Below are 57,671 nucleotides of genomic sequence, written 5' to 3'. Positions count from 1 at the left end.
ATGAGATATTGAAATCTTCCAGCTACACTTTCTAATTCACTAATAATTCTTAAGTTTTCAACCTTTTCTAAACCTAATAATTCAGCAGTAGCATAAATAGCTAAGACGTTATATGCATTGAAATTCCCAATTAATCTAGTCCAGACTTCGCTTTCATTTATTTTAAGCAACAAGCCATTTAATTGGTTTTCTAAAATTTGAGCTCGATAATCGGCATACCCTTTTAGTGCATATGTTAACTTCTTCGCTTTGGTATTTTGAAGCATCATCAAGCCATTTTTATCATCAACATTTACCAATGCAAATGCTGAAGTCGGCAACTTATCGAAAAACGATTTTTTTACATCTCTATATTCAGCAAACGTATCGTGATAATCTAAATGATCGTGAGATAGGTTGGTAAAAATACCTCCTTCAAATTGCAAGCCTTCAGTTCTATTTTGATGAATGCCATGAGAGCTTACTTCCATAAAACAGAAGTCAACACCTTCATCATTCATTTCCTTTAAATACTTATTTATAGTTAAAGAATCTGGCGTGGTATGCGTTGCCTTGTATTCTTTATTATCCACCATAATTTTTACAGTTGATAATAATCCAACTTTAAATCCTGCCTTTTTAAATAACTGGTATAGCAATGAGGCAATTGTGGTTTTTCCATTCGTACCAGTTACCCCAACAAGCTTTAAGTTTTCGGAAGGATTCTTATAAAAGTTTGAAGCCATAATAGCCAAAGCTCTTGAAGCACTATCTACTTCAACATAAGTAATTCCTTCTTGTATATTCTGTGGAAGCTTTTCGCAAATAATGCCAACTGCTCCTTGATTGATAGCTGTATCGATAAACTCATGTCCATTAGAAACAGTTCCCTTGATGGCTACAAAAACATCGTTTATAGAAATGCTTCTAGAATCGAAATTGATATTTTTAACAGACACACTTGTGCTCCCAACAACAGCATTGAGGTTTACTTTATATAATATGTCTTTTAGTGTCATCATGAGGCCTGAATAACAATTGTTTGATTCTTCTTAACTTTTAATCCTTTATCTAAAGATTGAGACTTTACGATTCCAATTCCTTGGATTTGCACTTTCAATCCCATGTTTTCTAAAAGTGCAAGCGCATCCATTAAAGGCAATCCAATTACATTTGGCATAATGGTTTTATATGTTTGAGCTGTTGAATAATAACTATCAAACTCTTTTTCTGCCTCTATATCTTTGACATTTAGTGAGTTTACCTCGTCAATTATTGGGGTGTCGGTAAATATTTTTTGTGCGATACGTTTAAAGACTGGACCAGAAACATCTGCTCCATAATATCCTTTTTTTGTACTTGGCTTATGAATGATAACAATGCAAGAATATTTCGGATTCTCAGCTGGAAAATAACCAGCAAAAGACGACACATATCTTGGGTTTTTATCCCAATCTTCCATCCAATACTCAGTTTGAGCTGTTCCTGTTTTTCCTGCCATAGAAAAATATGGCGAATACAAAGATTTTCCTGTACCACGAACAACCACATTCTTAAGAATCTCTTGCATTTCCTTGATGGTTTTATCGGAGCATATTTTATTGTTAATTATCGTTCTTTCGAAAGTTTCAATTTGTTTATTTAACTCTCTTACTTCTTTAATGAATTTAGGTTTTACCATAACACCATTATTTGCAATGGCATTATAGAATGTTAAAGTCTGTAATGGTGTTATATCTAAATTATAGCCATAAGACATAGAAGGCAAGGCATTTTTACTCCATTTTGGATGACCAGGCTCATATATTTTAGGCTTTCCTTCTCCTAAAATTGGTAAGCCTAATGGTTTATCTAAATTCCAGCTTTTTAAACGGTTAAGAAACTTTTCCGGATTTTTAGAATATGCTTCATCAATAATTGTTGCCAATCCAATATTTGAAGACACTTCTAAAGCTCTAGCAACTGAAATTTTTCCATAACCACCATGCTTAGAATCTCTAATTTTTCGTCCGTAAAAAGTTTTTACTCCATTTTTAGTGTCTACAACCGTTGATGTATCTACTAATTTATCTTCTAAAACTGCCATTAAAGCCATAACCTTGAAGGTAGAACCAGGTTCGTGAGACTCACCAACAGCGTAATTCAATTTCTCGTAATAAGACCCTTTTTCTGTTCTGCCTAAATTTGAAATTGCTCGAATCTCACCAGTAGCCACTTCCATAACAACCACGCAACCATGTTCAGCTTCGTAATATTCTAATTGTTGCAACAAGGCATTATGCGCGATGTCTTGAATATTAACGCTTATTGTTGTATATAAATCGTATCCATCTTGTGGCTCCACTTGGTTATAGTCTGCAATGGGTTTCCATTGTCCATTACCAATTTTCTGTTTTAACCTCAAACCATCTGTACCTCGAAGATATTTAACACCAAAGGCACCATCAATTCCAGGCCTTGTAACATTTCCTGCTTCATCAAAGCGCTCGTAACCAATAGTGCGTTCTGCCACACCTCCCATTGGATGTTCTCTTTTTGTGGTCTGTTCTACAATCAATCCCCCTTTATAAGCTCCAAGATTTAATAATGGGAAATTTCTAATTCTTATATAATCTGAATATCCAATATCTCTTGCTAAGAGATAGTATCTGTTTTTATTTACTCTGGCTTTTCTAATTTCTTTTTGATAATATGAAGATGGTTTTTTCGAAAATTTTGAAAGTGAATCTGATAATGGTTTCAAATATTTTTCAAAAGTTGCAGAACTTGGTGTTATAGCATCTATTCGAATATCGTATTTAGGAATGGACGTTGCTAGTAAATTCCCATTAATAGAGTACACATTACCTCTATTTGCTGGGATAACTACATTTTTAATAGTTCGTTCTTCGGCCAATTCTCTATACTTATCACCTTGAACAAACTGAATACTCAAAAGTTTAAACACAACTGCTAGAGCGAAGATGAACATACATCCTGCTAAAAAATACAATCGGTTTAATATGTTCTTCTCGTTTACTGCCAAGCTGAACTAATTTTGAGGTTTAACTTTAATTTTTGTTGGTGGAATCTCCGATATGGCTAAGCCTTTTTCTTTCATTTTCAATTCTACCATTGATTCTTTTTTGAGCTCCATGAGCTTTTTTCTTCCATCTACAAATGCCGATCGCAATTCTTTTGCTTCATTATTCAATCTGGCTATTTCATGTACTTTTTTATCTGCACTATGCGAACTAGCTATCATAATTAACGCCAATGAAGAAACAAATAGAATCATACGCCAGTTTTTAAATGCATCATCATTAACTAGGAATGTTCCCTTTAATATATTTAGAATCCCTTTCTTCATTTATAATTTTTCAGCAATTCTTAACTTGGCACTTCGTGCTCTATTATTTATTTTTATTTCTTCTTTACTTGGAACCACCAATCCTCCTACTTTTTTTAATGGCACTTCAAAATTTCCAAAAACATCTCTTTCTGGTTCTCCTTCAAATAAGCCATTCCTAATAAATCGTTTTACCAATCTATCTTCTAAAGAGTGATATGAAATAACACTTAATCGACCATCTTTATTTAACAAATCTGGTGTTTGCAACAAAAGCTCTTTTAACGCTTCAATCTCTTGATTTACTTCTATTCTGATAGCTTGATATATTTGTGCCAACACTTTATTTTCGTGTTTTGGTGGCAAAAATTTCTTTAGAATACCTTTTAACTGTTCACTGGTTTTAATTGGTTCAACAGCTCTATTTGAAATTATTAAACTTGCCATTGCCGGAGCAGATCTTAATTCGCCATACTGCATCAAAACATCTTTAAGTTGCTCTTCACTATATTCATTAACTACATGATAAGCTGAAAGCTTGCTTTGTTGATTCATTCGCATATCTAAATCGGCTTCAAACCTCGTTGAAAAACCTCTCTCTGCAACATCAAATTGATGTGAAGACACACCAAAATCAGCTAAAATGCCATCCACTTTTTTAACACCATAAAACCTCAAAAACCTTTTAATAAATCTGAAGTTTTCATGGATTAAGGTGAAACGCTCATCGTCAATTTTATTTTCAAGCGCATCAGCATCTTGATCGAAAGCAAAGAGTCTTCCTTTCTCCCCAAGTCTTTTCAAGATCTCTCTACTATGGCCTCCACCTCCAAAGGTGACATCTACATAGACACCATCTCTAACGATGTTCAAACCATCAACGGTTTCTTTTAATAAAACTGGATTATGATATTCCATGCTCGTCATCTTGTCCCATAACTTCTTCAGCTAAATCTGCAAAATCACCAGTAGCGTCATCAATAGCTTGTTCATACCTGTCTTTATCCCATATCTCAACAATATTAATTGCAGATGAAACCACAATCTCTTTTGAAATACCTGCAAAAGCCACTAAATCTTTTGGAACCAATAAACGACCAGTAGCATCAACTTCTACAACTTTTACTCCAGCTGTAAAACGTCGGATGAAATCGTTATTCTTTTTCTTAAACCTGTTAAGCTTATTGATGTTTTGCATTAAAGCCTCCCATTCAGCCATTGGATACAATTCTAAACATGGCTGAAAAACAGCTCGTTTTAAAACAAACCCATTTTGTAAAACAGGAGCCAATTGCTTTTTTAATGCAGCAGGAAGCATAAGCCTTCCTTTAGCATCTACTTTACATTCGTATGTTCCTATTAATGAGTTCAAAGGGTTCCGTTATCAATTTTGTGTTTAAGATTCAAATATATTGAAAAATATACCACATTTTACCACATTCTACCACTTTGTTGATAAATTTTCGATTAACAGCATGATTTATTCGGTATTACCTGAAATTATATTTTTTTAGAGCCTCAAAATTAACAGGTTACACTTTTAAAGAAATCTAATCAACAGCTTGTTAATATCTCATTTATAAGACATTTGAATCCCATAAAATTTATATGGATATATTATGAATGATTTACCTATATTTGTTTTTATTGTAAAGACTTACTACTTAATGGCGCATAGATTAAAAACGGAAAAAGATTTTAGATATATTGAAGTTGGAGAAGGAACACCAATTATTGTGTTACATGGATTAATGGGAGGATTAAGTAATTTTGAATCTGTTACCAAACACTTCAGCGCAATAGGCTATAAAGTAATTATTCCTGAATTACCAATCTACACAATGTCTTTACTAAAAACCAATGTTAAAAGTTTTGCTAAATATTTACATGAATTCATTGAGTTTAAAGGCTTCGATGATGTTATATTATTAGGGAATTCTTTAGGAGGACATATTGGTTTATATTACACAAAACAATATCCAAAAAAGGTAAAAGCCTTAATAATTACTGGAAGTTCTGGTTTGTACGAAAGTGCAATGGGTGGCGGTTACACTAAGAGAAGTGATTACGAAGTAATAAAAAAGAAAGCTCAAGACGTATTTTACGATCCCGAAGTTGCAACTAAAGAAATTGTTGATGAAGTTTATGAAACAGTAAATGATAGAAACAAACTTATAAAAACCTTAGCCATTGCTAAAAGTGCCATAAGACACAACATGGCTAAAGACTTACCAAAAATGAAGACTCCTACTTGTATTATTTGGGGGAAAAACGATTCTGTGACACCACCAGATGTCGCTGAAGAATTCAATGAGCTTCTACCAGATTCCGAATTGTTCTGGATAGATAAATGTGGGCATGCTGCTATGATGGAACACCCAGATGAGTTTAATAAAATTTTAGAAAGTTGGCTTAAGAAAAGAAACTTCTAAAAAAGAAAAACGTTAAAGAAGATCTTTTCAATTTCACAGAACATTATTATGGAAATAAAATCGGCAGAATTTGTAATGAGCAATTCTGATGTTGCTAAATGTCCAAAAAATCTTATTCCTGAATATGCGTTTATTGGTAGAAGTAATGTCGGGAAATCGTCATTAATCAATATGCTAACAAGCAGAAAAAGTCTTGCAAAAACTTCCGGTAGACCAGGAAAAACTCAACTTATAAATCATTTCTTAATAAATAAAACCTGGTATTTAGTCGATTTACCTGGTTATGGTTATGCCAAAGTTTCGAAGAGTGCTAAAAAGACATTTCAAAAATTTATTACTCAATATTTTAATTTGCGAGAGCAATTAGTTTCTGCTTTTGTTTTAGTAGATATTAGACACCAACCTCAACCAATCGATTTAGAATTCATGCAATGGTTGGGTGAAAACGGAATTCCATTCTCTATTATTTTCACTAAAGCCGATAAGCTGAGACCTAAAGCTATTGAAAATCATGTTGAAGATTATAAAAATATTCTTTTAGAAACTTGGGAAGAAATGCCTAAATATTTTATTACCTCATCTTCAAAAGACATAGGGAAAGAGGCTGTTTTAAAATATATTGATGATTTAAATAACAACATGAAGCTTGACTAACTGCTTTTCACATCTAACGCATCTCGCAGCGCATTACCAATTAACATAAAAGCCATAACCAAACTCATAATACAAAATCCTGGAATTAAAGCTAGATAAGGCTTCCCTAAAATAATGTAGTTGTAATGGTCTTTAATCATAGCTCCCCAACTAGCCATTGGAGGTTGTGCACCAATACCTAAAAAACTCAAACCACTCTCAATTAAAATAGCAGCAGCAAAATTAGCTGCAGAAATAACAATAACGGGAGCCATAATATTTGGCAGAATGTGTTTGGTAATAATTCTAAAATCGTTAAAACCCAAAGCTCTTGCTGCTGTTACATATTGCATTTCTTTCACGCTAATAATTTGTCCTCTTACCACTCTTGCAACTTCAACCCACATGGTTAATCCAACTGCAATAAACACTTGCCAGAACCCCTTACCTAAAGCTAAAGTAATGGCTATAACTAGCAATAAGGTTGGAATAGACCAGGTTACATTTATTATCCACATAATAAAGGCATCTACCTTTCCACCAAAATAGCCTGCAATACTTCCCATAAAAATGCCAATAACTAACGATATAAAAACAGCCACAAAACCAATAAAAAAAGAAATTCTGGCACCAACTAAAACTCTACTCAATAAATCGCGACCATATTTATCTGTACCAAAAAGAAAAGTCTTGTTTTGAATTAAAGCATCAATCTGTTCTGAATTAAAATTGGTTAAGACCAATTCTTTTTCAGCACCTTCAAGACCATCTGAAGCATATTCTTTATAAAACAGCTTATTATCTAGAAGCTGATATGATGAAATTGGTATTTCTGTTTCTGTGTTTTTTTTACCAAAAAATAATTTGTCAAAAAAAATTTGATTGTTTTCAATAGAAGAAGGCAAAATTAACATTTGCGTTTTAAATCCTGGTTTTTTAGAATGGATTGACAAATGCATCTGATTGGCATATTGTGAATTATCTGGAGCAAATGCATAAGCAAAAACAGAAATAACACCTACTAAAACAATAAACCAAAAGCTAAAAACGCCCCAAAAATCATGTTTAAATTTCTGGAGCGCTAATTGACTTAATGAGCTTGAATTTTGACTCATTTATTATTAATCTTTAACTGTAGAGGCTACTTTTTTAATTGAATAAGACATTTTTAAATCTTCAAGAACATTTATGGCTTCTTCAACATATACATCTTGACTTAAACTTTTATGCCATCTATCTCTTTTTTCTTTTAAGATTGTATCTGTTTTAAAAATCTCTTCTTCGTAAGGTAAAGACACAAAAGTTAAATTGGTTTGGTAATCAGAAATTTTATCAAATCGTTTAGACTCTTCTTCATTAAGGTCTAATTGTGCTTTATATTTTTGGTAATTTAAAGAATGTATATTTTCGTCCATTCTTGCTTTTATCCATTTAGCATTTTCCCCAATTAGCTTCAATTGTTCGTTATCATTCATTCTTTTTGTACTGTTTGCAATTGTTTCGTTATAATCGAAATACCCATCCCAGAATTTAAAATCCACAGCACTAATTTTATCCCATGGCAGTGGATTTCTTTGATCTTTTTCGCCAATATCGATAAAACTGTATCTATCTAAAACAACGACATCACTCTTGACACCTTCCAACTGTGTTGAACCACCATTAATTCTATAAAATTTTTGAGTGGTTAATTTTAAAGCTCCTAAATCACCATCTTTATTATTTCGAACCATATTATTCAAATCTAAAAAGGTTTGAACAGTACCTTTTCCATAGGTTTGCTTACTACCAATTACAATAGCTCGTTTATAATCTTGCATTGCAGCTGCTAAAATTTCGGATGCTGAAGCTGACAATTCATTGACCATAATTACTAATGGACCATCCCAAACAATGGACTTATCTTTATCTTCTAACACTTCTTTTGGTTCGCCTGTAGCTCTAACTTGCACCACAGGACCTTCTTTTATAAACATTCCAGCAATATCTACTACAACTGGAAGTGAACCTCCACCATTATTTCTAAGATCTAAAACAAGGCCTTCCATACCTTCTGCTTTTAAACGTTCTATCTCTTTTTTAATATCTGATGCTGCATTTCTACTTTTATAATCTTCAAAATCTACATAAAATTTAGGGAGATTTATAACTCCAAAACGTCTATCGTCTTTAACAACCATAGATGTTTTAGCATATGTTTCTTCTATTTCAACTACGTCTCTAGTTATGCTAATATCTTTTATTGTACCATCTACTTTCTTAACGGTAAGCACAACTACTGTTCCTTTTGGGCCTTTAATAAGTTTTATAGCATCGTCTAGACGCATTCCAACTATATTTACAGGTTCGTCTTCTTTTTCTTGACGCACTTTCATGATAATATCTCCAACCTCTAACTCATTTCCTCTCCAGGCTGGACCACCAGAAATTAGCTCAACAATCTTCGTATTATCCATTCGTTTTGACAAACGAGCTCCAATACCTTCCAGTTTTCCAGATATTTGTTGATTGAAGTTTTCTTTGTCTTCAGGTGCAAAATAACTTGTGTGTGGATCAAATTCTCCAACAACGGCATTTACATACATTGAAAACCAGTCTTTTCTCACTAAATCGTCAATATAGTCGTTATAGTATAAATTGATAGATTTTAGCGTTTCTGCACGTGCTTCTTCTTCAATTTGAACAGGTGTTTTCTTTTCTACTTTTGCTTTTTGTTTTTTGGTTTCTTCATTATTTAAAGTATCATCATCCAAATTTTCATTATCTACTGTTTCATATAAGTTGTTATCGGCTTTTGCTTTTTCTTGCTCAACCATTAAAGCATCATAATTCACTAAATTCGAGAATTTAAGTTGTTGTCTCCAACGATCTTTCATTTGTTTTTTACTTTTAACATACCCAATGCTTTCGTAGTCGGAATTAAATTCTTCATCCAAAGAATAATCGAATGGTATTTCTAACACTTCCTTATAAATAGCTTTAGACTCTTCAATTCTTTGTACTAGTCTTTCATGAGTTAAATTAAAGAATGAAATATCATATGCTTTTAATTGATCGTCCAGTTGAAATTTGAATTTTTCAAATTCATCTATATCCGATTTATAAAAATATCTTTTTAATGGATCTAATTGATCTAAATATTCTGCATAAACTTCAGCAGAAAAATCATCATTTAAATCTTTTGGGTCGAAATGTCCTCGCTGAAGCACGTAAGTAATTACCTGAATTAGTAATTTATCTTTATCGGGATCTTCAAAAGTTTTAGTAGTAAAACTGCAAGATGCAAACGCTAACAGAAGCACTAACATTAAAATTTTATAATTCCTTTTCATAAATCTTATCATATTTATTTATCAATGTATTGTAGAAGTAATTTGATTTGGGCTATAATAATACATAAAACGTAACTACAATTCAAAAAGTATGTCTATTATTTTACTAAATTAAAGAAAAAACTATGCCAATAATATCAATTGGTACTAATTTTTTGTTAAACCAGATAAAATAATGTGTTACGTAGGAAATTATGTATTTTAGCAATGTTAATTCAATTTTTATTTATGGTTAAGAAACCACTTATTTTAGTAACAAACGATGATGGTATTACAGCGCCTGGTATTAGAGCCTTAATTGAAGTCATGCTTGAGATTGGAGATGTTGTTGTAGTTGCGCCTGACAGCCCTCAAAGTGGTATGGGACATGCTATTACCATTAATTCGATGTTACATTTAGAACGTGTTTTTATTGATAAAGGCGAGCAATTAGAATATAGTTGTTCTGGAACACCAGCAGATTGTGTTAAACTTGCTGTTAGGGAGATTCTAGACAGAAAACCTGATTTGTGTGTTTCGGGAATTAATCATGGATCTAATTCTTCTATAAACGTAATTTATTCTGGAACCATGAGTGCTGCTTTAGAAGCTGGTATTGAAGGTATTCCTGCTATTGGGTTTTCTCTATTAGATTATAATTACAATGCTAATTTTGAGGCCACAAAAAAATATGTAAAAAGTATTGCAATAAATGCATTAGAAAATGGTATTCCTGATAATGTTGTATTAAACGTCAATTTTCCTAAGTTACCTAAAGAAGCTATTAAAGGTGTTAAAATATGCCGACAAGCAAAAGCCAATTGGGTAGAAGAATTTGATAAACGCCAATCACCACAAGGAAAAGATTATTATTGGCTTACTGGTAAGTTTGTAAATTTAGACAATGGAGAGGACACTGATGAATGGGCTTTAGAACATGGTTATATTTCTGTGGTTCCAGTGCAATTCGATCTAACGGCACATCATGCAATATCAAACTTAAACACTTGGAATTTTAACGATACTGAAATAAATTAAGCTTAAATGAAAAAAGAAATACTAATAGGATTTATAATTGGACTTGTTGCAAATACTATAGGGCTTTATTTCGCGGCTTTAGCTTTTGGAAATGGTAACGATTTTTTTACCGTTTTAAGGTCTGCCTCTTCAGAAGGCATTCTAGGAAAACTAATTAGTCTAGGTGCCATATTAAATCTTGCAGTCTTTTTTATTTTTATAAAAAAGAAACAAGATTATCGAGCAAGAGGTGTACTTTTAGCTACAGTAATTATTGCTATTTCAACTTTTGTGTTTAAATTTATCTAGAAAAACGGCTATATGAAATACTACATTATTGCTGGAGAAGCCTCTGGAGACCTACATGGCTCCAACCTCATGAAAGCCTTACTCAAAGAAGATGTTAATACAACATTTAGATTTTGGGGTGGAGATTTAATGAGTGAGGTAAGCAATACTTTAGTTAAACATTATCGAGACCTAGCTTTTATGGGTTTTGCTGAGGTTATTATGAATTTAAGAACAATAGCCAACAACTTATCTTTTTGCAAAAAAGATATTAAAGCATTCAATCCAGACGTAATTATTTTTATTGATTATCCAGGTTTTAATCTTCGAATAGCCAAATGGGCAAAACAAAATGGATACAAAACACAGTATTATATTTCACCACAGATTTGGGCATGGAAGGAAAGTAGGATTAAATCCATAAAGAGAGATGTCGATAAAATGTATGTTATTCTTCCATTTGAAAAAGATTTCTACGAAAAAAAACATAACTATCCTGTGGAATTTGTTGGTCATCCAACGATTGACGCTATAGCCAATAGGACACAAATAAACGAATACACATTTCGGGCAGATTACGAATTAAACGAAAAACCCATTATTGCCATTTTACCTGGTAGTCGTAAGCAAGAAATAAAAAAAATGCTTTCAGTAATGTTATCTATAACTAAAAGCTATCCTAATTACCAATTTGTTATTGCTGGCGCGCCAAGTCAGGATTACAGTTTTTACAAGCAATTTATCAAGAATACCAATGTTCGTTTTATATCTAATAAAACTTACGATTTATTGTCTGTTTCAACAGCTGCTTTAGTGACTTCTGGAACTGCCACTTTAGAAACTGCTTTATTTAAAGTTCCACAAGTAGTTTGTTATAAAGGCAATTGGATTTCTTATCAGATAGGTAAACGGGTGGTTAATTTAGAATACATTTCTTTAGTGAATTTAATAATGAACAAAAAAGTGGTAACTGAACTCATTCAAAATGAATTCACTGAAAGTAACTTAAAAAAAGAACTAGACAACATTCTTGATCCTTATAACCGTGCCACACTTTTTTTAGAATATTATGACCTTGAAAAGAAATTAGGAGGTAAAGGAGCCAGTGATAAAACAGCTAAATTAATTTACAATTCCATTAAAAACTAACATGCGTAAAATTACCTACTTATTAATTCTTATATTAACCATTTCGGCCTGTAAATCAACAAAAAACACTAAAAGCAACAGTCGAAAAAGCACAAAAACGACAACGATTACAAAGAGTTCAAACAACCATAGAAACTCTACAGATAATTCCACCATAGAGAATATTATTACTACTGCCGAAAAATATAATGGTGTTCGTTATAAGTATGGGGGAACTACAAAAAAAGGCATGGATTGCTCTGGACTTATAACCACTGCTTATAGTAGTGAGAACATCTCGCTACCAAGAACCACTGGAGATTTAGCAACAACTGGGAATTGGGTAGATGTAAAAGAAGTCCAAAAAGGCGATTTATTATTTTTTGCAACAAAGAAAAACAGTCGATCAATTAACCATGTTGGTTTGGTTACTGAAGCCAGGTCTGGTTATGTAGAATTTATTCATTCAACAACTAGCAAAGGCGTGATAACCTCAAGATTATCAGAGAAGTACTGGTACTTTGCTTTTGTACAAGCACGCAGAATATTGTAAGATTTTCACTATCTTACTTATGTGAAACTACTTGATTTTGTTATTATTAAGCTAACCATCTGTTTGGTTATAGGCATCTTATTGTCTCATTATTTTCCTATTTCTCTATTTCATGCTAGTGTAATAACTATTGTTTTATTCTGTGCTTTAGCCATCGCATACATTATTTCAAAACCTCTTTATAAAAAAAACATATGGTTTGGTTGTATTGCATTTTTGACTATGATTTCTTTAGGAATTTTAATTGCAAACATTCACGATCATAGAAATTATAAAAGCCATTATACACATCTAAAAAGTTTTTATAACGATTCTACATCTTACATGACATTAAGGATTACGGACCCCTTAAAATCAAATATCTATAATGATAAATATGTGGTTGAAGTTTTAAAAATTGATAGCATCAAGACATCTGGATTGGCACTATTGAACATTAAAATCGATTCTGTTTCAAAACCATTACAAGTTGATGACCTATTCATTATTAACGCGAAATTTTATCCGTTACTTAATCCTTTAAACCCAAATCAATTTAATTACAAGGCGTTTCTTGAAAACAAAAACATTTATTCAAAACTATTTACAGATTATCAGTCTCTATATATTGTCAGTCATTCAAAACAAACCATTTTTGGTTTTGCTGATGCCATAAGATCTAAAATAAATCAGAAACTAAAAAACTATACCTTTACCACAAACCAGCTTGCTATTATTAATGCGCTTTTATTAGGCCAGAGAAAGGAAATAAGTGATGAGATTTACGACGATTACAAGAAAGCTGGAGCGATACACATTCTTGCAGTTTCGGGTTTACATGTTGGTATTATTTTACTTTTTTTAAACCTGTTGTTTAAACCCCTTGAATTAGTAAAACATGGTCATATTTATAAAATCGTCCTTATTATTATCTGTCTTTGGAGTTTTGCAATAATTGCAGGATTATCTGCATCGGTTTCTAGAGCAGCAACCATGTTTACTTTTGTTGCTGTTGGCATGAATTATAAGCGCCCATTAAACACTCTTAATACATTAGCGTGTTCTGCCTTTATATTACTTCTTATTCGACCTAGCTTTGTCTTCGATGTTGGTTTTCAATTAAGCTACTTTGCAGTAATTGGTATTGTTACTTTTTATCCATTTTTTTATCGCCTTTTTAAGCCCAAATATTGGGTTGTTGATAAGCTTTGGCAAGCTTTAGTTGTTTCTGTTGTTGCACAATTTGGCATACTACCTATTAGTTTATTTTATTTTCATCAGTTTCCAGGGCTATTTCTATTATCTAATGTAATTGTTATTCCTGTTCTTGGAATTATTTTAGGATATGGTTTAATTGTTATCGGAATGGCGTTACTTAATATATTACCTGATTTTATAGCTTCAATATATGGTAATATTATTAGTTGGATGAATGATTTTTTTAAATGGATTGCCCAACAAGAAGCTTTTTACTTTAAAGACATTTCATTTAATCTCATTGAAGTTTTTGTCAGCTATCTGTTCATAATAGCCTTTTATCAGTTTTATAAAATTAAATCATTTAAGCATGTTGTCTATGTTTTGTTAGCCATAATTTTATTTCAAAATATCCAGATTTTTACCAAGTATCAGGAACAATCGAAAAACAGGTTCGTAATATTTCAAAAAAACAGGCAATCACTAATTGGAATTCAAGAGGGCAAATCATTACTTCTCAATCATAACATACCAAATTTTAATAAAACATCAGATTATGTTATTTCAAATTTTGTAACAGAAAACAATATTTCAACTATTATTGAAGACTCCATGAAATCCTTATATAAAATAAATAAGGAGTACATTTTAACTATTGACAGCCTAGGGGTTTATAAAGTAAGAAGGTTAAAACCTGATATTATTTTACTTAGAAATTCACCAAAAATAAATTTAATTCGGGTGATAGATAGCTTAAAACCCAAACGAATCATTGCAGATGGTAGCAATTACAAATCATACACAAATCGATGGGAAGCAACTTGTCAAAAACTAAAAGTCTCTTTTCATAGTACATATAAAAAGGGGGCTTTTGTTATAAATTATAATTCAAATTAATTTGAAAACTCCGGTTTAAAGGCACTGTAATAAGCAGAAAAGTCTTCTTGTGTTTTCATATTAACATGTGCATTTTCATTAAACAATTTTAAGTACACTTCTATTTGTTGGGGTGTTTTATAACCTATAACAGGAGATAAAAGCTCACCTTTTTCATCTAAATAAATAATAGTTGGATAGGATCTTACACTAAAATATGCTGCTAATTGATGAGGCGAATTACGTCTATTGGCATTTGCAGGGTTGTAACTAGGGTTTGTAAATGTGTTTCCTTTAAACTTAATAGTCTCATTGCCTTCTGCATTAAATTTTACTGCATAATAATGTTTATTTACATAATCTGCTACATCTTTATTTCTAAAGGTGTTTTTGTCTAACATTTTACAAGGCCCACACCAATTAGTATAAGCATCAATCATAATTTTTCTAGGTTCTTTTTTCTGAAGAGCCATAGCATCTTCTAAACTAACCCAGTTAATTTCTTGTGCATTAACATTTACAATAAATAATAAAATGGCTAAAACGGATAATATTTTTTTCATAGTAATATATAATTTCAAACTTAGTAATTAAGTTTAGTAGGTTTTCAAAAACTGTTCCTAAAATATAAAAAACACTCCTAATATGGAGTGTTTTCTATTAATTTTAACGAAAAATTCGATTAACGAACGTTATGCATTAACTTTTTAAGTAAGGGATTTAATACAATTGAAATAACACCAACCCCAATTGGAATTAATGTAAATATTAAAAAGAACGTCCCAAGCGAGTATTGTTCGGAAATTTTATCAATCATTCCTCCCATAGTTCCAGCTGCTTTTTGACCAACTGCAATGGCAAGATACCAGACACCAAACATAAAACCAATCATTCTAGCTGGCACTAATTTACTTAAATAAGATAAGCCTACTGGAGAAATACACAATTCTCCCATGGTGTGAAGTAAATAAGCTAATATTAAAAAGATAATACTTACTGAAGCTGTTTGAGCACCAGATGGTATGTCGGAGGCTCCATAGGACAGAATCGCAAAGCCTAATCCTAATAAAATTAGACCAATACCATATTTCATAGCTGCACTTGGATTGTATTTACTTTCCCACCATCTTGAAAATAATGGAGCCAAAGTAATAATAAAAAACGAATTTAAAATTCCAAACCAAGTAGCTTCTATTTCATTTCCTTCTTGAGAAAATTTATCTATTAATCTAAAAATGACTAGAAACCATAAGCCTGCAAAAGCTATGGCCAAAATAATATTAGACATCCCAATTCTTGAAAAAGTCTTTTTAGCTAATAACCAAAGTACCCAGGTAATAATCATTAGTGGGACTGTAGTTAATAAAGCATCTACGACCTTAAATATTAAGGCTGAATTACCAACCAAGGTTCTATCTGTATAATCTCTTGCAAATAACGTCATAGAACCAAGGGATTGTTCAAAAAATGCAAAGAAAAACACAGTAAACACACCAAAGATTGAAACAGCAATAATCCGATCTCTAACTATAGGTAAATATCTAGAAATTCTTGTTACCAATAAGATTAAAAACAAAGCTAAAGCACAAAGAACCACAAAATTAGAACCACTTAAAGAACCTACTTGAAATGGCACCAAACTAGAGCCATCAATTTTTTCTAAAGGATCATTAAACAAATATATTAATCCACCTACAGACGATAATACTACCAATATTTTATCGAACATGGTAAATGGGTTCAGTTTTTCATCAACAGCTGCATCTTCTTGTTCTTTAGGGGCATCTTCGTTAATATTCTGAGGAATTTCTACGACATGTTTTATCGAAGGTTTTCCTCCAACATTACCAAATAAATCTTTTGCTAACCAAAATTGCAACATTCCCAAAAACATAAAAATACCAGCCAAACCAAAGCCCCAAGACCATCCGTAATTTTCAGCTAAATAACCACAAAGCATCATTCCGAAGAAAGCCCCTGCATTCACTCCCATATAAAAAATGGTATAAGCGCCATCTTTTTTTGACTCTTTACCTTTATACATTTCTGAAATAATCGAGGTAATATTTGGTTTAAAAAATCCAGTTCCAACAACCAACAAGGCTAAACCAATATAAAAAGTCATCGTGGTTTCTAAAGCCATTGAAACATGTCCTAAAGTCATAATCAAACAACCAATAACCACAGCTACACGATAGCCTGTTATTTTATCTGCAACCCAACCACCCACAATAGGTGTTAGGTATAGTAACGATGCGTAGGTTCCAATTAATGCTAAGGCATGTTCTCTTGGCCAATCCCAACCTGGATTATCACTTAAAATTGGAGCTGTTAAAAATAACACCAATAAAATACGCATTCCATAAAATGAAAAACGCTCCCACATTTCAGTAAAAAACAACACAAATAGACCAGCTGGATGACCAATTACCTTGTCTTTAAATAGATTTTCAACATCTGTATTCATATATAATTAATTTAGTTAGTATATTTTTTAGTGGACATTACCCATTAGTTTTTTCATTAATGGAGAAAATATTAAAACAACAAGACCTGCTCCCAATGCATATTTCGCGATTAAACCAAAACCATCTGTATATATTGCTAAGGTCTGTAAGCCTCCTACATTCACATCTGTACTTTCTACAGCTAATTGTTTTGAAATAAAACCTACAATTTGAAAAGCATAAGCTGAAGATAAGAACCAGATTCCCATCATGAATGCTACGATTCTTTTTGGTGATAAATCTGTAATTTTAGACAATCCAACTGGTGACATAAATAATTCTCCAATAGAAATTACTAAATACATAATAAATAAATATGCAAATGGCACCATCCCGTTTTCATCTGCACTTCCTGCACTCATGGCTAAAATATAAAAACTGGCACCTGCCAAAACCAATCCAAGACCAAATTTATATGGTGTTCTAGGATTTAAGTTTTTCTTAGATAAGTAAGCCCAAAGCAATGAAATAGGAATTGCTAAAATAATGATAAACATAGAATTTAAAGCGTTTGTTTGACTCGCATTAATTAGAGTCAAGTCTACATTTCTTGAAGCAAATAAGGTAATAACACTGCCTGATAATTCATGGAATCCCCAAAAAAGCGTCATGAAAAATGTTATTAAAACTGCCATGATTAGTTTTTTTCTTTCTTCTAATGTTGCTTTTATCATAATTCTTATTAGATAAATTAATATAGCGACACCAATAACTTTAAATATGATACTCACAATAGTTTCTTCACCAAGAATAGCCTTATATTGCGACAATACATAAGCAATAACTGGAACTGCTAAAACCGAAATAATAGGAATTAAATTCTTCTGAGGTATCCCAAACATTTTCTTTTCATATACTTCCATATTAGGAGGTAAACCTCTATCTCCAAAAACATTCTTTTTAATACCACTCCAAAAGAATATTAAGCCTGTTAACATGCCAATACCTGCTAATCCAAAACCGTAATGCCAACCATATTCAACAGCTAACCAACCACAAAGTAATGGAGCTACAAAGCCACCAATATTAATCCCCATGTAGAAAATAGTAAACCCGGAATCTTTTCTAACATCACCATCTTTATATAAAGATCCTACAAAAGTTGAAATATTGGGTTTAAAAAATCCATTTCCAACAACAATAAATGCCAAGGCAGTAAAAAATGCCATATTATTCTCTATGGCTAGGACAAAGTGTCCAATGGCCATTAAAATACCACCTAAAAATATCGAGCTTCGCATTCCTAGAATTTTATCAGAAATCTGCCCTCCAATAACAGTAGAAGCATAAACTAACGACCCATAAGAGGCATAAACAACAGCTGTTGCTGCATCTTTATCTACTAAAGCTTTGAATATTTCTTGAACCATGTAAAGGGTTAACAAGGCTCGCATACCATAGAAACTGAAACGCTCCCATAGTTCAGCAAAAAATAAATAGAACAATCCTTTAGGATGGCCGAATAATTGAGGTTCTTCTTTAAAATGGTCTAATTGATCTGACATATTTTATTTGTTAGTTAGTATAATATTTTTTTATCCTTTAATCTTCGTTTTTTCTTCAGTCTTTTCAACTTTTTGATTTATTTTATCACCTAAAGTACTATCAATAAAATTGGACATTTTAGTATATAAATGTAAACGTGTGTTGCCTCCATAGATGCCATGGTTTTTGTCTGGATAAATCATCCATTCAAATTGTTTGTTGGCTTGTACTAATGCCTCAACCATACGCATGGTATTTTGCACATGCACATTATCGTCTGCTGTACCATGAATCAACAAAAAGTCACCTTTTAATTTATCTACATGGTTTATCGGTGAATTATCATCATACCCACTCGGGTTTTCCTGAGGTGTTGTCATATAACGTTCTGTATAAACAGTATCGTAGAAACGCCAGCTTGTTACTGGTGCTACCGCAATAGCCATTTTAAAAACATCGTTTCCTTTAAAAAGCGCATTACTACTCATAAATCCACCATAACTCCAACCCCAAATCCCTATTCGAGACGCATCAATATAAGGTAATTGTCCTAATTGTTTAGCTGCATCTATTTGATCTTCGACTTCGTATTTGCCTAGTTCTTTTTGAGTCATTTTTTTAAAATCTGCACCTTTATATCCTGTTCCTCTACCATCAACACAAACGACAATATAGCCTTTTTGAGCTAGATATTGATACCAATAATCGTTAGCCCCATTCCAACTGTTAGAAACGCTTTGCGACCCTGGTCCTGAATATTGATACATGAAAAGTGGATACTGTTTAGATTCGTCGAAATTAGCAGGTTTAATCATCCACATGTTTAAATCGTTTCCATTTATACTTATGGTACTAAACTCTTTTTTAGATGTTTTATAGTCTAATAATTTGTCTGATAACTTATCGTTATCCTTAATGCTTTTTATTAAGTTTCCAGATTTTGCATCGTTCAAGGTGTATTCTGGTGGCGTTGTAGCACTAGAAAATGAATTTATAAAATAAGAAAAATCTGCACTAAATGATGCTCTGTTAGTTCCTTCGTTTTTTGTTAATCGCACTTTATCTCTTCCATTTAGTTTTATGGAATAAACTTCTCTGTTGATAGAACCGTTTTCGGTAGATTGATAGAAAATTTTATCGTGTTTTTCGTCATAACCATAATAGCTAGTTACTTCCCAATTCCCTTTAGTTACTTGATTAATCAACCTTCCTTCTTTAGAATAGTGGTAAATATGATTAAAGCCATCTTTTTCACTAGTCCAGATAAAACTGTTATCTTTTAAAAAGGTTAGGTTGTCTGTTACATCCACATAAGCAGCATCTCTTTCTTCTAAAACTAATTTAGCAGATTGCTTTTCAGCATCAATTAACCACAAATCTAATTCGTCTTGGTGTCTATTTAAATAATGGGCACTTAATACATCTGGATCATTTGTCCATTTAATTCTAGGAATATAAAAATCGTTATAATCTTTATTCACTTTGACTTCTGAAGCTTTATCTGTATCTAACTTATATAAATGAAGCGATACAATGGCATTTGCTTCACCCGCTTTTGGATATTTAAAAACATCTTGTGTTTGGTAGAGTGCTGAACCATACACATCCATTGAAAATTCTGGCACAAGGGTTTCATCAAATCTAATAAAGGCTATTTTATTACTATCTGCATTCCATTCAAAAGCTCTTACAAAACCAAACTCTTCTTCGTAAACCCAATCTGTAATACCGTTAATGATTTTATTTTTCTCACCATCAAACGTTATTTGAGTTGTTTTACCAGAATTTAAATCTTTTACAAAAAGGTTGTTGTTATAACCATAAGCTATTTTTTTTCCGTCTGGAGAAAAGGTAGGTTCTTGTATTTTTTCTTCTGCAACCAACGTTACTTGCTGCGTTTTTGTATCGAAAATAAAGTATTTCCCTAAAGAGGAGCGTCTAAAAATAGATTCCACATCTGTTGCTAAAAGAATCTGACTTTCATCATCACTAAACGTATAATCTGTAAAATATGTTAAGGCTTCAATTGCACTTGAATTAACTAATGTTTTTACTTTTTTTAAAGTTTTATAGTCGTAAACATCTATAGATGTTGTACCTGAAGCTCTATCGAAATCAAGAACAGAATATTGTTGTCCGTTTTTCATGGAATGCAAGGCATCCATACGTTCAGTTCTAAAGGTTCCATCCCATATTTCTTCAAGTGAGATTTCTTTGTTTTGTGCTGATGCTAAAAGGGTTGCGAAAAAGCAAAAAAGGAGCAGGTGCTTTGTGAATTTCATTAAATAATTTCTTTAAGATAAAATAATGTCAAGTTTACTAAAAAATAAGCAAAAAACCGTAAATATTAACAGTTAAATAGGCTTTTGTAGCGTAACTCAGAAATTATTAGCATCAAGTACATTATCTTTGTGTTTTCAATTTAAATTCCATGAGTAAATCTATTTCCGGCTTTTCTAAACTTTCTAAATCGCATAAGATCGATTGGATTGTAGCCACCTATTTCAACAATAATGATAATGCCAAAAACATTATCAAACAATATTGGAATTCAAACATCAAGCTACAGCAATTACACGACGAGTTTATAGAAAACACCATTACCAATTATTATTTGCCTTTTGGGGTGGCTCCAAATTTTTTAATAAATAATAAAATGCACGCCATACCAATGGCTATAGAGGAAAGCTCTGTTGTTGCTGCTGCTAGTAAAGCTGCCAAATTTTGGTTTGAAAGAGGTGGTTTTAAAGCTGAAGTGTTATCAACTACCAAAGTTGGTCAAGTACATTTTATATTTCATGGCGACTTTCCGGTTTTAAATACTTTTTTTAAGACAGTAAAATCCAAACTTATTCAAGCTACACAACCCATTACCAAAAACATGGAAAAACGCGGTGGTGGCATTTTAGATATTGAGCTTCGTGACAAAACTGAAAGTATTGATGGTTATTTTCAGTTGCATGCTACGTTTGAAACTCTAGATGCCATGGGAGCCAATTTTATCAATTCCTGTTTGGAGCAATTTGCTAAAACCTTTAGAGAAGAAGCGCTACTATATGATGGTTTTTCAGAAAAAGAAAAGGACATTGATGTTATTATGAGTATTCTTTCCAATTACGTTCCTAATTGCTTGGTAAGAGCTGAAGTAAGTTGTCCTGTTAAAGATTTAACCGAAGATCCATCTATCAATCCAGAAGAATTTGCAAAAAAATTCATTCAGGCAGTTAAAATAGCAGAGATAGAACCTTTTCGGGCCGTAACACACAATAAAGGCATCATGAATGGTATTGACGCTGTTGTTCTAGCTACAGGAAACGATTTTAGAGCTGTTGAAGCTGGTGTTCATGCTTATGCTTCTAGAAATGGCATATACAGCAGTTTAACGCATGCAAAAATTGAAAACGATATTTTTTATTTTTGGATAGAAATTCCTTTGGCTTTAGGAACTGTGGGAGGCTTAACTAGTTTACACCCATTAGTTAAATTAGCCTTAGAATTATTACACAATCCAACAGCTAAAGAACTCATGCAGATTGTAGCAGTAGCCGGATTAGCACAAAACTTTGCTGCTTTACGTTCTTTAACAACCACAGGGATTCAGGAAGGACACATGAAAATGCACTTAATGAATATTCTAAATCAGTTTGAGGCTACTCAAGAAGAGAAGAATACGTTAATAGAATATTTTAAATCACATACTGCAACACATAGCTCTGTTGTGGAAGCCATAAATAATTTACGAGAACAATAAAGTCCAAATATCTAAACTTTGAATTTTAAAGATGACATCCGAAACCCATTATAGCAACGGAAAATTATTACTCACAGGTGAATACGTGGTTTTGGATGGTGCTTTGTCTTTAGCAATTCCAACAAAATTTGGACAGTTTTTAGAAATCCAACCTTTAGATGAATCTAAAGTTACTTGGAAAAGTTTTGACTATGAAAATAATATTTGGTTTGAAACGACTTTTATTTTAAGCAATCATGAGATTCTGAAACACGTTAAAGATGACCATAAAATAACAAATCGTCTACTAAACATCCTTCAAGAAGCAAAAAAGCTTAATCCAGAGTTTTTAGATACTGGATGTTACGTTGAAACGAAACTGGAATTTCCTCAAGATTGGGGACTAGGGACTTCATCTACTTTAATCAATAATATAGCTAATTGGGCTCAAGTAGATGCCTACAAGCTTTTAGAATTAACATTTGGTGGTTCTGGATATGATATTGCATGTGCTGAAAACAACTTTCCTATAAGCTATCAATTAAAGAATAATCAAAGAACCATTAAAGAAGTTGTCTTTAATCCAACTTTTAAAAAGGTACTTTATTTTGTGTACTTAAACAAAAAGCAAGATAGTCGTGACGGTATAGCCCAATATAAAACCAATGCAACTAATAAAGCTAAAACCGTAAAAGAGATAAATAACATTACTTCAAAATTAATTTCATGTTCGACTATTTCAGAATTTAATTTGCTAATAAATGACCATGAAAGGATTATTTCAAACATCATCCATCAAGCTCCTGTAAAAGAACAACTATTTTCAGATTTTAAAGGTTCCATAAAAAGTCTTGGAGCTTGGGGAGGAGATTTTGTTTTAGTGACTTCTGAAGAAAACCCAACTGATTACTTCAAGGGTAAAGGATATGAAACCATAATCCCTTATTCTGAAATGATAAAATAAGTCCATAAAAAAAGCTCCACATGTCTGTGAAGCTTTTCAAAATATCTAAAATATTTTTTACTGTACTGTATTTGCTCTATTATCTTCAATGTCTGAAGCGTCTTTTAAAGCATTGTAAAGATTCGTGTTTACATTACCAATCTTACTAGCTCCAACTTGATTAGCAAATCCTTGATAGTTATCTAATTCTGTAGCTGGCGTTTTTTTAGTTACTTGAACCATGTAAACCCCTTTTTCACCTTCAATCAACTTAGATGTTTCGCCTTCTTTTAATCCAAAAGCAGTACCAACTACGACACCTTCTTTTCCGGCACCTGAGATAGTTGGATTTTTCATATTAATTGCTAAAGCTGTTTTAACAGTTTGTCCTTCTGCAGCAGCAACATCTTCAACAGTTGTTGCAGATATTCTATCTTTAATTAATTTGGCTTTCTTTTCTTTTCTAATAGCTGGTAAAGCTGTAACAGAAGCTTGCTCTGTATTCATTAAACCTTCAGGGTTTTTAGCTGTTATTTGCACAATAGCGTAACCTCCATTCAGGTTAAAACGTTTAGCATCTCCAACATCTGTTCCCTCTTCAAATGCCCAACGAACCATTGCTCTTTGGCTATTTAATCCTGGAATATTTTCATCTAAAATTTTAATACCATTAACTGGAAGCACAACATATCCTTTTGATGAAGCTGCTTCTTGGAAATCACCCTTATCAATAGCAATTTCAAAATTAGAAGCATCTCTAAATACTTGATTAATGGTTGTTTCAGATGGCTCAATTAATCTAGCAATTGTTCCAACTTTTATAGCACGTTGTAGGTTTTTCTGACCTTCAATTTCTATAATATGGAATCCAAACGTTGTTTTAACCACATCCATATCTCCCACCTTGTTTTCGAAAACAAAATCTCTAAATTCTTCTACCATTGTTGGATAGGTAAAGTAGTCGTAACTACCACCTTTTTCAATACTTCCTTGATCTGAAGAATAGGTTGTAACAAACTCTGGGAATCTAGATTTATTAGACTTTAAGATTGTTAACAAACTATCTGCTGTATGCTTAGCTTGAGTTTCTGTTTGTGTAACATTTGGCTGAGCACTTGAAGCACCAACAAATGGAATTAATATATGTCTTGCTTTAACAGAATCTGGCATTTGAATAGCAGCAACTACTTTAGATAGTTTAAAGTGAGTACCATCTTTATAAGGACCGTATACTTCGCCAACATTCATTTTAAAAATTGTATCTGCAATTGATGCAGGTAATTCCGATTTAAATACAAATCGATCTTCAAATTTAAGATCTGAATTGGAATTGATATAAGCTTTGTTATTCTTTACATGTGCAAAACCTTTAACGGTATCGTTATTTTTTGTCACCTCGTTGTAAACCACTTGGTCTTTCAACAGGTTGCTTAAGTCTTCTTTAATGATGTTTTCGTCTTCTACCGTAGCAAGTTCTTTAAATTCTACATATTGAAGATCTCTAGTTGCATCTACTTCATATTGTTTTTTATGCTTATTGATGTATGAAGTGATTTCCGATTTAGACACAGAAACAGTACTATCGACTATAGAAGCATACGGAATTTGAACATATTTAATATCTACTTGTTCGTTTTCTAAGGTGTGCTCTAATTTTCCTTCCGCTAAAGTTCCAGACATTCCAGCTTTAACCATATTAAAATAGTCTTGTTGTAAAGCACTAACAGCAATATTGTTTTCGTAATCAACCCATTGCTTATAAGCAACTGCAGATGTTTCTTTTAGATTAGCGATATATTCGTTTAATTTATTTTCGTCAAAAACACCAACTTCATTTTGAAACTCTGGGCTATTTGCTAAGTTTGTTCTTAACAGATCTCTCATTTGATCTTTTTCAACTGTAATTCCAAGTTCTTCAAATTGTGTTTCTAATACAGCTTGTCTTACCTCTTGATCCCAAACTCTATTCATTGCTTGCGTGTTGGTTCCATTAGCACCAAGTTGTCTTTGAGCCAATTCTACCTTTTGCAAAAAGTCTTCACGAGTAATATCTTTCCCGTTAATTGTTGCCACAATATTTTGAGATTTTCCTACTAATGCATCTGTATTTCTAAACAAATCTCCAATTACAAAAGAGAATAACGCTAACGCAATCACTATGATTAAGAAAAGTCCACGTTGTCTAATTTTATTTAAAACTGCCATTTTTTATTTCTATAAATTATAAATTATCGTGCGCGAAAATACCATTTTCTATTTAATAATAAAAGTAGAAAGATGCTTTAATTATAATAAGGTTAGGAAATTAGTCGGAGTCTAATATTTTAAGTTCTACTAAATCGATTTTAGTATTAGAAACTTCGAGAATAGTAAATTGAAATCTATCTATTTTTACAATACTGTTTTGTTGAGGAATCTCCTCTGTAAAATCGACAATAAACCCTCCAAGAGTTTCATAATTCTCACTTTCTGGAAGATTTATTTTAAAGGCTTCATTAATATAATCGACTTCTAATCTAGCTGAAAACTTATATAAATCGTCATCAAGTTTTTCTTCAATTAACACTATAGTATCATGTTCGTCTTCAATTTCGCCAAAAAGCTCTTCAACAATATCTTCTACTGTTATAATTCCTGAAGTTCCTCCATATTCATCTAAAACAATTGCAATACTTTTACGCTTCTTAATTAGATTACTCAAAATATCTTTTATCAGCATGGTTTCAGGAACAAATTCTACTGGAACCAGAATAGATTTTAAACTTTTAGGTTTTTTAAAAAGCTCGAAGGAGTGTACATAGCCTAAAATATCGTCTATAGTATCTTTATAAATTAAGATTTTAGAATACCCTGTTTCGGTAAAAAGCGCATTCAAGTTCTTAGAAGACTCACTTACATCCACAGCTGTAATTTCTGTTCGAGGGATCATGACTTCTCTAGCTTTTACTTCAGAAAATTCTAATGCATTTTGAAAAATTTGAATCTCGGTATCTATATCGTCATGTTCTTCTACAGATTCCATTTGCTCACTGATATAATTTACCAGTTCTACTTTAGAAAAAACTAGTTGTATTTGGTCTCCTTCGGTTTTAAAGAATTTTTTAAGTACTAAATCTGAAATCCAAATAACAAAATCTGAAATAAAGGTGAATAAGCCATAGAACAAATAGGCTGGAATTGCTAATAGTTTCAATAATGAATTAGCATAAATTTGAAAGAATACTTTTGGTAAAAACTCGGCTGTTATTAAAATAACGATGGTAGAAATAATAGTTTGTGATAACAGACTAAAATCTACTAATAAAAAATTTACTGTTTGAGAACTTGAAGGTAGAAAAGATTGAAACCAATTTACTAGCAAATCTCCCATAAAAAACCCATAAATAACCAATGCAATATTATTACCAATAAGCATGGTAGCAATAAATTTAGATGGTTTTGCAGTAAGTTTGGTTAATATCTTGGCAAGAATCCCTTGCTGTTTTTTTTCAATTTCTATATGAATTTTATTAGAAGACACATAAGCAATCTCCATTCCAGAGAAAAAAGCAGATAAAATTAATGAGACTATAATTATAATGACTTCTGGGTCCATTATTTGTTGTCCTCTTTATTTTCAAATTTCTTGTTGAACTTTTTTCTAAAGAAAAACATAAAAACTGCTGCTCCTGCTAACAGTAATGAGGTATAAGCAATGGTTCCTGTTTCCATGTATTTTGAAATTGCGTCATACACAAAAATAATAGCAAAAAGTAAATAGGCGTATTGAAAAAACTTAAATATTTTCATTTGAATAGTTTAAAAATGGTTGGGTAAAGATACTGATTTATTCGTCAAGTGTTATGATGCCATCAATTTCTAAAACTTGAGCTTGATTAAACTTGGTGTCCGAGTCGAACCCCTTGCCATTTATAACATCTTGACCCGTTCTAAAAGTAACAGGCTTGTTGGTAAAAAGCCATTCTCGGTTTTGGTCGTAATAAAGTTGTTCTGCAAACAAGGTGTCTTTATTTGTTGAAGAAAGCACGACATTGCCTTGTAAGTCTATAATGCCTGTTTTGTCGTAAACTATAGCATAATCTGCTATGACATTACTTTTTTGGTTTTGTTCATCGAATAAATCTAAATCAATGCCATCTGGAAATTCGTTAAAAGCAAATTCTCTATTCGAATAATCTAACATCTTTGGGCTTTTCAAATTAGCTGTGACGCGACCAGAATCTGTGTATTTTAAATCTATATGTTCTGCAATCCCTATAGGTGCATTTTCTGAAATTCCAATTTTTTTAACTTCTTCGAAGTTGTTTTTACATGAAAAAAACATAGTCACAGCAATTGCTGTGACTATGTTTCTAGATATATGTAAATATGTTTTTATCATTAGATACTTGGTACGGTAACACTTGCACCAATCCAACACCCTATTGCAATGTTTTGACCTGCATTACCCTCGCTAAAAATTTCAGATTTCTGAGGTGCTTTTGCTCTATAACTAGCTGCAGATTGTGCTGCTGCACTTTTTAATGTTGGATCTACACGACCAGCTTTTTCTGCTTCATCTGCTGCTAACCAGAAAACAGCTCTTTTATTAAAGTTAGTGTCTCCACAGTTATTTGCACTTCTGTTATACATATCTGCAATTTTTAAATGTGGTCTTCCATTAGATGGATTAAATTTTAATGCGTTTCTAAAGTAACCTCTTGCAGAGCCATAATTTCCTTTCGCTTTTAATTTATCACCAATTTTTTCATAAAGCTTAGCTTTTTTGAAACTATCAGATTGTAAGCTAATTGCTTGTTCGTAAAACTTAATAGCTTCAGAAGTTTTACCTTCTTTATCTTTTAAGATTCCTAAGTAGTAAGCAGAATTAGCCGAAGGACTGATATTATGGTATGCATTTACTAGTTTAAAGAATAATGGATCGTCTGTACATTCTTTAGCAGACATATTTCCAGCAGCTCTTTGTAACCAAACTGCATTTGTTTTGTTAGCTTCAAAATCTTTAGTGTATAATGGTATTAAGTTTTCGCAATTAGCTCTAGAACCTAGTTTACTGTTAATACTTCCAGCAATTTGATCGTAAGCCTTTAAATAACTTTCATAATATTTTTTATAACTTTTTTCTTTACTTGTTAAAGCGGTTCCTGCATCTTCTTTTTCAATAAGCACATTTAAGCTTTCAGAATAATTTCCTACTTCTTGTTCAACTTTCTCAACAACATCATCGTATTTATTAAATAACTCTGAAGCTGTCTTATCTCCTGCATCATATAAATCGACCATTAAAGAAAAGTAAGTGTATAGAGATTTTGGATTGGTAAACGTTTCTGGATCCGCTTTGTAAGCTGCATCAAAACAAGCAAATAAATCACCATCCGTTTTATTTAACAACTCTCTATTATCATACATTAACTGACATGCTTTAGCACCATACTCTCCTTTAGGAGTTTTACTTGCAAAATATTGCTCACGTTCTTCCCAAAGTTTAATTAGGTCGTTTATGTAAGCTGTTTTTTCTGCACCAGATGCATTTTCGATTTTATGATCTAAAATATCCTCCCCATAGGTATAGATTGCTCTATTAAGTTGTGGACATTTTTTTCTTACTTTCATCCAAGAATCAAATGCAGCATCATAGTTTTTAGCTTTTGCATATTCAGAGAATATAGACAAGTTAGTCATACATTCTTCGTCTTGTTGCGCATTTACAACATTGAACCCAAAAAACAGCAAAAGAGCTAGTAATGTAATCTTCGTTTTCATAATATCTAGTTTATTGTTTAATTAAATTTTTGTCTTTGGAACCATCTAGCGTTAAATGACAAACTTAGTTGGAGGTTTATAAAATTCTCTTGAATAAGATTTTGACTGGTTGTTCCCTTTTTACCAAATTCAAATCCAAAGTTTGCATTTGAGAAAGCACTAGCGCTTCCCATTGGTAATCCTACTCCAAAAGATATGCCAAACTCATTTATGTTTTCATCATTAATATTTAAACCTGTTCCTTCGAATCGAACTCCAGCCCTATAAACAACTCTTTTTAAGTAACTTGAGAAAGAGTTGTAATCTGGAATATAAAACCCACCTACCGAAACTGTTGAAGCATTTTTATATTTAACATTTCCTGCTGAATCACTTGACTCATATAAAACGTTAGAAAACTTACTCGTATTAAGCAACGTATACTCTGCACCAACAAACCATCTATTTGGTTGTCCTAAACCTGCCCCTAATGACAACTTAGAAGGTAGCGCTAATTTTGTTTCTTTTAATCCTTGTCCTTCTAAATTTGCTTCAATAGAGTTTACAACCAATTCATTACCATTAACTGGGTTTATTACAATAGTATTGAAGGTTCTAGAATTTTTTGAAGTAAGATTCGTTTTAGGCCTATAAGTCAAACTTGTTGTTAATTCAAAACCATTAGAAAGAACCGTTTTGTAAATAGCTCCAAAATTTAATGTAATTCCAGTTAAATCTGACCTATTATCTTCTCTACTTTGATATTGTGCTAAGTCTCCTTCGTTAGTATAAACGTATTGAATGGTATTGTTTTTTATATTTCCAAAATTAAAACCAAAATCGACCCCTAAGCTTAGCTTGTTATTTACCATATACCCTAAAGAGGTATAGGCCTTATTAACACCACCTTCACCTCTAAATTGGCTATAAAGTTCATTGTCATCATTTAATGATTCTAATTTATAACCGACAGAAGTATATGGAATTAATCCAAGTCCAAGTCCAAATTTACCAATTGGAAAAGACATGGCTAAATAATCGAAGGTTGTTGAGTTTACCTCGTCTGATGAAGTATCGCTTTTAAGTTTAGAATTTGTATGTCCACCACCTATAGCAAATTTAACAGGTCTGCTTTCATTATTATATGCTTCAATATTTTTAGAACCATAAGACGCTGGATTACTTAGATTAATATGGATACTATCTGAGAATACGCTAATTCCTCCCATACTCCTATTTTCCACTGTTCCTTTAAATTTTAAACTACCTATTCCATAAAAAGAATAAGGTGAAGCAGTCCCTTCTTGAGCGTAACTTTGAATTGCAAACATTGCAATAAAAACTAATACAAGTTTTTTTATCATTCGGTTGTATTGTATTGTAAAATATAATTCAATCCTTGTAAAAGGAAATTTGAGTTGGCAAATATGCTACTTTTTAATTGTTTAGACAAAAAATTAGCGTCTCCACCTGTTAAAATAACTGTTAAATCTGAATATTTTTGTTGATATTGACTAATTGTACCTTCAATTTCATTTAAAACCCCAAAAACGACACCAGAGTGAATAGCGTTTTCTGTTGAGTCTCCAATAATACTATTTGCCACATTTGTTTCTAATAACGGCAGATTAGCTGTTAAATTATTTAAGGACTTATAGCGCATTCTAATTCCTGGAGAAATGGCGCCTCCTAAGTAAGTGTTTTTATTAGATATATAGTCGTAAGTAATACAGGTTCCTGCGTCGATAATAAGAGCATTTTTATTAGGAAATTCTTTTACAGCTGCACTCACTAATGCCAATCTATCTACACCCAAAGTTTTGGGAGTTTTATATAAATTAAGGAAAGGCAGCTTAGTTTCTGAGTTCAAAATGACAACTTTTAATGATTCCTGAAGCACATTAATGCTTTCTTTATCTAAATTTCCTACAGATGAAACAATACAATGAATCAAATTACTGTATTTTTTCTGTATAACCTGAAATTCTTTTTCAAATTGAAAAACGTCTACTGAAGATTGAAAAACAAGGTCATCTGCCTGAAAAACAGCAAACTTAACAAATGTATTCCCAACGTCTATAATTAAATTCATACCTATATTAGAGGTTGTAAATTTACAAAACCATTTTTTATTTATTTTCTTTTGGCGAATAATAAAAATGAATATATATTTGCAACCTCAATTTAAGAGACTGGTGCCTTAGCTCAGTTGGTAGAGCAATGGACTGAAAATCCATGTGTCCCTGGTTCGATTCCTGGAGGCACCACCACTAAAAACCCGAACATTTGTTCGGGTTTTTTTGGTTTAACTACTTATTTTACAAACAATTATAATTTTGCACGCACCCTAAAAATATTAAAACCTTTTCCTAGAATTCAAATTTTCAAGACAAATAATTAATAAAAACACTTTATATCAAAGTTTATTAATTAGATAAGTTTCGAATAAGAATTAGCCTCATTAAATCTTAGGTTTGATAGATTATTTAAGGATCTTTTTTAATAACCTTTAAAGTCTTCTCCAACTTTAATGTTTGGATATTTCGCTAAACTTCGTTTATAGTTTCCTATTACCTCTAGTGTTGGAGCAAATACCCAACCATTTGTCAAAGTAGATTCCCATAAATTAAATTTCTCTCCTGGGTCGCTTGACAAATCATACATAAGAGGAAGTTGAGGCTCCACATAAGGACTGCTAATTCCTTCACTATACCTGAAAACGGTTTTATAATATCGCCATTTAACTGACATAAGATTACCGTCTGCACCGAAAAACATATAACTTGTTCTTCCTGTTGTTTTGCTTTTTCCTAATAAGAATGCAGATGCATCTACCCCGTCAATAGGGCGATCAGTAGGAACGTTAGCTGTCAATCCTGTTAAACCGGCTAATGTTGGTAACCAATCAACTGCAGCAAATATTTCATCATTTACTGTACCAGCAGGAATTTTTTCAGGCCAGCTTACGATACATGGCACACGCATACTTCCTTCAAAAGGCGTATTGAAAAAATCTCCTCTCCATGGTCCGTTAGAACCTCCATTACCTCCTGCTCCATATAAACCTCCTGTTGCATTGTCGCTAGCCAAGATAATAATGGTGTTGTCTGCAATACCAGCTGCTTTAACAGCAGCAACTACCTCTCCAACTCTAACATCCATTTCTGCAATCACATCAGAATAAACACCTCCACGATTCGACGATTTACCTGCGAATTCAGGATTGGCAATCATGGGTGGATGAACTTCTGAATATGCCAGATAAACAAAGAATGGGTCTCTGGTATTTGCATTTTTCTTAATGAATTCTATCGTTTTCGGGACGTTGTATTTCTGGTCTATAATAGGACGTACTTCCAGGTCAAAAGGCATCACTTGTGTTGATAGTTCTCCTTTTTTACCTGTCAAGATATGAGGTGGTAAGTCCATTGGAAGTTTACCATTATTTTTGGCTTTTACCTCTTCAACCATTAAGTTGAACATAGGATATGAACTATATGCCGATTCATCAGCACTATTAGGATAGCCCCACCATTCGTCAAAACCTTGAGTATTTGGAAGACGACTTTGATCATGACCCAAATGCCATTTTCCATACAGGGCTGTTTTATACCCACCATCCGAAAGTAATTCGGCAATGGTATATTCCCAAGGTGACATACCGTCTTTACCTTCTCCTGGAAATGGAACTTTATACGTACCCGAACGAACTGGATGTCTTCCAGTCATAATAGCCGATCGTGTTGGCGTACATTGCGCTTCTACGTTATAATTGTTGAAACGCATACCTTGAGAGGCTAGTTTATCTATATTTGGGGTAGGCGTGGTGCCTCCATAAACACTGAAATCTCCCCATCCGGTATTGTCCACCAGAATATAAACGACGTTGGGTTTGTCTTGTGCAAATATTGAAGTAGAAAGACCAACAGTCAAAATCGAAGTCATAATAATTAGACATAGACTATTTCTGAGATATTTACTAATTAGTTTTTTCATAATTTTAATTCTTAAGATGTAAAGTATTTATAAAAATCCATTGGATATTATTATTAAATAAATAACATCCAATAGTTTTCTTTTTTATTTAACCAATTCTACTTCACTTGGGCGCCAAGTTTTTTCAAAAAATGGCATAAGTGGGCTATACAAACGTAGGCAAGTAAAAAAACCTTTTCCAGGCACACTTTGAATCCAGTTACTTTCATTGACACCCTTTGGTAATTTCGGGCTAATGTATATGGTTGTAGATCCATCGACATCGGCTTTGGCTGCTGGACGGGGGTAGTTAAGGCTTCCCACTTTAGGTCCAGGCTGGTCGGTTTGCAACATAGAGCGTGTTTGGTTGTCATATAAAATGATTGACCAAAAATTTGCTTGCGGAATGTTAGGTGGTAACACGATTTTGTATGTTTTAGAACCATCAAAATAGTCGTCATTGGCATCTTTGGTAGCCAACAAATATTGAGACCCAATACCAGGCAGACGCATACACATGGCTGGAGTAATTCCTGTATAACCATTGAAAAACACTGTGCGAGAATTCAAAGTTCGGGCACCCGTAGCAGGGAAAGGCTTGAAGCCCTCTTTGGTCAACATCGGTGGTGGTGTTTCGAAATTGTAACCCCCTACGAATAGCATATTTGTCCAGTTAGATCCTTCATAAAATGAAAAGCCTTCTGATTTACGTGGGTTCATATTGAGCATGCGTGCCGTTGCATTTCCAACATTTGCTGCATCAGTCAAGATTTTCTTCATTCTTGCATCAGGAGCAAAAGGCTTTCCTTTTACAATACCGATGGCTGCAATCTGTCCCATCAATTCAGGGTCAAGGCTACCAGCAGGTTCTTCTTGTACCAATTTGTTCAACACCTCATAAAACGTATAGTCAGAAGGAGGAATTGTATTGAACGACTTCCCACTAACGTCTGTAATTTTAGTAGGAGGGATTGGAGCATTCTTAGCGATCATCACTTCACCCGCCAAGGCTTCTGCGATGCTTGTTCCCGTTCCACCTTTTGTATAAGGATAAATCTTAAACGTTTTAGAAATCATATCTACCACAGGCTTTGGGTCATTGTCGAGCATAAATGCACGACCTAAGAAAAGCGCACGGTTGGTTTTTGAATGGCCAACATAATATCCACCCTCAGGCAATGGCCCATCGTATTCTGGAGGTACAATTAAATATTTCCCACCTGTTCCACGGTCAGGCCCTGGACGACCGGCATCAATAATCCAGTCGAACCACATATCGTCAAAAGTACAAAGGGTGTTTTCTGGAATCTCTACCACCAAAGGTCCTTCAGCTAGGTTTAGAATAGAGATGAAGTAAATACCATCTGCATTGGCAGTTAGGAACAATGATTTTGAATCCATTAGATTCGAGAAAATAGCTACTTCGTTGTCATTCACGCCGATACTTTTAAGCCCTTCACCAAGCGCATATGTAGATGCTCCTTGGTAGGTGTTTAAAAATACGTTTTGAGCATGTAAAAAATCTAAGTTATCATAGAGAAGTTGGGTTGTTTTGTCATCTGGCGCACCGTCATTAAAATTTAACGTACCAATAGGCGTTGATAATTTATTTGGAATTGTCAAAGATTTAGGTGCAGGCTCATGTTGAGCGTAAGTGCTATTGCTAACAAACAAAAAAACAGCAGCAAGAACTTGTAATCCTATTTTTTTCATGGCTGCAGTTTTTTGATGCTTTTCTATGAAAAGCTCTGGTCTTTTTGAAAATATCGATTTTGTATCTTTTTTTTTCATTTTATGTTTTTTAAGTTTAAGATTTTGTATAAAAAGTTTTTAACTACTTGCTCTTTTTTAAAATAGAAGTAGGAAGCATGACCACTGCTTGAACCCTTAATTGAGATTCAGGACCAAAATCTGGGGATACAATATTGTAATAATATCCAGCTTGAAGGTTAATAGGGAGTTTACCGCCTAACTTAACTATTTTTCCAATACCCGCTCCTATTGGAACTGTCCATTGTTGACCGGAATCAGCTTCCCAGTTGGCCGTAATAATCGGCGCTGTATTCAGGTACAGACCTTTGGGCAAGTTGTAGTTAACAAAAATTTGTGCATAAAAGTTATTTACATCAGGAGCATCTGAAGGACCTGCAACAGAAAAAGTATTGTTTATCACACCTCCATAAACCCATTTCTCACCTATTTTCAATGCAACCAAAGAAGGTCCAACACTCAGTTTTGCTGAACCAAGATTATCGTTAGCTGCAGGGAAGGAAACAATTGGACCAAACCCCCAAGTTATTCCCTTTGACTTTGGTACATAAAAAGCTGTAAACTGAACATTGCTCAATCCAGAAATTGTTCCAGAAGACTCTGAAAAATCGGGTTGCCAAAGAATTGGAAAAATGGTTCGTGTTATAATTTTCCCATCCATAAGTGGTACAACTGGCTGGATATTTAAAATGTTCTGAGTTCGCTTATTATTTGGGCCATAACCAAAATTGGTATTATTCTGAAATGGGAAGCTTATAATATTGGCCAATGGGTTCTGAGCTGCTTTAGCCAAGTCGGTTGCTGATTCCTGAGCCTTGAGAGATAGGGAAGCAGAAAAAAACAAAACAGTCAGTGGTAATAGTAATCTTTTCATGGTGTTAATGTTTGTGTTTAAAAATTGGTATTCTTTCTTAATCTGTATTATTCCGCAAAGCTTTATTAGAAACACCCTCAATTTGTAACAGGAGTATTTGCTTTTTTATTTCCTGTTAAAGCTTGAGTGCTAAAAATGAGATTAACTTGTACGGAATTTTGTTGATAACGCTGTACAGCACCATAACTAAAGCCTAGTTTCCCAATAGCTTGCAGTCGGTTTGACCAAAGCCAATATCCTAATTGAAGACCAACCACACCTAATCTGTCTTTTACAGAATCATCCCAATACACTTGACTGCCTTTATCCTCTGATATTTGCCAGTTGTTACCGCCATATAAGCCAACGGAAAACTTATCATTTAAATATTGTTCAATACCATAATCTAATGAAAACCGATCACCAGGATTCACATTTGAATCTTTAATGTCTCCTGTTAATTCATACGAAGCTCCAAACATGATAGCTAAAGCTTTTGAAGCTTCTCCATTTATTTTTTGAGGATACCAATACCCAAATGTTTGAAATACATGACTCCAATAACCAAGACCAGTATTATCATCTCCTCCTAGTTCAAATTTCCCTGTGGGCGCATAAAACATATAGCCTGCAGTAATATCATAGGTTGGTTTTGACCAACTTAAGTATATTGGCAAGATATTTAAATCGGAAAAACCAGAAACTTTTCCACTCACATTTCCACTTTGTTCATTTCCTGTTATGTTTCCGATACGAGAATATGCTAAATTGGTACTCACCCCAATATAAGGTACAGATATCCCTCCAATATAAGTAGCTCCCAATAATTTCTTTTTAGATACGTAGATAAGAAAAGGTGCATTAAAATAACCATCAACCTCCGAATTTAAATCAACAGCACCAATTTTTTTTACTTCATCTCCATCGGAACCATAAAATTTATTCCCATATTGGTATACATTATAATCTAATGCTATTAAGCCACTTACGGGTGCTGGGTTGGCAAAGTCTCTAACGCTTAAATACCCTGGCATATAATGTCCTGTCTGAAGGGGTGATACATAATTTGAGGTGTTTTGACCATATATGGTACTGTTGATTGTGAAAATCAATAAAAATAAAATCAGGTGATTAAAAATTCTAAAGCAGGAAAGCTTTTTAAACAATGTAAATAGATGAGTTGAATTGGTCATTTTTTTGTATTTATAATTTTTGAAAAAGTTGGTTTATTATAAAAAAGTCGTGAATAAGCCTTCTAAGATTGCATTTATTTGATAATAGTTTGTTTAATTTCTTTATAGAGACTTCTTTTTAAATCTTCATATTCCTTAAGCTGCTCAATAGTCTTGATCTTTTCTTTTTTTATATCTAAGATCTTATTAATGCATATTAAATAATCATTGCATAGATCTTGAAAGTTTTCATCGGTCTGAAACAAAAAATCGATTTTATCCTCAAAATCTGGATACAATTGAACAATTAAATGAATGTCATGATGCATAAATTCTAATTTAAAACATCAATAAAAGTACGTAAGCTTTTTCATTTTATCCTTGTTACACGGTTACTTAACAGTTAAACGAATACTAAGAATTAATCACGTAAATCTAAACGTCAATGAAATATAACGTATTGAAGAAAACCTTTAAAATTTAAATTATTTGGGCTAAGAATGATATTTAATCCTTGAAGACTCAAGACGTCTTTAACCCTGCCATTGTAACGCCTTTTGCAATGTTATTGATGAGATCATGGTCTAGTAATAAAGCTTCTAGATGCAAATTGATTTCAGAAAGTATAGGCTGAAATTTTTGGTTTAATATTTGAATTTCTTTTTGAACATCTGAAATCAAACCCAATTGGCCTTTTACTGCAGTATTTAATAAGGGATCTAGAAACACATCTTCAGAAGCATTCATTTTTTGAGCAGCTTTGAGGGCTTCATTGTAATCTTCATTTTTATAATGTATAAAGAAGAATCCAAGGTAATACCACCACGGACAATATGGGTTAAGATTTAATGCACGTTTAAGCAAAACATGAGACTGTTTATATTCGCCTGCACATATAAGCGAAAACCCAATATCACCCATGGCAGAAGCAGATAGTGGACCTAATTCCATACTGTATTCTAAAGCTTTGATTGCTTCTTCTTTTTTACCCAAACAAACATTTACCCAACCATTTGCAATATAGGCGTATTGAGAAAGTGGCTCTAATCTTATGGCTTTCTTGATAAGTCGGTAAGCCTCATTAACAGGGTCTTCAATAGTTGGATAGCCAAGTAAGTTCGAATAGGTATATAAATCCGCGAGCATAATTAAGCACATAACGTTAGACCCATCAACCTCTAAAACCTTTTCAAGTGCTTCGCGACTCTTAGCACAAGCTTCCATTGAGCTAGAATGCGTCATTTGTGTATAATAATTCCATAATATGGCATCAAAACTAGATAATCTTTGCTTCATTGTGTCTTTAACACCACTCATTGAGTCACGAATAATGAAACCGTAATGACCACTTAATATAGAAAAAACATCTTCATCAATCTGATCTTGAATATCAATAATCTTATCATTTTCAAGCAAATGAGTATAATCTTTAGACCAAATAAGCTCGCCATTCAAGGTTTCAATCAATCCTACACTCACTCGAATCTCTTTATTGGAGCGTTTCACAGAGCCGTTAACTAAGTAATGAGCTCCTAAATTTGCTCCAACTAAACGTATGTCATCCTCGATAGAAGTGTATTTACGAGCTGAATAATGAGCTATTACTGAAACATCCTCCTCTTTACTAAATATACGGGTTAACTCTTCCCCAAAGCCATCTACAAAAAATTGGTATTCATTATCAGGACATAAATTTCGAAAAGGGAGTATAGCAATTGTAAGTTTTGATCGCGAATGGGGAACCGACTTATTTTTATCTGTTATTATTAGATCTGGCTCAATGGCTATATTACTCCGAAACACAGGGACATAGCTACCTTTAATAACTTCAATTTTAATAGCGTCAGTTTTGCCAATGCTTGTATAATATTCGTCTAACAATCTTCTAAGCCTACCAGCATGAATTCGTACAATAGCATCAGTTTGCGGATTAAAATCAGAAGATTTTCCTAAGGCACTTACTGCAATGGTATATTCCTTTAACCCCTCGGTGTTTCCTTTTATAGTCTCTTCTACTATAAATTTTAAAAAACGAGACAATACAACCGAACGAGAAAACAAATCACTAGTAAGAATTCGATCTAATATTTCAAGAATTTCTTTTTTTGAATAATCTGGTATAGTAAGGTGTTCTTTTGTTTTAGACCCCATTGAAAATCAAAATATAAAATTAGATTAATACAAGAAATTCAAGATAAAAGATTTGACTTCCTTCTACAAATATAGAAAAAAATAAGGCTTATTACTCGTAAATTTATGATTCCATTTAACGGTTAAGTAACTTATTAATCTTGTTTAAGAATTAGAATCTATTTATTTTTAGGTTATATTTAAATACAAACTAATCGATATTATGAAATTTAAAGCTACATTTCTAACCATTCTCTCCTGTGCAGTTCTGTTCTTTTGGACAGATTTTACCCATGCACAAGACGTATTGCCATTTCCGCCAACTCCTTCTGCGAGTGAGGCTGGACTTACCATGCAAACATCCACTTATAACAAACGTGTTGATAAAGATCGCTTGTCAAAAGATGCTCCCAATATTCTTATTGTACTTATTGACGACGCAGGACCTGCAACACCCTCAACTTATGGTGGCGAAATTAATACGCCAACTTTAAGTCGTGTTGCGAACCTAGGAATTTCGTATAATCGATTCCACTCAACAGCCATGTGTTCTCCTACACGTGCTTCCATACTTACAGGAAGAAACCATACGGCTATTGGTAATGGTCAGATAGCAGAGCTTGCAAACGATTGGGATGGTTTTAGTGGTACAATTCCTAAAACTTCTGCGACTATTGCAGAAGTACTAAAAGATTACGGCTACAATACTAGTGCTTTTGGAAAATGGCACAATACACCTGCTGAATTAACGACTTCAAAAGGACCATTTGATTATTGGCCTACTGGCTATGGATTTGAATATTTTTACGGGTTCCTTGCTGGAGAAGCGTCACAGTATGAGCCTCATATGGTTCGTAATACCACTGTTGTAGAACACCCAAAAACGACTCAAGGTCACGACTATTATCACCTTACTGAAGATATAACCGAAGATGCCATAAAGTGGTTAAGAGAACAACAAGCATTTTCGCCGGATAAACCGTTCTTAATGTATTGGGCTCCTGGTGCCATCCATGGACCTCATCATGTTACTAAAGAATGGGCCGATAAATATAAAGGCAAATTTGATGATGGATGGGACAAATACCGAGAAAGAGCTTTTAAAAGACAAAAAGAATTGGGATGGATTCCACAAGATGCTCAATTGACAGAACGAAATGAAACCATGCCAGGATGGGATGAGATTCCAGAATCCGAAAGACCTTTTCAAAGTAGATTAATGGAAGTTTTTGCTGGATTTGGTGAACATACAGACCATAATGTAGGATTACTTATCGACGAAATAGAGAAACAAGGAAAGCTAGATAATACGCTTATTTTCTATATTTGGGGAGATAACGGGTCTTCTGCAGAAGGTCAAAACGGAAGTATTAGTGAGCTCTTGGCACAAAACGGTATTCCAACCACAATTAAACAACATATTGATGCCTTGGATGAGTTAGGAGGCTTAGACGTGTTAGGATCTCCAAAAACAGACAATATGTATAATGCAGGTTGGGCATGGGCAGGTTCTACGCCTTATAAATCAACAAAGTTGATTGCTGCACACTTTGGTGGAACGCGTCAACCACTGGCAGTTTCTTGGCCTAAAAAAATTAAGCACGACAATACACCAAGACCACAGTTCCATCACGTGATTGATATTGTACCTACTATTTACGAGGCTGTAAAAATTGAGGCACCGAATGAGGTAAATGGTTTTCCTCAGGATCCAATTCATGGAGTTAGTATGGATTACACATTTGCCGATCCAAAAGCTGAAGGCACCCGTAAAATGCAATTTTTTGACATTATGGGTAGCCGTGGACTTTATTATGATGGATGGTTTGCATCTGCATTTGGTGTACGAAACCCATGGGTTCCTGGTCTTCCACCAGGAGCAGCCACTTGGAATCCTGAAAATGATACTTGGGAGTTATATAATATTGACAAAGATTGGAGTCAGGCAAATGACCTAGCCAAAACAAATCCAGAAAAGTTGTCAGAAATGAAGAATATGTTCTTGGTAGAATCTGCTAAATACAAAAACCTTCCAATTGGTGGTGGCTTATGGTCTGTAATCTATCATCCAGAAGATGCACCAGCTACGCCTTATACAGACTGGACATTTACTGGTAGAATAGAACGTATGCCAGAGTTTACAGCACCTAAACTTGGCAAATTTGACAATGATGTTAGCATGGAAATTACGGTTCCTGAAAATGCCAACGGCGTATTATATGCGCTTGGAGGATTCTCTGGAGGCCTTTCTTGCTATGTAAAAGATGGTTATTTATGTTATGAATATAATCTTTTCGAAATTAATAGAACTCAGATTAAGTCCAAAACAAAATTGCCAACTGGTAAAGTAAAAATAGATGTGGTTTCCAGATTAACCTCTCCTAAACCAGGGTCATCTATGGATGTTACACTTAAAGTTAATGGAAAAGAGGTCGCAAAAGGAACTGCCCCTATTACAGCACCATTAGTTTTTACAGCTAACGATTGTTTAGATTTTGGTAGCGATTTAGGTTCACCCGTTTCTATTGATTACTATGATGAAGCCCCATTTTCTTATAATGGAACAATAGGTATTTCAAAAGTTTGGTATCCTACAAAATAGTCATCTTTAAAGAATTGATACATTTTAAAACTGAGCAATTTTAGGATTGCTCAGTTTTTTTATCTCGCCTAAATGAAGAATTTTTGACTTTAAAACTCCGTTGATATCAATCTATCAATTAAAATCAAGACATAGCAAAATAATCTATTAAATACACCATCAATGATTTTTGAATTCTTCAATTTTAATTATTATTTAACTTATTTATTATTCAAATTTTAAGACCTTGCATCTTATAATTAAAAAACCATGAACAGCAACAGAGCATACGGAATTGGTGGCAGCACACCAGAAGAAGAACTTTTAAAATTAAGTCCTTTAACTGCTAAACCTGCACCTATTGATGATAAGGAATACCAAAACAGACTAGACAAAGCATGTGACGCTTTAAAATCTAACCAATTAGATGCACTTTATATCAATGCAGGAACCAATTTACAGTATTTTACCAACACCCAATGGAATCCATCCGAACGCTTAGTTGGCGCTCTTCTTTTTGCCGATGGAACTCTACGATATGTAGTGCCAGAATTCGAAATAGGCACTTTCAATGATTTTATTGGTGTAGCTGGCGAATTTATTCCTTGGTTAGAACACGAAAGCCCTATACAAAAAATAGCAGAAGTACTCGCTGAAGGCACACGATTAGCTATAGATGATTCCACGCGCTTTACAGATGTTTCGCGCTTTTTGGAACACAAGAAGTTTAGAATTAGCAGTGCCGAAGTGTTAATTAGAGATATTCGAATGCTTAAAAGCAAAGCCGAAATTGCTCACATCCAATACCCAATGAATTTAACCATGCAAGTACACCAAGCAGTGGCTAGAATTTTAAAACCAGGTATCACTACTAACGAGGTGGAGAGCTTTATTCATCAAGCACATCAAAAATTGGGGATTGAAAGTGGTTCATACTTTTGTATAGTATTGTTCGGTAAAGACTCAAGTTTTCCACATGGTGTTAAATCACCAAAAGCATTAGAAGAAAATGAAATTGTTTTAGTAGATACAGGCTGTAAATACAAGGGCTATCTATCAGATATCACTAGAACTTATGTTTATGGAAACGCAACTGATAAAGAAAGGAAAATCTGGACAAACGAAAAAGCAGCTCAATTGGCAGCTTTTAATGCTGCAAAGCTAGGCCATACTTGTGGTAATATTGACGATCAAGTTAGGATTCAATTAGAAAAAGACGGACTAGGCCCTGCTTACGATTTACCTGGCTTACCACATAGAACAGGTCATGGTATTGGTCTTGAAATCCATGAGCATCCATTTATTGTTAAAGGAAATGACATCAAATTACAACCTGGAATGGCATTTAGTATAGAGCCAATGATTGTGGTACCAGATGCATTTGGCATTCGCTTAGAAGATCATGCATACATGACCGAAGAAGGACCAAAATGGTTTACAGAACCAGCATACAGTATAGATAATCCTTTTGGTGTGTAAGTAATGAATAGGTTATTATTCATTTGGATAAAACAAATGCCCATCAAAAAAATCACGCCAAGCAAACCAAGCAGCCATATAAGAGAATTCTGGTTTTTGTAATGAGATTCCAGTAGCACTATTTCCTAAAATATCATATTTAATATTGTTAGATTTTAAAATATAAGGAAATTCTAAATCATCTAATAATTCAAAATCATCAAAATTTGTTACTTTATATGCATTCATAACTTGTTTTGAAGCATTTCCATAGATAATATATTTTTGACCTCCCTGTATAATAACGTCCTTTCGCTTAGAGTCTCTAAAGTCAGCATATCTAAATGTGTGGACATTATGTAAATTATTTTCAACTATCCCATAGGTTAATTCAGCATCAGAAGGCATTTCTATATCATCATCTTCATCACTAGGCAATTGTGGTACCTTAGCTAATTCTGGTCTATTATATTGTTTTATAACCAGAGCATTAGGATAGTAATCTTTTACCGTTCTCCAAGAGGTTTTAAGTACTGGGATTTTTTCTAATCTTCTATTAGGATTATCTCCATTTATTGCTTTTCCTAACATTTGAGACCAAATTGTTTCTGTGTTTTCATCCCAAGGCGTCATATTTTCTTTATACAAATATCCAGATGCTCTAAATATTTGATCTCTTTTAAATGCAATAGAGCTTTTGGTTATAGGGCAATAACTAAAGGCATAGTCAAAACCATTGTAACTTGTATTAATAATCTCAAATTGATATACAAAATCATTAGGAAAAACCAAAACTGCCGAACCAATTGATACAACACCTACTAAGCTACCATCGCTTAAACTAGTTTCTGAAACTGTTGTAAATTCTGGATTTAAAGACAAAGGAAATAAATTGAAAGCACCAGAAATATCTGATGAATTTACTAACCAATCTCCATTTGAAGTATCACCTTTATTGGAATCATCTGACGAACAATTTAGAAAAGTAATTGCTAAAAATAATAGTAGTATCTGTTTCATAACTTAAAGATTTAAAGAGATTTATATATAAATTATGTCGTCAAATACATTATTACTTACAAAGTTTAACATATTAAAAAACAGACATGTTCAATTTGTCTCATTAAATATAGCTGCTTTTTATTATTCTGCTTTCAAGACTTTCAAACTGGCTAGTAATAATTCTGAGCTTAACCGCACTTTATAATTAGGATTAATATATTCAAACAAAATATCTCCAAAAGTATTTAATATCATAACCGTTGGAACAGGAAGAATATCTGTAGCATCCATTTTTGTTTTGTTTGCAATATACATTTTTGCCATACTTGGAGTTTTAAAACCAATGCCCATATCTTGAATTAATATAGCTTCAGGATCTGCATACAAGTTGTAAGCAACTTTATCTGCTTCCATAGTCGATTTTAAATTCTCATAATGATCTGGACTTATTGCGACTATTTGGTAACCTAGTTCAATGATTTCGTTTTCAGATTCTGCTAAGCTTGATAATTGAGTATTACAGTATGGACACCAACCTCCACGATAAAATACAAGGACAGTTGGTTTTACTTTTATAATATCCTTTAATTGAATTTCATGACCTTCAACATCAAGTAGGTTTGCGTTTGGAATACGTTCTCCAATAAGTAAAGGGCTTATGTCTTCAGCCTTATTAGGTATTTGAGATTGGGCTTTAGTTGCATGTGTAATCCCAAAAATTGTGCATATAAATAATAGTTTTTTGATCATGATTTCAAGTTTTCAAATTGGTCACCCTTCAATTTAAAACCTTACATTCAAAATGGAATTAAATAAAAAAATGATTTATCACAGCTAATTTGGAGTTGGAGCATAACGTTTCACCAATTTACCAAGTGACAATCCTTGAACTACAATAGAGAAAACAACAATAAAATAGGTAATTACCAAAAACAAATCGCGTTCCATGTCCATAGTTAACCCCAAGGCTAACGCTATAGATATGCCTCCACGCAAGCCTCCCCAGGTCATAATCAAATTTGTTTTTGGCGCAAAATCCAATCGTTTTTCAAAAAACTTTACTGGTATTAATAATGACAAATAACGACATAACAACACTAAAGGTATTGCAACGATACCAGCAAACATATAATTTGCTTCAAACGTCAATACCAAAATTTCCATCCCTATAAGCACAAACAAAATAGTATTTAATAATATGTCTAAGAGTTCCCAAAATTTATCGACATAACTTTCAGTTATATGAGACATAGAAGAATTTCTAATGGTATCATTTCCTATAAGTAAGCCTGCAGTAACCATTGCTAAAGGTGCTGATAAATGATACGTTTGTGCAATAACGGTTCCTCCCATAACTGCTGCTAAAGTAATAATAACTTCAATATCATAATCATCAATAGATTTCATTAAGCGATACGTAATCCAACCAATAACGAGACCTAGAACAATACCTCCAATAACCTCAACGGCAAAAAGCTCAAAAATGGCAGAAACTTCAATGTCACCAGTCCCTATTTGTGCAATTTTAAAAATGGTTAAAAACACGACAACACCAACACCGTCATTAAATAAGGATTCTCCAACAATTTTGGCCTCTAATTGCTTAGGTGCTCCAACATTTTTCAAGATACCCAAAACAGCTATCGGATCAGTTGGCGAAATAAGTGCACCAAATAACAGACAATAAATTAATTCAACATTCAAACCTAACAGAGGTAGAATGAAATAAATACCAAAACCAACTAAAAAAGTTGAAGCTAAAACACCTAATGTTGCGAATACTAATACTGGCCAACGTTGAACTCGTAATTGTTCGAAATTAGTATGCAAAGCACCAGCAAATAGCATAAAACTCAACATAACATCTAAAAGTACTTCCTTGAAATCTATTTGTGTGATGATTAACTTTTCGGCTTCTAGCAATGCTGGTGAGCCAAAATAATTTAAAACAAATACGACTAAGGTAAAAACGATGGTTATCATCATTAAACCAATCGTATTTGGAAGCTTTAAAAAGCGCACATTAACATATCCAAAAATAGCCGACATAACTATTAGAATAGCAATAATATTAAAGTAATCCATGAATATATTTTATTTCTCATGCAATATACTATTTTTCGAATTTTTCAAGAGTTGAAAAACCTCATAATTTTATGTAATCTTTAATATATAACTTCGACTTAATACAGTATATTTCATTTTTTCAAACTGAATTCAAACATATTATGCAAAAAACATATTACGATCCAGCAGATCTTAAAAAATTTGGTAAAATATCAGAATGGAACGAAGAACTTGGTTCTAAATTCTTCGACTATTACAACTCTGTTTTTAAGGAAGGAAAACTTTCTGAACGCGAAAAATCGTTAATAGCGTTAGCAGTAGCACACACCATTCAATGCCCATATTGTATAGATGCTTATACTGGTGATGGATTACAACGTGGCATAACTAAAGAAGAAATGATAGAAGCTCTACATGTAGCGGCTGCCATACGTGGTGGTGCATCTTTAGTGCATGGTGTACAAATGATGAATAAAGTTAATAAATTAGACGGTTAAAACTTAAAACCTTTTCTTCATTAATTTCGTAAGCATATTAAATAAGACCCCATAAATAATGGCAACAAAGTCCTTAAAAAAACTAGGAAGCGATTTAGCGCAAAGCAATAGGCAATTAGAAATCCTCTCAAACGGTATTTTTAAAAATGGTGAACTACCTACGTTTAAAGACAAAATTTCAAAAACAAATCAATTTCCTCTTAAAGCAAAAAAATTAGAAATATTACAAATCAATGTTGGTTATATGTGTAATCAAGTTTGCGATCATTGCCATGTAGATGCTGGTCCAGACAGAAAAGAAATTATGACCAGAGACACCATGAAACAATGTCTTGAGGTTATTAAAAAATCTGGTGCACATACTTTAGATTTAACAGGTGGCGCTCCTGAAATGAATCCAGATTTTAGATGGTTTGTCGAAGAAGCTGCTAAAGTTGGTATTAAAGATTTTATAGTTCGATCTAACTTAACCATTATCAGAGCCAATAAAAAGTATCACGATTTACCAGAGTTTTTTAAAAAACACAAGGTTCATGTGATTTCCTCCATGCCACACTGGACTAAAGGAAAAACAGACAAACAAAGAGGTGATGGTGTTTTTGACAAATCAATTAAAGCCTTACAGGATTTAAATGCTATTGGCTATGGTATGCCAGGAAATAACTTAAAATTAGACTTGGTCTACAATCCTTCAGGAGCCTTTTTACCAGGAGATCAAACTGCATTAGAAAAAGACTTTAAAAAAGCATTACTTGAAGATTTTGGCATTCAATTTCATAATTTATTCGCCATAACAAATTTACCTATTGCACGATTTTTAGACTATTTAATAGCATCAGAAAATTACGAAGATTATATGTACTCTCTGGTTGAAGCTTATAATCCTGCTGCTGTTTCTAATGTTATGTGCACAAACACCTTATCCATTAGTTGGGACGGCTATTTGTTTGACTGCGATTTTAACCAGATGCTTGAATTACCTGTAAATAGCAAATCAAAACATATCTCTGAGTATAATGAAGAATTATTAGAAGGACGAGATATTGTTATTTCACAACATTGTTATGGCTGTACAGCTGGAGCAGGAAGTAGCTGTCAAGGAAATATTATTTAATATGAAACAATTATTTTTAACCATACTTATTTTAATCCCATGTATTAGTTTCTCCCAGGAATCACTTTCGGAATTATTAAAGTCACATAACAATCATCATATCCCTTATATCTCAGTAGAAGAATTAGCCATGCCTAAAACACAAGCCATTATTTTAGATGCTCGCGAATTTGAAGAGTATCAGGTAAGTCATATTAAAGATGCCATTCCTGTAGGCTATAATGAATTTAATTTACAACAAACAGCATCTCAACTAAACAACAAACAGCAACAAATAGTTGTGTATTGTACTTTAGGAATTCGTTCAGATAAAATTGCTGAAAAATTAAAAAAATCTGGATATACAAACGTCTATAATTTATATGGAGGTATTTTTGAATGGAAAAACAAAGGTTTTGACGTATACGACTTCTACGAAACAAAAACTGAAAAAATTCATGTCTTTTCACCACAATGGGATAAATGGCTTACATCTGGACAGAAAGTCTATAATTAACTATTTTTAAGCATGGGAGTATTAAGTACAAAAGACACTAATAGCGATAATGAAATGGCTTTCGACTTTCATTTTCCAACGTCAAAAAAGGCCATAATTATCTTTGCTAGAAATCCTGAATTAGGAAAATGTAAAACCCGTTTAGCAAAAACTATTGGAGATGAGTCTGCTTTAAAAATCTACAAGTATTTATTACAACATACAGCAAAAATCACTGAGAAAATTTCAGCTGATAAGTTCGTGTTTTACTCGAAACACATTCATAAAAATGATATTTGGAGTGACTCCATTTTTATAAAAAAATTACAACAAGGTTCAGATTTAGGGATTAAAATGAAAAATGCTTTTATTGAACTTTTCGAATCAGGTTATGAAAAAATTATCATCGTTGGAAGTGATATTTTAGACTTAACAACAGAACATATTTCTGAATCTTTTCTTAAATTAGAAACAAACAATGTTGTAATTGGCCCAGCTTTAGATGGAGGTTATTATTTACTAGGAATGAAACAGCTTCAACCACATATTTTTGAAAATAAAGCCTGGGGAACAGCAACCGTTTTAAAAGACACTTTAACAGATTTGCAACAGGAAAGCGTCTATCATTTAGAAGAATTAAATGATATCGATACCTTTGAAGATCTTAACAATAACAAAACTCTTAAAGACCTAATTATCAATGATAAAATTTATTAAAGAAACAGCAGAATACTTAGAAGAGAAAGGATTTATCAACCCTGAAATCGGCATTATTCTTGGCACAGGATTAGAAAAACTAATTAACGACATAGAAATTATAGCTGAAGTTAGTTACAATCACATTCCTTATTTTCCAACAGCAACAGTTGAGTTTCATAAAGGAAAACTCTATTACGGAAACCTGGAAGGCAAAAAAGTAGTAGTCATGCAAGGGCGTTTTCATCTTTACGAAGGCTACACGTTACAAGATGTCACTTACCCAGTTCGTGTTATGGAAAAGTTAGGTATTAAAACGCTTTTAGTTTCTAATGCGTCTGGCGCCATTAACAAAAGTTTCAAAAAAGGGGAACTTATGTTAATTGAAGACCATATCAATCTACAAGGAAGTTCTCCATTAGCATTTAAAGGCGTCGAACTTTTAGGCGAACGTTTTACAGACATGAGTGAACCTTATAATAAAAGTTTAAATCAAGCTTTTAAACAAATTGCAAAGTCTAATAACATTACATTACACGAAGGCGTTTATGCTAGTGTAGTAGGACCACAACTTGAAACCAGAGCAGAATACAGAATGCTTAAACTTATTGGTGCAGATGCAGTTGGCATGAGTACGGTACCCGAAATTATTGTAGCCAATCATTTAAACCTTAAAACAGCTGCTGTATCAGTATTAACTGACGAATGCGATCCTGACAATTTAAAACCTGTTAATATTAATGAAATTATAGCAATGGCAGGAAAAGCAGAACCTGAAATGATAACATTATTTAAAGAGTTGATTAAAACATTATAATTTATGAGCTACTTAGACACCACACATAATGTATACAAAGAAGCAGCATTAACACCAGATGTTGGTTTGTGTTGCACTACCAATCCTATTTGGGAATTACCAGGTTTAAAAATTCCAAGAATCATGCAGGAAATGAATTACGGCTGTGGCAGTACTGTACATGCTCGTGATTTAACCAATAGCCCAAAAATGCTATATGTTGGTGTTGGTGGTGGTATGGAACTTTTACAATTCTCCTATTTTAATAGGCAAAAGGGAGGTGTTATTGGCATTGATGTTGTTGATGAAATGCTTGAAGCTTCTCGGAAAAACTTCTTAGAAGCTGAAGCTCAAAACGAGTGGTTTAAATCTGATTTTGTTGAACTAAAAAAAGGAGATGCAATGCATCTGCCTGTTGAAGATAATAGCATTGATGTAGCGGCTCAAAATTGCTTATTCAATATCTTTAAGGCTGATGATTTAAAACAAGCCATTGCAGAAATGTATCGTGTATTAAAACCTCATGGCCGACTGGTTATGAGCGATCCAACCTGCGAACAACCTATGAATGATGAACTTCGTAACGACGAACGCTTAAGAGCTTTGTGTTTAAGTGGCAGTTTACCAATTGCCGAATACGTAAAAGCATTAACAGATGCAGGATTTGGAACCATTGAAATTAGAGCAAGAAAACCATACAGAATTTTAGATCCTAAAAATTACCCAACAGAAGAGCTAATCTATATTGAATCTATAGAAGTCGCAGCCATTAAAGACCCAATGCCGGAAGATGGACCATGTGTGTTTACAGGGAAAGCGGCTATTTATTATGGAGATGAAGATTATTTTGATGATCAGGCAGGTCATATATTATTAAAAAATCAACCTCTTGCTATTTGTGATAAAACTGCAAGCGCACTAAAATCTCTAGGTAGAGATGATATTTATTTCAGCGAATCTACGTACCATTATGATGGTGGTGGATGCTGTTAAATTATAACCAACTTAATATTTAAAAAACACTCCATGGAAAAGTACCTGGAAATAATACTAAATTCTTATTCTGGCTATTGGAATTATTTAAAAAATGAAATAATTACAGTGAATCATTGGGATAATTATTTTTATGGATTAATAATAATTTCATTACTTGTGTGGATTCTTGAAATTGCTTTTCCATGGAGAGAAGAGCAGTCTATTTTTAGAAAAGATTTCTGGTTAGACACCTTCTACATGTTCTTCAACTTTTTTTTATTAAACCTAATTATTTTAATTGCGCTTTCAAATACTGTAGCCGAGTTTTTTAACGATATTCTAGGACTTATAGGTTTATCGCTTTCCAACTTTCAATTATTTGAAGTCAATAATCTACCAAAACCTTTAGGTTTATTTATCTTTTTTATTGTGGCAGATTTTGTGCAATGGAACACACATAGGCTTTTACATCGTGTGCCAATACTTTGGAATTTTCACAAAGTACACCATTCTGTAAAAGAAATGGGCTTTGCTGCTCACTTACGTTATCATTGGATGGAACCTGTGGTCTACAAATCAATCTTGTATATTCCCTTGGCAATAATTGGAGGTTTTGAAGCTCAAGATGTGGCCATTGTTCATTTTTTTAACATTACCATTGGTCATTTAAATCATGCAAACTTGGGTTGGGATTATGGAAAATTAAAATACATTTTTAATAATCCTAAAATGCATATCTGGCATCATGCCAAAGAACTACCAAAACATGTAAGGTATGGTGTAAATTATGGACTAACTCTAAGTATTTGGGACTATCTGTTCAAAACAAATTACATTCCAGCTAATGGTCGCGACATTGAGTTGGGCTTTTCTGGAGATGAATCTTTTCCTAAAGATTTTGTAAGTCAGGAATTATATCCAATTAAATTTAAACGTAAAAATGAAGACTAGAACTCTATTGACACTTATTATATTTACTTTATCAACTGTTCTCCAATTAGCTAAAGCACAAACAGTAAATTATAATTCTTGGAATAGTTTTCTTCAAAAACATGTCAATAGTAATGGAGAAGTTAACTACAAAGCCATAACATCAGACAAACAATTGTTGCAAACTGTTTTAGACGAGTTTTCAAAAAATAAACCAGATTATACTTGGACTAAAAACGAAACTCTTGCTTATTGGATTAATGCCTACAATGCGTTTACAATAAAACTCATTATCAATAATTACCCTCTTAAAAGCATAAAAGACATTAAAAAACCTTGGGATCAAGAATTTATTTCAATTGGCAAATACCCTATGTCGTTAAATGAAATTGAACATGAAATCTTAAGAAAAATGAATGAACCTCGCATCCATTTTGCCATTGTTTGTGCTTCATTTTCATGTCCTAAATTACAAAACAAAGCCTTTACTGCTAAAAATTTAGATTCTCAATTAACAACAGCCACCAAAGAATTTTTAGCAGATAAAAACAGAAATAATATCTCAGAAAACAATATAGAAATTTCTAAAATATTTGATTGGTTTTCAAAAGACTTTACCGAAAATGGTACTTTATTTGAATTCTTAAATCAATATTCAGACATCCAAATTTCTCCAAATGCCAAAAAGCGATTTAAAGATTACAATTGGGCTTTAAATGAATAAAATCTCCATCATTATTCCTATTTTAAATGAAGCAGAAACCATAGAGCATCTGCTCAATCATGTTTTAGAAAATGCTTCAAAAAAAACCATAGCCGAACTTATTATTGTAGATGGAGGAAGTATTGATGGTTCACAAAAGATTGTGAGATCTTTTTTTCAAAAAAACTCTAATTTATCTTTTCAACAAAAATTTTGTTTCATAGAATGTTCAAAAGGTAGAGCTTTACAAATGAATACTGGTTCTGAAATAGCTACAGGAACTATATTATACTTTCTACATGCAGATTCATTCCCTCCTAAAAACTTTGATCAATACATTATTAATGAAGTTGAGAAAGGCCATTTAGCCGGTTGCTTCAGATTACAATTCAGTCACAATCACTGGTGGTTACGTTTAGCCAGTTGGTTAACCCAGTTTCATTGGAGAGCCTGTAGAGGTGGCGATCAAAGTCAGTTTATAACAAAAAAATTATTTGATGAAATTGGTGGCTTTGATGAAAACTACGCAATCTATGAAGACAACATTCTTATCAACGAACTTTATAAACGTAAGCAATTTAAAGTTATTAATAAAAAACTAATAACCTCAGCCAGACGTTATGAAACCCATGGTATTTGGACATTACAATATCATTTTTGGGCCATCTATGTTAAAAAATGGTTTGGTGCTTCAGCAGAAGAACTTCACAATTATTATCTAAAGTATATTGCTTAAAACTTGTTAATAATCTGTAACTTTCTGATTGAAAATTTATTGATAAATTAATTTGCGTTTGTTACTTTTGTAGCGAACATTCGCTAAATTTTCAATAAACACACAACTAAATATGAAAATCGGAAAAGTACTTGTAGCCAACAGAGGAGAAATAGCCATTAGGATTTTTAGAGCCTGTACAGAAATTAATGTCAAAACAGTTGGTGTTTACACCTTTGAAGATAGGTATTCTTTACACAGGTATAAAGCCGACGAGTCTTATCAAATTGGTGAAGATAACGATCCATTAAAGCCCTATTTAGACATAGACGAAATAATTAAAGTGGCCTTAAAATGTGGAGCAAATGCCATTCATCCTGGCTATGGTTTTCTTTCAGAAAATGCCCAGTTCGCAAAAAAATGTGAAGAAAACGGCATCATATTTGTCGGTCCAAAAGTATCTGTTTTAAAGTCTCTTGGTGATAAAATTACTGCTAAGGAAGTGGCTGTAGCTAATAATATTCCCATAATACGTAGTAACAAAAGATCCTTAACAGACATTAATATTGCTTTAAGTGAAGCCGAAATTATTGGGTATCCAATCATGCTAAAAGCTGCTTCTGGTGGTGGTGGTCGTGGTATGCGAGTAATTAGAAAACCTGAAGAATTAAAAGGCGCATTTAACGAAAGCAAGCGTGAAGCCTTAAATGCTTTTGGCGATGACACTGTTTTTTTAGAAAAATTTGTTGAAAACCCTAAACATATAGAAATTCAAATAGTTGCTGATAATTTTGGAAATACTGTTCATTTATTCGAAAGGGATTGTTCTGTACAACGTCGCTACCAAAAAGTAATTGAGTTTGCTCCTTCTTACGATTTAAAACAAGAAACAAAAGTGGCACTTTACCAATATGCCATTAAAATTTGTAAAGCTGTTGATTATAATAATATTGGAACCGTTGAGTTTTTAGTAGACGACGATGATTCCATCTATTTTATAGAAGTAAATCCTAGAATTCAAGTAGAACATACAGTAACTGAGGTGGTAACGAATATCGATTTGGTAAAAACACAATTATTTATTGCTGGTGGTTACAAGCTTTCCGATCAACAAATAAAAATACCTAATCAGGAAGCCATTAAAGTTACTGGGTATGCTTTACAATGTCGAATTACAACCGAAGATCCACAGAACGATTTCAAACCAGACTATGGAGAAATTACAACCTATAGAAGTGCTTCTGGTTTTGGAATTCGTCTAGATGCAGGGTCGGTGTACCAAGGTGCTATTGTCTCTCCTTTTTTCGATTCCATGCTTGTAAAAGTAACTGCAAACAGTAGAACTTTAGATGGCGCATGTAGAAAAGTACGTCGTGCTTTAGCAGAATTTAGAATTAGAGGCGTTAAAACAAACATGCTCTTTTTAGACAACATATTAAAACATGAAACTTTTAGAAAAGGAGATGTAACGGTAAACTTTATAAAACAAAATCCTGATTTATTTGTTTTTAAGGCGCCAAGAAACAGAGCGACTAAATTAGTCACTTATTTAGGAGATGTGATTGTTAATGGGAATCCTGATGTTAAAAAAATAGATACTACTAAAACGTTTGTAAAACCAACCGTTCCTAAGTTTGATGCTCAAGCAGCTTTTCCTGAAGGCACAAAAGATTTATTGACAAAATTAGGACCAGATAAATTTTCTCAATGGTTAAAAAATGAGAAGAAGATTCATTTTACAGATACAACCATGCGTGATGCGCATCAAAGTCTATTAGCAACTAGAATGCGAACATTTGATATGCTTAAAGTGGCAGAAGGTTATGCTAAAAACAATCCTGACATTTTTAGTATGGAAGTTTGGGGTGGAGCAACTTTCGATGTGTGTTTTCGTTTTTTACAAGAAAACCCATGGGAACGCCTACAATTATTACGTAAAGCCATGCCCAATGTATTGCTCCAAATGTTAATTAGAGGATCTAACGGTGTTGGTTACACAGCTTATCCTGATAATTTAATTGAAAAATTTGTAGAACAATCTTGGGAAAATGGTGTGGACATTTTTAGAATTTTTGATTCTCTAAACTGGATGAAATCTATTGCTCCTTGTATTGAACATGTTAGAAACAGAACACAAGGTTTAGCAGAAGGTTCTATTTGTTATACAGGAGATATTCTAAATCCAAAAAACACCAAATACAATCTAAAATATTACACCACACTTGCAAAAGATATTGAAAATGCTGGAGCACATATTTTAGCAATTAAAGATATGGCAGGTTTGCTAAAACCATATGCTGCTTTCGAATTGATTTCGGCTTTAAAACAAGAAATCAATATCCCGGTTCATTTACATACACATGATACGTCTTCCATTCAGTCTGCAACCTATTTAAAAGCCATTGAAGCTGGTGTTGATGTGGTAGATGTGGCTTTAGGAGGCTTATCTGGTTTAACATCTCAACCAAATTTTAATTCGGTTGTAGAAATGTTGAAATTTAATGATAGAGAAAGTCAATTAAACATTGATTCCTTAAACGAATATTCTAATTACTGGGAAACTGTAAGAGATTATTATTACCCGTTTGAGTCTGGCTTAAAAGCTGGTTCAGGCGAAGTTTTTAAACATGAAATTCCAGGAGGACAATATTCCAATTTAAAACCTCAAGCCCAAGCATTAGGTCTTGAAGATAGGTTTCATGAAATCACTAAAATGTATGGTGATGTGAATCTTCTTTTTGGCGACATAGTCAAAGTAACACCAAGCTCAAAGGTGGTTGGAGATATGGCTCAATATTTAGTGAGCAATAACCTAACCGTTCAAGACGTCCTTGAAAGAGGTGATACTATTTCGTTCCCACAATCTGTTGTGAGTTTCTTTAAAGGAGATTTAGGCCAACCCGTCGGTGGCTTCCCTAAAGATCTTCAGAAATTAATTTTAAAAGATGAAAAACCTTATACAGATAGACCAAATGCACATTTAGAACCTATTGATTTTGAGTCAGAATATAAAGATTTTAAAAAAATATTTGAAAAAGATTTAAGCAGACCTATTACTATCACTGACTTTTTATCTTACAAACTCTACCCTAAAGTATTTACAGATTCATATAATAAGCATTTAAAATATGACAATCTAATGAATCTACCAACTAAGAATTTCTTTTATGGAATGGATATTGGGGAAGAAATTATTGTTGAATTAGACAAAGGAAAAACACTTCTAATTACTTTGGATTCGGTTGGAAAATCAAACGAAGATGGTATGGTTACTGTCTATTTCAAAGTTAATGGTCAAGGTCGATCTGTACAAATAAAGGATGCAACAATTAAAATTGATAAAGTAGAACATGTAAAAGCCGATAAAGCCAATTCGAAAGAAATTGGAGCGCCTTTACAAGGGTTACTTTCTACTATTTTGGTTAAGAAAGGTGACAAAGTGACTAAAAACCAACCATTATTTATTATCGAAGCCATGAAAATGGAAACAACCATTACTGCAACTGAGGAAACTACTGTAAAACAATTGGCTTTAAAGCCAGGAGTTATGGTGAATTCTGAAGATTTAGTGATTATATTAGATTAGATGAATCATAAAAAATCTATTATTAAAGTCCGTAATGGGCTTTAATAATAGATTCTACTGGTTTGTTTTGAGGTGTAAACTGATTGTTATCTTCTCCTCCACTTTTTTCATGATTATGAAACCATTTCCAAATAAAACCACCTGCAAACCAATCTTCTTCCCAAAAGGTTTCTAACAAAGCTTGCGTGGTATTATTTTGTGCTTCAAAATTTATTGATTCCATATTTCTATCACTGACCCAAGGTTCTTTTCCAGAAAAATCGACGTTTCTGTAACCATATTCAGTAAATAATACAGGCTTATTAAATTTATCTGAAACCTCTTTTAAAGTTGCTTTATGTACTAACCAACCCTCTAAGCACTCTTCAATGGTAGGCGTTTTAGAATCACTTACAGGGAAATAAGCGTCTACACCAATATAATCTATTTGATTCCAGAAAGGTGTTCGTTTAAATTCATCCCAATTAGCAGCATAGGTCAATTTTCCTTTATATACCTTTCTAATTTCAATAATTAAGTCTATCCAAAATTCTGGTCTATTTTCAACAAACAACTCCAGTTCTGTACCTATACATAAAATTTCAGTATGTGTCTCCTGGGCAACCTGAGCAAATTTTAAAATAAATTTGGAGTAAGTCGTTTCTAACATCTTCCAATTCTCTTCAGAATCCATTTCAATTAAACCAGTATATTCACCATTCCAGACCCAAATTTGAGGTTTCATCATTGTTTTAATGCCAGTTGCTCTTAAAGCTTGAATATTTTGTTTTGTTCCACTTTCTGTTTCACCAAACCATTGTCCATGAGAATTAAACACAATTTCCGGATGTTTTAAATTCTTAATGAATCCAAATGGCATCACTGCAGCAAAATTGGCATTTATATTTAAAATAGGTTTTATATGTGTTTCTGATATGGAATCTTTTGAAGCGACTAAACTTACTCCATTTATTTTTGAAGATTTATTAGTGATTAAACTACAAGAGTTCAAAACAAATATCAAACAAAGCCCAAAAACTATCCTCATAAGTGTTAATTAATTTCTAAA

At 33.0% G+C, this 57,671-nt stretch carries 48 protein-coding genes and 1 tRNA gene (1 of these 49 running past the window's edge); 22 read left to right on the top strand and 27 right to left on the bottom strand.

The window, feature by feature from the left end; translation table 11 throughout:
- The 5 genes in view from ACI5KZ_RS10185 to mraZ are tightly spaced (at most 60 nt apart) and all read right to left on the bottom strand, a layout consistent with a single transcriptional unit that may run on beyond the window.
- On the bottom strand, positions 1 to 1,001 hold the 5' portion of the coding sequence (locus ACI5KZ_RS10185; protein ID WP_406847580.1) for a UDP-N-acetylmuramoyl-L-alanyl-D-glutamate--2,6-diaminopimelate ligase. 463 nt of this gene lie to the left of the window's left edge; the window shows 1,001 of its 1,464 coding nt (coding positions 1-1,001); it begins with the start codon at positions 999 to 1,001; its stop codon lies off the left edge, out of view.
- Positions 998 to 2,950: a penicillin-binding protein gene (locus tag ACI5KZ_RS10180; RefSeq protein WP_109308535.1), complete on the bottom strand. Its 1,953-nt coding sequence runs from the start codon at positions 2,948 to 2,950 to the stop codon at positions 998 to 1,000. Before ACI5KZ_RS10180 ends, ACI5KZ_RS10185 begins: the two co-directional genes overlap by 4 nt.
- A 60-nt stretch (positions 2,951 to 3,010) precedes the next feature.
- Positions 3,011 to 3,328 carry an FtsL-like putative cell division protein gene (locus ACI5KZ_RS10175; protein WP_109308534.1) on the bottom strand — a complete coding sequence of 106 codons (318 nt, stop codon included), beginning with the start codon at positions 3,326 to 3,328 and terminating at the stop codon, positions 3,011 to 3,013.
- Complete coding sequence (gene rsmH / locus ACI5KZ_RS10170) at positions 3,329 to 4,225, bottom strand: 16S rRNA (cytosine(1402)-N(4))-methyltransferase RsmH (RefSeq protein ID WP_406847579.1); 897 nt, start codon at positions 4,223 to 4,225, stop codon at positions 3,329 to 3,331. It lies immediately after the preceding gene.
- A complete protein-coding gene (gene mraZ / locus ACI5KZ_RS10165; RefSeq protein WP_109308532.1) occupies positions 4,212 to 4,679 on the bottom strand; it encodes a division/cell wall cluster transcriptional repressor MraZ in 468 nt (155 codons plus the stop codon). Before mraZ ends, rsmH begins: the two co-directional genes overlap by 14 nt.
- Positions 4,680 to 4,974: 295 nt before the next feature.
- On the opposite strand from mraZ, the gene ACI5KZ_RS10160 reads away from it, so the two are divergent.
- Both ACI5KZ_RS10160 and yihA read left to right on the top strand, forming a co-directional pair.
- Positions 4,975 to 5,739, top strand: a complete 765-nt coding sequence (locus ACI5KZ_RS10160) for an alpha/beta fold hydrolase (protein ID WP_109308531.1) — start codon at positions 4,975 to 4,977, stop codon at positions 5,737 to 5,739.
- Positions 5,740 to 5,787: 48 nt separating this feature from the next.
- A complete protein-coding gene (gene yihA, locus ACI5KZ_RS10155) occupies positions 5,788 to 6,393 on the top strand; it encodes a ribosome biogenesis GTP-binding protein YihA/YsxC (protein ID WP_109308530.1) in 606 nt (201 codons plus the stop codon).
- On the opposite strand, the gene ACI5KZ_RS10150 is transcribed toward yihA, so the two are convergent.
- Complete coding sequence (locus ACI5KZ_RS10150; RefSeq protein ID WP_406847578.1) at positions 6,390 to 7,487, bottom strand: ABC transporter permease; 1,098 nt, start codon at positions 7,485 to 7,487, stop codon at positions 6,390 to 6,392. The genes yihA and ACI5KZ_RS10150 overlap by 4 nt on opposite strands.
- 6 nt (positions 7,488 to 7,493) lie before the next feature.
- A complete protein-coding gene (locus tag ACI5KZ_RS10145; RefSeq protein WP_109308528.1) occupies positions 7,494 to 9,704 on the bottom strand; it encodes a carboxy terminal-processing peptidase in 2,211 nt (736 codons plus the stop codon).
- A gap of 228 nt (positions 9,705 to 9,932) precedes the next feature.
- Here ACI5KZ_RS10145 and surE point away from each other — a divergent pair, with 228 nt between their 5' ends.
- From surE to ACI5KZ_RS10120, 5 genes are read left to right on the top strand one after another with little or no spacing between them, the layout of a single operon-like run.
- Positions 9,933 to 10,721 carry a 5'/3'-nucleotidase SurE gene (gene surE, locus ACI5KZ_RS10140; RefSeq protein ID WP_109308733.1) on the top strand — a complete coding sequence of 263 codons (789 nt, stop codon included), beginning with the start codon at positions 9,933 to 9,935 and terminating at the stop codon, positions 10,719 to 10,721.
- Between the two features lie 6 nt (positions 10,722 to 10,727).
- Entirely contained in the window at positions 10,728 to 11,009 is a 282-nt protein-coding gene (locus tag ACI5KZ_RS10135; protein WP_109308527.1) for a hypothetical protein, read from the top strand.
- 12 nt (positions 11,010 to 11,021) lie between these two features.
- Positions 11,022 to 12,137 carry a lipid-A-disaccharide synthase gene (gene lpxB, locus ACI5KZ_RS10130; protein WP_109308526.1) on the top strand — a complete coding sequence of 372 codons (1,116 nt, stop codon included), beginning with the start codon at positions 11,022 to 11,024 and terminating at the stop codon, positions 12,135 to 12,137.
- A gap of 1 nt (position 12,138) precedes the next feature.
- Complete coding sequence (locus tag ACI5KZ_RS10125) at positions 12,139 to 12,669, top strand: C40 family peptidase (RefSeq protein ID WP_406847577.1); 531 nt, start codon at positions 12,139 to 12,141, stop codon at positions 12,667 to 12,669.
- A 21-nt stretch (positions 12,670 to 12,690) separates the two neighbouring features.
- On the top strand, positions 12,691 to 14,742 hold the full coding sequence (locus ACI5KZ_RS10120; RefSeq protein WP_406847576.1) for a ComEC/Rec2 family competence protein: 2,052 nt from the start codon (positions 12,691 to 12,693) through the stop codon (positions 14,740 to 14,742).
- On the opposite strand, the gene ACI5KZ_RS10115 is transcribed toward ACI5KZ_RS10120, so the two are convergent.
- The 4 genes from ACI5KZ_RS10115 to ACI5KZ_RS10100 form a co-directional block, all read right to left on the bottom strand.
- Positions 14,739 to 15,284: a thioredoxin fold domain-containing protein gene (locus ACI5KZ_RS10115; RefSeq protein ID WP_109308523.1), complete on the bottom strand. Its 546-nt coding sequence runs from the start codon at positions 15,282 to 15,284 to the stop codon at positions 14,739 to 14,741. The genes ACI5KZ_RS10120 and ACI5KZ_RS10115 overlap by 4 nt on opposite strands.
- 119 nt (positions 15,285 to 15,403) lie before the next feature.
- Positions 15,404 to 17,188 carry a peptide MFS transporter gene (locus ACI5KZ_RS10110; protein ID WP_406847575.1) on the bottom strand — a complete coding sequence of 595 codons (1,785 nt, stop codon included), beginning with the start codon at positions 17,186 to 17,188 and terminating at the stop codon, positions 15,404 to 15,406.
- A gap of 27 nt (positions 17,189 to 17,215) precedes the next feature.
- A complete protein-coding gene (locus ACI5KZ_RS10105; protein ID WP_109308521.1) occupies positions 17,216 to 18,733 on the bottom strand; it encodes a peptide MFS transporter in 1,518 nt (505 codons plus the stop codon).
- 30 nt (positions 18,734 to 18,763) lie between these two features.
- Positions 18,764 to 20,995, bottom strand: a complete 2,232-nt coding sequence (locus ACI5KZ_RS10100; RefSeq protein WP_406847574.1) for a S9 family peptidase — start codon at positions 20,993 to 20,995, stop codon at positions 18,764 to 18,766.
- A gap of 149 nt (positions 20,996 to 21,144) precedes the next feature.
- Between ACI5KZ_RS10100 and ACI5KZ_RS10095 the strand changes: the two genes are divergently transcribed.
- Together ACI5KZ_RS10095 and ACI5KZ_RS10090 are read left to right on the top strand one after the other, a co-directional pair.
- A complete protein-coding gene (locus ACI5KZ_RS10095; protein WP_406847573.1) occupies positions 21,145 to 22,464 on the top strand; it encodes a hydroxymethylglutaryl-CoA reductase, degradative in 1,320 nt (439 codons plus the stop codon).
- 31 nt (positions 22,465 to 22,495) lie between these two features.
- The gene (locus ACI5KZ_RS10090) at positions 22,496 to 23,407 is read left to right on the top strand and encodes a GYDIA family GHMP kinase (RefSeq protein WP_406847572.1); all 912 of its coding nucleotides are present in this window, start codon (positions 22,496 to 22,498) and stop codon (positions 23,405 to 23,407) included.
- A 57-nt stretch (positions 23,408 to 23,464) separates the two neighbouring features.
- On the opposite strand, the gene ACI5KZ_RS10085 is transcribed toward ACI5KZ_RS10090, so the two are convergent.
- The 7 genes from ACI5KZ_RS10085 to ACI5KZ_RS10055 all read right to left on the bottom strand — a co-directional run bounded on the left by ACI5KZ_RS10085 (position 23,465) and on the right by ACI5KZ_RS10055 (position 31,220).
- Positions 23,465 to 25,591, bottom strand: a complete 2,127-nt coding sequence (locus ACI5KZ_RS10085; RefSeq protein WP_406847571.1) for a peptidylprolyl isomerase — start codon at positions 25,589 to 25,591, stop codon at positions 23,465 to 23,467.
- 100 nt (positions 25,592 to 25,691) lie between these two features.
- A complete protein-coding gene (locus ACI5KZ_RS10080; RefSeq protein WP_109308516.1) occupies positions 25,692 to 26,981 on the bottom strand; it encodes a hemolysin family protein in 1,290 nt (429 codons plus the stop codon).
- Positions 26,981 to 27,175, bottom strand: a complete 195-nt coding sequence (locus tag ACI5KZ_RS10075; protein ID WP_109308515.1) for a hypothetical protein — start codon at positions 27,173 to 27,175, stop codon at positions 26,981 to 26,983. The genes ACI5KZ_RS10080 and ACI5KZ_RS10075 overlap by 1 nt, the downstream gene beginning before the upstream one ends.
- A 37-nt stretch (positions 27,176 to 27,212) precedes the next feature.
- A complete protein-coding gene (gene lptC / locus ACI5KZ_RS10070) occupies positions 27,213 to 27,767 on the bottom strand; it encodes an LPS export ABC transporter periplasmic protein LptC (protein ID WP_109308514.1) in 555 nt (184 codons plus the stop codon).
- Positions 27,767 to 29,149, bottom strand: a complete 1,383-nt coding sequence (locus ACI5KZ_RS10065; RefSeq protein ID WP_109308513.1) for a tetratricopeptide repeat protein — start codon at positions 29,147 to 29,149, stop codon at positions 27,767 to 27,769. Before ACI5KZ_RS10065 ends, lptC begins: the two co-directional genes overlap by 1 nt.
- 17 nt (positions 29,150 to 29,166) lie before the next feature.
- Positions 29,167 to 30,492: an outer membrane protein transport protein gene (locus ACI5KZ_RS10060; protein WP_109308512.1), complete on the bottom strand. Its 1,326-nt coding sequence runs from the start codon at positions 30,490 to 30,492 to the stop codon at positions 29,167 to 29,169.
- Complete coding sequence (locus tag ACI5KZ_RS10055) at positions 30,489 to 31,220, bottom strand: type III pantothenate kinase (protein WP_109308511.1); 732 nt, start codon at positions 31,218 to 31,220, stop codon at positions 30,489 to 30,491. The genes ACI5KZ_RS10060 and ACI5KZ_RS10055 overlap by 4 nt, the downstream gene beginning before the upstream one ends.
- 102 nt (positions 31,221 to 31,322) lie before the next feature.
- Here ACI5KZ_RS10055 and ACI5KZ_RS10050 point away from each other — a divergent pair.
- Positions 31,323 to 31,398 (top strand) — tRNA-Phe (locus ACI5KZ_RS10050).
- Between the two features lie 229 nt (positions 31,399 to 31,627).
- On the opposite strand, the gene ACI5KZ_RS10045 is transcribed toward ACI5KZ_RS10050, so the two are convergent.
- The 5 genes from ACI5KZ_RS10045 to ACI5KZ_RS10025 all read right to left on the bottom strand — a co-directional run bounded on the left by ACI5KZ_RS10045 (position 31,628) and on the right by ACI5KZ_RS10025 (position 39,049).
- Complete coding sequence (locus tag ACI5KZ_RS10045) at positions 31,628 to 33,124, bottom strand: arylsulfatase (protein ID WP_406847570.1); 1,497 nt, start codon at positions 33,122 to 33,124, stop codon at positions 31,628 to 31,630.
- Positions 33,125 to 33,208: 84 nt separating this feature from the next.
- Positions 33,209 to 34,894 carry a DUF1254 domain-containing protein gene (locus ACI5KZ_RS10040; protein ID WP_406847569.1) on the bottom strand — a complete coding sequence of 562 codons (1,686 nt, stop codon included), beginning with the start codon at positions 34,892 to 34,894 and terminating at the stop codon, positions 33,209 to 33,211.
- A 43-nt stretch (positions 34,895 to 34,937) separates the two neighbouring features.
- Entirely contained in the window at positions 34,938 to 35,747 is an 810-nt protein-coding gene (locus ACI5KZ_RS10035) for a neuromedin U (protein ID WP_406847568.1), read from the bottom strand.
- 77 nt (positions 35,748 to 35,824) lie between these two features.
- Entirely contained in the window at positions 35,825 to 36,838 is a 1,014-nt protein-coding gene (locus tag ACI5KZ_RS10030) for a transporter (protein WP_406847567.1), read from the bottom strand.
- A 582-nt stretch (positions 36,839 to 37,420) separates the two neighbouring features.
- A complete protein-coding gene (locus ACI5KZ_RS10025; RefSeq protein WP_406847566.1) occupies positions 37,421 to 39,049 on the bottom strand; it encodes a hypothetical protein in 1,629 nt (542 codons plus the stop codon).
- 202 nt (positions 39,050 to 39,251) lie between these two features.
- On the opposite strand from ACI5KZ_RS10025, the gene ACI5KZ_RS10020 reads away from it, so the two are divergent.
- Both ACI5KZ_RS10020 and ACI5KZ_RS10015 read left to right on the top strand, forming a co-directional pair.
- Positions 39,252 to 41,630, top strand: coding sequence for an arylsulfatase (locus tag ACI5KZ_RS10020; RefSeq protein ID WP_406847565.1), 2,379 nt, complete (start codon positions 39,252 to 39,254; stop codon positions 41,628 to 41,630).
- Between the two features lie 249 nt (positions 41,631 to 41,879).
- Positions 41,880 to 43,088, top strand: coding sequence for a M24 family metallopeptidase (locus tag ACI5KZ_RS10015; RefSeq protein WP_406847564.1), 1,209 nt, complete (start codon positions 41,880 to 41,882; stop codon positions 43,086 to 43,088).
- Between the two features lie 15 nt (positions 43,089 to 43,103).
- Here the strand turns inward: ACI5KZ_RS10015 and ACI5KZ_RS10010 are convergent, their stop codons facing one another.
- The 3 genes from ACI5KZ_RS10010 to ACI5KZ_RS10000 form a co-directional block, all read right to left on the bottom strand.
- Positions 43,104 to 44,087: a DUF3179 domain-containing (seleno)protein gene (locus ACI5KZ_RS10010; protein WP_406847563.1), complete on the bottom strand. Its 984-nt coding sequence runs from the start codon at positions 44,085 to 44,087 to the stop codon at positions 43,104 to 43,106.
- A 123-nt stretch (positions 44,088 to 44,210) separates the two neighbouring features.
- The gene (locus ACI5KZ_RS10005; protein ID WP_406847562.1) at positions 44,211 to 44,819 is read right to left on the bottom strand and encodes a peroxiredoxin-like family protein; all 609 of its coding nucleotides are present in this window, start codon (positions 44,817 to 44,819) and stop codon (positions 44,211 to 44,213) included.
- Between the two features lie 84 nt (positions 44,820 to 44,903).
- Entirely contained in the window at positions 44,904 to 46,154 is a 1,251-nt protein-coding gene (locus ACI5KZ_RS10000; protein WP_109308508.1) for a sodium:proton antiporter, read from the bottom strand.
- Positions 46,155 to 46,297: 143 nt separating this feature from the next.
- On the opposite strand from ACI5KZ_RS10000, the gene ACI5KZ_RS09995 reads away from it, so the two are divergent.
- The 10 genes from ACI5KZ_RS09995 (at position 46,298) to ACI5KZ_RS09950 (ending at position 56,623) form a co-directional block, all read left to right on the top strand.
- Positions 46,298 to 46,633, top strand: a complete 336-nt coding sequence (locus ACI5KZ_RS09995) for an arsenosugar biosynthesis-associated peroxidase-like protein (protein ID WP_109308507.1) — start codon at positions 46,298 to 46,300, stop codon at positions 46,631 to 46,633.
- 58 nt (positions 46,634 to 46,691) lie between these two features.
- On the top strand, positions 46,692 to 47,747 hold the full coding sequence (arsS, locus tag ACI5KZ_RS09990; RefSeq protein ID WP_406847561.1) for an arsenosugar biosynthesis radical SAM (seleno)protein ArsS: 1,056 nt from the start codon (positions 46,692 to 46,694) through the stop codon (positions 47,745 to 47,747).
- Between the two features lies 1 nt (position 47,748).
- Positions 47,749 to 48,243 (top strand): rhodanese-like domain-containing protein, encoded by a 495-nt coding sequence (locus ACI5KZ_RS09985; protein ID WP_406847560.1) that lies wholly within the window; start codon positions 47,749 to 47,751, stop codon positions 48,241 to 48,243.
- Between the two features lie 12 nt (positions 48,244 to 48,255).
- Positions 48,256 to 48,939, top strand: a complete 684-nt coding sequence (locus ACI5KZ_RS09980) for a TIGR04282 family arsenosugar biosynthesis glycosyltransferase (RefSeq protein WP_406847559.1) — start codon at positions 48,256 to 48,258, stop codon at positions 48,937 to 48,939.
- A complete protein-coding gene (locus tag ACI5KZ_RS09975; protein WP_109308503.1) occupies positions 48,923 to 49,735 on the top strand; it encodes a purine-nucleoside phosphorylase in 813 nt (270 codons plus the stop codon). Before ACI5KZ_RS09980 ends, ACI5KZ_RS09975 begins: the two co-directional genes overlap by 17 nt.
- A 3-nt stretch (positions 49,736 to 49,738) precedes the next feature.
- The gene (gene arsM / locus ACI5KZ_RS09970; protein ID WP_406847558.1) at positions 49,739 to 50,707 is read left to right on the top strand and encodes an arsenosugar biosynthesis arsenite methyltransferase ArsM; all 969 of its coding nucleotides are present in this window, start codon (positions 49,739 to 49,741) and stop codon (positions 50,705 to 50,707) included.
- Positions 50,708 to 50,740: 33 nt separating this feature from the next.
- On the top strand, positions 50,741 to 51,640 hold the full coding sequence (locus ACI5KZ_RS09965) for a sterol desaturase family protein (RefSeq protein WP_109308501.1): 900 nt from the start codon (positions 50,741 to 50,743) through the stop codon (positions 51,638 to 51,640).
- Positions 51,630 to 52,343: a DUF547 domain-containing protein gene (locus ACI5KZ_RS09960; RefSeq protein ID WP_406847557.1), complete on the top strand. Its 714-nt coding sequence runs from the start codon at positions 51,630 to 51,632 to the stop codon at positions 52,341 to 52,343. Before ACI5KZ_RS09965 ends, ACI5KZ_RS09960 begins: the two co-directional genes overlap by 11 nt.
- The gene (locus tag ACI5KZ_RS09955) at positions 52,336 to 53,058 is read left to right on the top strand and encodes a TIGR04283 family arsenosugar biosynthesis glycosyltransferase (RefSeq protein ID WP_109308499.1); all 723 of its coding nucleotides are present in this window, start codon (positions 52,336 to 52,338) and stop codon (positions 53,056 to 53,058) included. The genes ACI5KZ_RS09960 and ACI5KZ_RS09955 overlap by 8 nt, the downstream gene beginning before the upstream one ends.
- 112 nt (positions 53,059 to 53,170) lie before the next feature.
- The gene (locus ACI5KZ_RS09950; RefSeq protein WP_406847556.1) at positions 53,171 to 56,623 is read left to right on the top strand and encodes a pyruvate carboxylase; all 3,453 of its coding nucleotides are present in this window, start codon (positions 53,171 to 53,173) and stop codon (positions 56,621 to 56,623) included.
- 22 nt (positions 56,624 to 56,645) lie between these two features.
- On the opposite strand, the gene ACI5KZ_RS09945 is transcribed toward ACI5KZ_RS09950, so the two are convergent.
- The gene (locus ACI5KZ_RS09945) at positions 56,646 to 57,650 is read right to left on the bottom strand and encodes a glycoside hydrolase family 113 (protein ID WP_406847555.1); all 1,005 of its coding nucleotides are present in this window, start codon (positions 57,648 to 57,650) and stop codon (positions 56,646 to 56,648) included.
- Positions 57,651 to 57,671: the final 21 nt, after the last annotated feature.

This window comes from Xanthomarina sp. GH4-25 (genome assembly GCF_045363175.1).
Lineage (GTDB): Bacteria > Bacteroidota > Bacteroidia > Flavobacteriales > Flavobacteriaceae > Xanthomarina.
This window is presented reverse-complemented; position numbering and strand designations above follow the sequence as displayed.

Excerpts from the sequence above, each read along its gene's own strand:
- ACI5KZ_RS10180 (WP_109308535.1), bottom strand. The coding sequence starts at position 2,950 with ATGTTCATCTTCGCTCTAGCAGTTGTGTTTAAACTTTTGAGTATTCAG.
- ACI5KZ_RS10175 (WP_109308534.1), bottom strand. The coding sequence starts at position 3,328 with ATGAAGAAAGGGATTCTAAATATATTAAAGGGAACATTCCTAGTTAAT.
- rsmH (WP_406847579.1), bottom strand. The coding sequence starts at position 4,225 with ATGGAATATCATAATCCAGTTTTATTAAAAGAAACCGTTGATGGTTTG.
- ACI5KZ_RS10160 (WP_109308531.1), top strand. The coding sequence starts at position 4,975 with ATGGCGCATAGATTAAAAACGGAAAAAGATTTTAGATATATTGAAGTT.
- yihA (WP_109308530.1), top strand. The coding sequence starts at position 5,788 with ATGGAAATAAAATCGGCAGAATTTGTAATGAGCAATTCTGATGTTGCT.
- ACI5KZ_RS10150 (WP_406847578.1), bottom strand. The coding sequence starts at position 7,487 with ATGAGTCAAAATTCAAGCTCATTAAGTCAATTAGCGCTCCAGAAATTT.
- ACI5KZ_RS10145 (WP_109308528.1), bottom strand. The coding sequence starts at position 9,704 with ATGAAAAGGAATTATAAAATTTTAATGTTAGTGCTTCTGTTAGCGTTT.
- surE (WP_109308733.1), top strand. The coding sequence starts at position 9,933 with ATGGTTAAGAAACCACTTATTTTAGTAACAAACGATGATGGTATTACA.
- ACI5KZ_RS10135 (WP_109308527.1), top strand. The coding sequence starts at position 10,728 with ATGAAAAAAGAAATACTAATAGGATTTATAATTGGACTTGTTGCAAAT.
- lpxB (WP_109308526.1), top strand. The coding sequence starts at position 11,022 with ATGAAATACTACATTATTGCTGGAGAAGCCTCTGGAGACCTACATGGC.
- ACI5KZ_RS10125 (WP_406847577.1), top strand. The coding sequence starts at position 12,139 with ATGCGTAAAATTACCTACTTATTAATTCTTATATTAACCATTTCGGCC.
- ACI5KZ_RS10115 (WP_109308523.1), bottom strand. The coding sequence starts at position 15,284 with ATGAAAAAAATATTATCCGTTTTAGCCATTTTATTATTTATTGTAAAT.
- ACI5KZ_RS10110 (WP_406847575.1), bottom strand. The coding sequence starts at position 17,188 with ATGAATACAGATGTTGAAAATCTATTTAAAGACAAGGTAATTGGTCAT.
- ACI5KZ_RS10105 (WP_109308521.1), bottom strand. The coding sequence starts at position 18,733 with ATGTCAGATCAATTAGACCATTTTAAAGAAGAACCTCAATTATTCGGC.
- ACI5KZ_RS10100 (WP_406847574.1), bottom strand. The coding sequence starts at position 20,995 with ATGAAATTCACAAAGCACCTGCTCCTTTTTTGCTTTTTCGCAACCCTT.
- ACI5KZ_RS10095 (WP_406847573.1), top strand. The coding sequence starts at position 21,145 with ATGAGTAAATCTATTTCCGGCTTTTCTAAACTTTCTAAATCGCATAAG.
- ACI5KZ_RS10090 (WP_406847572.1), top strand. The coding sequence starts at position 22,496 with ATGACATCCGAAACCCATTATAGCAACGGAAAATTATTACTCACAGGT.
- ACI5KZ_RS10085 (WP_406847571.1), bottom strand. The coding sequence starts at position 25,591 with ATGGCAGTTTTAAATAAAATTAGACAACGTGGACTTTTCTTAATCATA.
- ACI5KZ_RS10080 (WP_109308516.1), bottom strand. The coding sequence starts at position 26,981 with ATGGACCCAGAAGTCATTATAATTATAGTCTCATTAATTTTATCTGCT.
- ACI5KZ_RS10075 (WP_109308515.1), bottom strand. The coding sequence starts at position 27,175 with ATGAAAATATTTAAGTTTTTTCAATACGCCTATTTACTTTTTGCTATT.
- lptC (WP_109308514.1), bottom strand. The coding sequence starts at position 27,767 with ATGATAAAAACATATTTACATATATCTAGAAACATAGTCACAGCAATT.
- ACI5KZ_RS10065 (WP_109308513.1), bottom strand. The coding sequence starts at position 29,149 with ATGAAAACGAAGATTACATTACTAGCTCTTTTGCTGTTTTTTGGGTTC.
- ACI5KZ_RS10060 (WP_109308512.1), bottom strand. The coding sequence starts at position 30,492 with ATGATAAAAAAACTTGTATTAGTTTTTATTGCAATGTTTGCAATTCAA.
- ACI5KZ_RS10055 (WP_109308511.1), bottom strand. The coding sequence starts at position 31,220 with ATGAATTTAATTATAGACGTTGGGAATACATTTGTTAAGTTTGCTGTT.
- ACI5KZ_RS10045 (WP_406847570.1), bottom strand. The coding sequence starts at position 33,124 with ATGAAAAAACTAATTAGTAAATATCTCAGAAATAGTCTATGTCTAATT.
- ACI5KZ_RS10040 (WP_406847569.1), bottom strand. The coding sequence starts at position 34,894 with ATGAAAAAAAAAGATACAAAATCGATATTTTCAAAAAGACCAGAGCTT.
- ACI5KZ_RS10035 (WP_406847568.1), bottom strand. The coding sequence starts at position 35,747 with ATGAAAAGATTACTATTACCACTGACTGTTTTGTTTTTTTCTGCTTCC.
- ACI5KZ_RS10025 (WP_406847566.1), bottom strand. The coding sequence starts at position 39,049 with ATGGGGTCTAAAACAAAAGAACACCTTACTATACCAGATTATTCAAAA.
- ACI5KZ_RS10020 (WP_406847565.1), top strand. The coding sequence starts at position 39,252 with ATGAAATTTAAAGCTACATTTCTAACCATTCTCTCCTGTGCAGTTCTG.
- ACI5KZ_RS10015 (WP_406847564.1), top strand. The coding sequence starts at position 41,880 with ATGAACAGCAACAGAGCATACGGAATTGGTGGCAGCACACCAGAAGAA.
- ACI5KZ_RS10010 (WP_406847563.1), bottom strand. The coding sequence starts at position 44,087 with ATGAAACAGATACTACTATTATTTTTAGCAATTACTTTTCTAAATTGT.
- ACI5KZ_RS10005 (WP_406847562.1), bottom strand. The coding sequence starts at position 44,819 with ATGATCAAAAAACTATTATTTATATGCACAATTTTTGGGATTACACAT.
- ACI5KZ_RS10000 (WP_109308508.1), bottom strand. The coding sequence starts at position 46,154 with ATGGATTACTTTAATATTATTGCTATTCTAATAGTTATGTCGGCTATT.
- ACI5KZ_RS09995 (WP_109308507.1), top strand. The coding sequence starts at position 46,298 with ATGCAAAAAACATATTACGATCCAGCAGATCTTAAAAAATTTGGTAAA.
- arsS (WP_406847561.1), top strand. The coding sequence starts at position 46,692 with ATGGCAACAAAGTCCTTAAAAAAACTAGGAAGCGATTTAGCGCAAAGC.
- ACI5KZ_RS09985 (WP_406847560.1), top strand. The coding sequence starts at position 47,749 with ATGAAACAATTATTTTTAACCATACTTATTTTAATCCCATGTATTAGT.
- ACI5KZ_RS09980 (WP_406847559.1), top strand. The coding sequence starts at position 48,256 with ATGGGAGTATTAAGTACAAAAGACACTAATAGCGATAATGAAATGGCT.
- ACI5KZ_RS09975 (WP_109308503.1), top strand. The coding sequence starts at position 48,923 with ATGATAAAATTTATTAAAGAAACAGCAGAATACTTAGAAGAGAAAGGA.
- arsM (WP_406847558.1), top strand. The coding sequence starts at position 49,739 with ATGAGCTACTTAGACACCACACATAATGTATACAAAGAAGCAGCATTA.
- ACI5KZ_RS09965 (WP_109308501.1), top strand. The coding sequence starts at position 50,741 with ATGGAAAAGTACCTGGAAATAATACTAAATTCTTATTCTGGCTATTGG.
- ACI5KZ_RS09960 (WP_406847557.1), top strand. The coding sequence starts at position 51,630 with ATGAAGACTAGAACTCTATTGACACTTATTATATTTACTTTATCAACT.
- ACI5KZ_RS09955 (WP_109308499.1), top strand. The coding sequence starts at position 52,336 with ATGAATAAAATCTCCATCATTATTCCTATTTTAAATGAAGCAGAAACC.
- ACI5KZ_RS09950 (WP_406847556.1), top strand. The coding sequence starts at position 53,171 with ATGAAAATCGGAAAAGTACTTGTAGCCAACAGAGGAGAAATAGCCATT.
- ACI5KZ_RS09945 (WP_406847555.1), bottom strand. The coding sequence starts at position 57,650 with ATGAGGATAGTTTTTGGGCTTTGTTTGATATTTGTTTTGAACTCTTGT.